50 protein-coding genes (1 of these 50 cut by a window edge) are annotated in these 56920 nt (G+C 71.0%); 31 read left to right on the top strand and 19 right to left on the bottom strand.

Annotated features, from left to right (window positions below; translation table 11 throughout):
• Positions 1-250 precede the first annotated feature (250 nt).
• Genes IE231_RS15130 through IE231_RS15120 form a run of 3 tightly spaced genes read left to right on the top strand, consistent with a single transcriptional unit; the run spans position 251 to position 4361 of the window.
• Positions 251-1138: a TetR/AcrR family transcriptional regulator gene (locus IE231_RS15130; RefSeq protein WP_189694815.1), complete on the top strand. Its 888-nt coding sequence runs from the start codon at positions 251-253 to the stop codon at positions 1136-1138.
• 14 nt (positions 1139-1152) lie between these two features.
• Complete coding sequence (locus IE231_RS15125; RefSeq protein ID WP_229867170.1) at positions 1153-3168, top strand: PTS mannitol transporter subunit IICBA; 2016 nt, start codon at positions 1153-1155, stop codon at positions 3166-3168.
• Positions 3169-3179: 11 nt separating this feature from the next.
• Positions 3180-4361 (top strand): mannitol-1-phosphate 5-dehydrogenase, encoded by a 1182-nt coding sequence (locus tag IE231_RS15120; protein ID WP_189694827.1) that lies wholly within the window; start codon positions 3180-3182, stop codon positions 4359-4361.
• Between the two features lie 141 nt (positions 4362-4502).
• On the opposite strand, the gene IE231_RS15115 is transcribed toward IE231_RS15120, so the two are convergent.
• The 6 genes from IE231_RS15115 to IE231_RS15090 all read right to left on the bottom strand — a co-directional run bounded on the left by IE231_RS15115 (position 4503) and on the right by IE231_RS15090 (position 11100).
• Positions 4503-5624 carry a PQQ-dependent sugar dehydrogenase gene (locus IE231_RS15115; RefSeq protein WP_189694814.1) on the bottom strand — a complete coding sequence of 374 codons (1122 nt, stop codon included), beginning with the start codon at positions 5622-5624 and terminating at the stop codon, positions 4503-4505.
• A gap of 131 nt (positions 5625-5755) precedes the next feature.
• Entirely contained in the window at positions 5756-6580 is an 825-nt protein-coding gene (locus IE231_RS15110) for a DUF427 domain-containing protein (RefSeq protein WP_189694813.1), read from the bottom strand.
• Positions 6581-6675: 95 nt separating this feature from the next.
• The gene (locus IE231_RS15105; RefSeq protein WP_189694812.1) at positions 6676-8388 is read right to left on the bottom strand and encodes a phospholipase C; all 1713 of its coding nucleotides are present in this window, start codon (positions 8386-8388) and stop codon (positions 6676-6678) included.
• Positions 8389-8544: 156 nt separating this feature from the next.
• Positions 8545-9177, bottom strand: a complete 633-nt coding sequence (locus IE231_RS15100; RefSeq protein ID WP_189694811.1) for a TetR/AcrR family transcriptional regulator — start codon at positions 9175-9177, stop codon at positions 8545-8547.
• Between the two features lie 10 nt (positions 9178-9187).
• Positions 9188-10534 (bottom strand): phenylacetate--CoA ligase PaaK, encoded by a 1347-nt coding sequence (gene paaK / locus IE231_RS15095; protein WP_229867167.1) that lies wholly within the window; start codon positions 10532-10534, stop codon positions 9188-9190.
• Positions 10535-10638: 104 nt separating this feature from the next.
• The gene (locus IE231_RS15090) at positions 10639-11100 is read right to left on the bottom strand and encodes a hotdog fold thioesterase (RefSeq protein WP_189694810.1); all 462 of its coding nucleotides are present in this window, start codon (positions 11098-11100) and stop codon (positions 10639-10641) included.
• Between the two features lie 157 nt (positions 11101-11257).
• Between IE231_RS15090 and pta the strand changes: the two genes are divergently transcribed.
• From pta to IE231_RS15075, 3 genes are all read left to right on the top strand, one after another.
• On the top strand, positions 11258-13369 hold the full coding sequence (gene pta / locus IE231_RS15085) for a phosphate acetyltransferase (protein WP_189694809.1): 2112 nt from the start codon (positions 11258-11260) through the stop codon (positions 13367-13369).
• A gap of 8 nt (positions 13370-13377) precedes the next feature.
• Positions 13378-14556, top strand: a complete 1179-nt coding sequence (locus tag IE231_RS15080; RefSeq protein ID WP_229867121.1) for an acetate kinase — start codon at positions 13378-13380, stop codon at positions 14554-14556.
• 118 nt (positions 14557-14674) lie between these two features.
• Positions 14675-16165, top strand: a complete 1491-nt coding sequence (locus IE231_RS15075; protein WP_229867109.1) for an amino acid permease — start codon at positions 14675-14677, stop codon at positions 16163-16165.
• A gap of 108 nt (positions 16166-16273) precedes the next feature.
• Here the strand turns inward: IE231_RS15075 and IE231_RS15070 are convergent, their stop codons facing one another.
• Positions 16274-18499 carry a S9 family peptidase gene (locus tag IE231_RS15070; protein WP_189694807.1) on the bottom strand — a complete coding sequence of 742 codons (2226 nt, stop codon included), beginning with the start codon at positions 18497-18499 and terminating at the stop codon, positions 16274-16276.
• A gap of 32 nt (positions 18500-18531) precedes the next feature.
• Positions 18532-19617, bottom strand: coding sequence for an LCP family protein (locus tag IE231_RS15065; protein WP_189694806.1), 1086 nt, complete (start codon positions 19615-19617; stop codon positions 18532-18534).
• 206 nt (positions 19618-19823) lie between these two features.
• Between IE231_RS15065 and IE231_RS15060 the strand changes: the two genes are divergently transcribed.
• The 3 genes from IE231_RS15060 (at position 19824) to IE231_RS15050 (ending at position 23612) form a co-directional block, all read left to right on the top strand.
• Positions 19824-20213: a PqqD family protein gene (locus IE231_RS15060; protein WP_189694805.1), complete on the top strand. Its 390-nt coding sequence runs from the start codon at positions 19824-19826 to the stop codon at positions 20211-20213.
• On the top strand, positions 20210-21427 hold the full coding sequence (locus IE231_RS15055; protein ID WP_189694804.1) for a hypothetical protein: 1218 nt from the start codon (positions 20210-20212) through the stop codon (positions 21425-21427). The genes IE231_RS15060 and IE231_RS15055 overlap by 4 nt, the downstream gene beginning before the upstream one ends.
• A gap of 112 nt (positions 21428-21539) precedes the next feature.
• Positions 21540-23612, top strand: a complete 2073-nt coding sequence (locus IE231_RS15050; protein ID WP_229867101.1) for a polysaccharide biosynthesis tyrosine autokinase — start codon at positions 21540-21542, stop codon at positions 23610-23612.
• Positions 23613-23675: 63 nt separating this feature from the next.
• Here IE231_RS15050 and IE231_RS15045 read toward each other — a convergent pair whose 3' ends face one another.
• Entirely contained in the window at positions 23676-24281 is a 606-nt protein-coding gene (locus IE231_RS15045; protein WP_189694802.1) for an arsenate reductase/protein-tyrosine-phosphatase family protein, read from the bottom strand.
• 40 nt (positions 24282-24321) lie between these two features.
• Positions 24322-25032 (bottom strand): signal peptidase I, encoded by a 711-nt coding sequence (lepB, locus tag IE231_RS15040; RefSeq protein ID WP_229867100.1) that lies wholly within the window; start codon positions 25030-25032, stop codon positions 24322-24324.
• Positions 25033-25159: 127 nt separating this feature from the next.
• On the opposite strand from lepB, the gene paaA reads away from it, so the two are divergent.
• Genes paaA through IE231_RS15010 form a run of 6 tightly spaced genes read left to right on the top strand, consistent with a single transcriptional unit; the run spans position 25160 to position 29888 of the window.
• A complete protein-coding gene (paaA, locus tag IE231_RS15035) occupies positions 25160-26182 on the top strand; it encodes a 1,2-phenylacetyl-CoA epoxidase subunit PaaA (RefSeq protein WP_189694801.1) in 1023 nt (340 codons plus the stop codon).
• On the top strand, positions 26183-26476 hold the full coding sequence (paaB, locus tag IE231_RS15030) for a 1,2-phenylacetyl-CoA epoxidase subunit PaaB (RefSeq protein ID WP_189694800.1): 294 nt from the start codon (positions 26183-26185) through the stop codon (positions 26474-26476).
• The gene (gene paaC, locus IE231_RS15025) at positions 26473-27333 is read left to right on the top strand and encodes a 1,2-phenylacetyl-CoA epoxidase subunit PaaC (RefSeq protein ID WP_189694799.1); all 861 of its coding nucleotides are present in this window, start codon (positions 26473-26475) and stop codon (positions 27331-27333) included. The genes paaB and paaC overlap by 4 nt, the downstream gene beginning before the upstream one ends.
• Positions 27334-27351: 18 nt before the next feature.
• Positions 27352-27840 (top strand): 1,2-phenylacetyl-CoA epoxidase subunit PaaD, encoded by a 489-nt coding sequence (gene paaD / locus IE231_RS15020; protein WP_189694798.1) that lies wholly within the window; start codon positions 27352-27354, stop codon positions 27838-27840.
• Positions 27841-29088, top strand: coding sequence for a 1,2-phenylacetyl-CoA epoxidase subunit PaaE (gene paaE, locus IE231_RS15015; RefSeq protein ID WP_189694797.1), 1248 nt, complete (start codon positions 27841-27843; stop codon positions 29086-29088).
• Between the two features lie 17 nt (positions 29089-29105).
• A complete protein-coding gene (locus IE231_RS15010) occupies positions 29106-29888 on the top strand; it encodes an enoyl-CoA hydratase/isomerase family protein (protein WP_189694796.1) in 783 nt (260 codons plus the stop codon).
• A gap of 81 nt (positions 29889-29969) precedes the next feature.
• On the opposite strand, the gene IE231_RS15005 is transcribed toward IE231_RS15010, so the two are convergent.
• The gene (locus IE231_RS15005; protein ID WP_189694795.1) at positions 29970-30755 is read right to left on the bottom strand and encodes a hypothetical protein; all 786 of its coding nucleotides are present in this window, start codon (positions 30753-30755) and stop codon (positions 29970-29972) included.
• A gap of 58 nt (positions 30756-30813) precedes the next feature.
• A complete protein-coding gene (locus IE231_RS15000) occupies positions 30814-31299 on the bottom strand; it encodes an Lrp/AsnC family transcriptional regulator (protein WP_189694794.1) in 486 nt (161 codons plus the stop codon).
• 152 nt (positions 31300-31451) lie between these two features.
• Here IE231_RS15000 and pdhA point away from each other — a divergent pair, with 152 nt between their 5' ends.
• The 6 genes from pdhA to IE231_RS14970 are packed head-to-tail and all read left to right on the top strand — an operon-like array spanning position 31452 to position 38972.
• Positions 31452-32627, top strand: coding sequence for a pyruvate dehydrogenase (acetyl-transferring) E1 component subunit alpha (gene pdhA / locus IE231_RS14995; RefSeq protein WP_189694793.1), 1176 nt, complete (start codon positions 31452-31454; stop codon positions 32625-32627).
• A gap of 2 nt (positions 32628-32629) precedes the next feature.
• Complete coding sequence (locus IE231_RS14990) at positions 32630-33706, top strand: alpha-ketoacid dehydrogenase subunit beta (RefSeq protein WP_189694792.1); 1077 nt, start codon at positions 32630-32632, stop codon at positions 33704-33706.
• Position 33707: 1 nt separating this feature from the next.
• Positions 33708-35189 (top strand): dihydrolipoamide acetyltransferase family protein, encoded by a 1482-nt coding sequence (locus tag IE231_RS14985; RefSeq protein WP_189694791.1) that lies wholly within the window; start codon positions 33708-33710, stop codon positions 35187-35189.
• Positions 35190-35245: 56 nt separating this feature from the next.
• The gene (locus IE231_RS14980; protein ID WP_189694790.1) at positions 35246-36058 is read left to right on the top strand and encodes an MBL fold metallo-hydrolase; all 813 of its coding nucleotides are present in this window, start codon (positions 35246-35248) and stop codon (positions 36056-36058) included.
• 40 nt (positions 36059-36098) lie between these two features.
• Entirely contained in the window at positions 36099-37676 is a 1578-nt protein-coding gene (locus IE231_RS18315; RefSeq protein ID WP_229867098.1) for a MinD/ParA family protein, read from the top strand.
• A gap of 54 nt (positions 37677-37730) precedes the next feature.
• Entirely contained in the window at positions 37731-38972 is a 1242-nt protein-coding gene (locus tag IE231_RS14970) for an MFS transporter (protein ID WP_189694789.1), read from the top strand.
• Here IE231_RS14970 and IE231_RS14965 read toward each other — a convergent pair.
• Positions 38931-39860, bottom strand: a complete 930-nt coding sequence (locus IE231_RS14965) for a phosphatase PAP2 family protein (protein WP_189694788.1) — start codon at positions 39858-39860, stop codon at positions 38931-38933. The genes IE231_RS14970 and IE231_RS14965 overlap by 42 nt on opposite strands.
• Positions 39857-40750, bottom strand: a complete 894-nt coding sequence (locus tag IE231_RS14960; protein ID WP_189694787.1) for a phosphatase PAP2 family protein — start codon at positions 40748-40750, stop codon at positions 39857-39859. Before IE231_RS14960 ends, IE231_RS14965 begins: the two co-directional genes overlap by 4 nt.
• Positions 40751-40765: 15 nt before the next feature.
• On the opposite strand from IE231_RS14960, the gene IE231_RS14955 reads away from it, so the two are divergent.
• The 4 genes from IE231_RS14955 (at position 40766) to menD (ending at position 46585) form a co-directional block, all read left to right on the top strand.
• The gene (locus tag IE231_RS14955; RefSeq protein WP_189694786.1) at positions 40766-41602 is read left to right on the top strand and encodes a M50 family metallopeptidase; all 837 of its coding nucleotides are present in this window, start codon (positions 40766-40768) and stop codon (positions 41600-41602) included.
• Entirely contained in the window at positions 41599-42624 is a 1026-nt protein-coding gene (locus IE231_RS14950) for an o-succinylbenzoate synthase (protein WP_189694785.1), read from the top strand. The genes IE231_RS14955 and IE231_RS14950 overlap by 4 nt, the downstream gene beginning before the upstream one ends.
• 159 nt (positions 42625-42783) lie before the next feature.
• Positions 42784-44835: a PhoX family protein gene (locus IE231_RS14945; RefSeq protein WP_189694822.1), complete on the top strand. Its 2052-nt coding sequence runs from the start codon at positions 42784-42786 to the stop codon at positions 44833-44835.
• Positions 44836-44878: 43 nt separating this feature from the next.
• Positions 44879-46585 carry a 2-succinyl-5-enolpyruvyl-6-hydroxy-3-cyclohexene-1-carboxylic-acid synthase gene (gene menD, locus IE231_RS14940; protein ID WP_189694784.1) on the top strand — a complete coding sequence of 569 codons (1707 nt, stop codon included), beginning with the start codon at positions 44879-44881 and terminating at the stop codon, positions 46583-46585.
• Between the two features lie 143 nt (positions 46586-46728).
• Here menD and IE231_RS14935 read toward each other — a convergent pair whose 3' ends face one another.
• The 4 genes from IE231_RS14935 to IE231_RS14920 all read right to left on the bottom strand — a co-directional run bounded on the left by IE231_RS14935 (position 46729) and on the right by IE231_RS14920 (position 51018).
• Positions 46729-47535: an amino acid ABC transporter ATP-binding protein gene (locus tag IE231_RS14935; protein ID WP_189694783.1), complete on the bottom strand. Its 807-nt coding sequence runs from the start codon at positions 47533-47535 to the stop codon at positions 46729-46731.
• Positions 47532-48533 (bottom strand): amino acid ABC transporter permease, encoded by a 1002-nt coding sequence (locus IE231_RS14930; RefSeq protein ID WP_189694782.1) that lies wholly within the window; start codon positions 48531-48533, stop codon positions 47532-47534. The genes IE231_RS14935 and IE231_RS14930 overlap by 4 nt, the downstream gene beginning before the upstream one ends.
• Positions 48534-48538: 5 nt before the next feature.
• A complete protein-coding gene (locus IE231_RS14925) occupies positions 48539-49483 on the bottom strand; it encodes an ABC transporter substrate-binding protein (RefSeq protein ID WP_189694781.1) in 945 nt (314 codons plus the stop codon).
• 203 nt (positions 49484-49686) lie between these two features.
• Complete coding sequence (locus IE231_RS14920) at positions 49687-51018, bottom strand: isochorismate synthase (RefSeq protein ID WP_189694780.1); 1332 nt, start codon at positions 51016-51018, stop codon at positions 49687-49689.
• A 189-nt stretch (positions 51019-51207) separates the two neighbouring features.
• Here IE231_RS14920 and IE231_RS14915 point away from each other — a divergent pair, with 189 nt between their 5' ends.
• From IE231_RS14915 to IE231_RS14905, 3 genes are read left to right on the top strand one after another with little or no spacing between them, the layout of a single operon-like run.
• A complete protein-coding gene (locus IE231_RS14915; protein WP_229867177.1) occupies positions 51208-51930 on the top strand; it encodes a demethylmenaquinone methyltransferase in 723 nt (240 codons plus the stop codon).
• A 16-nt stretch (positions 51931-51946) separates the two neighbouring features.
• A complete protein-coding gene (locus IE231_RS14910; RefSeq protein WP_189694778.1) occupies positions 51947-53278 on the top strand; it encodes a geranylgeranyl reductase family protein in 1332 nt (443 codons plus the stop codon).
• A gap of 10 nt (positions 53279-53288) precedes the next feature.
• Positions 53289-54392, top strand: coding sequence for a polyprenyl synthetase family protein (locus tag IE231_RS14905; protein ID WP_189694777.1), 1104 nt, complete (start codon positions 53289-53291; stop codon positions 54390-54392).
• A gap of 26 nt (positions 54393-54418) precedes the next feature.
• On the opposite strand, the gene IE231_RS14900 is transcribed toward IE231_RS14905, so the two are convergent.
• Positions 54419-54910, bottom strand: a complete 492-nt coding sequence (locus IE231_RS14900) for a hypothetical protein (protein ID WP_189694776.1) — start codon at positions 54908-54910, stop codon at positions 54419-54421.
• A gap of 232 nt (positions 54911-55142) precedes the next feature.
• On the opposite strand from IE231_RS14900, the gene IE231_RS14895 reads away from it, so the two are divergent.
• From IE231_RS14895 to IE231_RS18475, 3 genes are all read left to right on the top strand, one after another.
• Positions 55143-55742 (top strand): hypothetical protein, encoded by a 600-nt coding sequence (locus IE231_RS14895; RefSeq protein WP_189694775.1) that lies wholly within the window; start codon positions 55143-55145, stop codon positions 55740-55742.
• A gap of 179 nt (positions 55743-55921) precedes the next feature.
• Complete coding sequence (locus IE231_RS14890) at positions 55922-56695, top strand: hypothetical protein (protein ID WP_189694774.1); 774 nt, start codon at positions 55922-55924, stop codon at positions 56693-56695.
• Positions 56696-56786: 91 nt separating this feature from the next.
• Positions 56787-56920 carry the 5' end (the start) of a class F sortase gene (locus IE231_RS18475; RefSeq protein ID WP_189694773.1) on the top strand. The gene runs 643 nt beyond the window's last position, so the window shows 134 of its 777 coding nt (coding positions 1-134); the start codon lies at positions 56787-56789; its stop codon lies off the right edge, out of view.

The following is a 56920-nucleotide window of genomic DNA, read 5'->3' as shown; positions in this document are numbered from 1 at the left end:
AAGATCGCCGCGGGGCGTGCGTGCAGGCCGACTCGGGAGCCGATCGTCGCGGTGCGTTCTGCCATGGGGTGCTCCTTCTGGTGTTCCGGGCTGGTGGTCCGCCACTGTGCGGACAAGGCGATTCTCGAGACCCTAGCGGCTATAGCGCTGCTATAGCCACCCGGGTGGCGAACGTGACGCAAGCCACAGAAAAGGCTTGTATAGCGTTGCTATATGCATTAGCGTAGCGGTCGTGCACGAGGATGCGGCGATGCAGACGGAAGGCGCGGTAGCCCACGCGGCCCGGCAGCCCGGCGTCGTGCGTTCGCCGAAGGACCGCCTCATCGACGCCGCGATGGAGCTCGTTGCAGGGTCGGGCGGCCAACCCGTCTCGACCCGGCAGATCACGGAGCGGGCGGGCGTCACGGCGCCCACCCTCTACCACCACTTCGGGGACAAGGACGGGCTCATGGAGGCCGTCGTCGCCCGCGGGTTCGAGGAGTTCCTCCACAGCGAAGGCAGCATGGAGCGCACGGACGTTCCGATCGAGGACGTGAAGCGCCTCTGGGATGTCCACGTCCGGTTCGGCGTCACGCACGCCCAGCTGTACATGCTCATGTTCGGCGGCAGCGGGACCAGCAGGCGGTCCGCCGTCGTGGTCGATGCCGAGCGCCTCCTCGAGGGCGAGCTCAGCCGGCTCGCCGCCGCGGGCCAGCTCGCGGTGCGCCCGGTCGAGGCGGCACGGGCCGTCCTGGCCTCGAACATCGGAGTCACCTTCATGCTCATCGCGGACTCCGACGACGGCGGGGCGGCTTCCGGAGCCGGCGGCATGTCCCCGGACGAGCTCGTGGCCTCCGCCCTCTCCACCCAGACGCGGGACGCCGTGCTGCGCTCCGTGCTCACCGACCCCAGCATCGTCGATGCACCCCACGCCGGAGCACAGGCCGAGGCGGGCGGGCAGCCGAGCTACGTCGCCGCTGCCATCGCCCTCAACGCCACGCTCCAGTCCTCGCACCCGGACCAGCTGTCCGGCACCGAGATGAAGCTCTTCCTCGAATGGCTCCACCGGCTCTCGAGCGCACCAGCGCCCCAGAGCGGCTCGGCGCCATCGGGCGGAGGCTCGCCCCAACCCAGCAGCCCCGTGCTGCGTCCTGAGTGAAAGCAGGATCCACCATGTCGACCATCGCAGCGCCGTCGCGCATGCACACGGCCCGGGCCGGGGTGCAGAAGTTCGGCACGTTCCTCTCGGGCATGATCATGCCGAACATCGGCGCATTCATTGCCTGGGGCCTCATCACCGCCCTGTTCATCGAGAAGGGCTGGCTCCCCGTCGGCGCCCTCGGCGGCTTCGGGAACGGCCCCGACGGCAAGCCGTACGTGGGCCTCGTCGGGCCCATGATCACCTACCTCCTCCCGCTCCTCATCGCCTACACGGGCGGCAAGGCCGTCTACGACGTGCGCGGAGGCGTGGTCGGGGCCATCGGCACCATGGGCGTCATCATCGGCGCCGGCATACCGATGTTCATCGGTGCCATGATCATGGGCCCCCTCGGCGGCTGGACCATGAAGAAAATCGACGCCATCTGGGACGGGAAGATCAAGCCCGGCTTCGAGATGCTCGTCAACAACTTCTCGGCCGGCATCTGGGGCGCGATCCTGGCCCTGTTCGGGTTCTACGCGATCAGCCCCGTCGTCACCTGGTTCACCGAGATAGCCGGCAGCGTCGTCCAGTTCCTCGTCAACAACGGGCTCCTCCCGCTCACCTCGATCTTCATCGAGCCGGCCAAGGTCCTCTTTCTCAACAACGCCATCAACCACGGCGTGCTGACCCCGCTCGGCACTCAGCAGTCGCTCGAGCAGGGCAAGTCGATCCTCTTCCTCCTCGAGGCGAACCCGGGCCCGGGCCTCGGCATCCTGCTCGCGTACATGTTCTTCGGACGCGGTGCGGCAAAGGCGTCGGCCCCCGGCGCGGCGCTCATCCACTTCATTGGCGGCATCCACGAGATCTACTTCCCGTACGTGCTCATGAAGCCGATCCTCATCCTGGCCACCATGGCCGGCGGCATGACCGGCATTGCGACGCTCGCCGTCACCCACTCGGGTCTCGTCGCCCCGGCGGCCCCGGGCTCCATCATCGCGGTCCTCGCGCAGACCTCGAAGGACAGCTACATCGGCGTCATCCTGTCGGTGATCCTCGCCTGTACCGTGTCCTTCGTCATCGCCTCGATCATCCTGCGCGCCTCCAAGGACCGCGGCGAGGGAGACCTCGCCGCCGCCACTGCGCAGATGGAGGGCATGAAGGGCAAGAAGTCCATGGCCTCGAGCGTTCTCGGCGGCGCCGGCGCCGGGGGTGTGGCCGTGGCGACGGACATCAAGAACATCGTCTTCGCGTGCGACGCCGGCATGGGATCCTCCGCGATGGGCGCCTCGGTGCTCCGCAACAAGATCAAGGCGGCGGGCCACAAGGACGTCACCGTGGTCAACAAGGCGATCTCGAGCCTCACCGACACCTACGACATGGTGGTGGTCCACCAGGACCTTGCCCTGCGGGCCGAGGAGAAGACCCCGAGCGCGCAGATCGTCACGGTGGACAACTTCATGGGCAGCCCTAAGTACGACGAGATCGTGGCACTCCTGGACGAACAGGCCGCCACGGAGGACACACCCTTCGAGGGAGTCGCCGCGAAGGCCGAGCCCGCCTCGGAAGCCGAGGCGGCGGCGTCGCACGTCCCCGTCCCGCACGTGCATGAGGAGACCCGGGACGTGCTGCGGCGCGAGTCGGTCGTCCTCGGCGCCACCGCACCCAGCATGGCCGCGGCCATCGATGAGGCGGGCCGCCTGCTCAAGGGGGCCGGCGCGGTCGACGACGAGTACGTCGCCTCGATGCACGAGCGCGAGAGCTCGGTCTCGACCTACATGGGCAACTTCCTCGCCATCCCGCACGGCACGAACGAGGCCAAGGACCACATCCGCGCCTCCGCGGTGACCTTCATCCGGTATGACGAGCCCGTGGATTGGAAGGGCAAGCCGGTGAAGTTCGTGGTCGGGATCGCGGGCAAGGGCAAGGAGCACCTCGGCATCCTCGCCAAGATCGCGAAGGTCTTCGGCGACAAGGAGCAGGTGGCGCGCCTCGAGTCCGCCGCGACCGTCGACGAGGTGCTCGACATCCTCGGGAAGGTCAACGCGTGAGCGGGGGCCCTATGGAGTCCGGGCAGAGGACGGCCGTCCACTTCGGCGCCGGGAACATCGGGCGTGGATTCGTCGGGCTGCTCCTGCACGACGCCGGGTACCGGCTCGTGTTCGCCGACGTCGCCGCGCCGCTCATCGACGCCATCAACGCCACCCCCTCGTACACAGTGCACGAGGTGGGGGAGGGCGGCGTCGACCATCTCGTGGACGGATACGCAGGCGTCAACTCGGCCACGAACGAGACGGAGCTCGTCGACCGGATCGCGGAGGCGGACGTCGTGACGACGGCCGTCGGGCCGAGCATCCTCAAGTTCGTGGCGCCGGCCATCGCCCGCGGGATCGCTGCGCGGCCCGCCAGCGCCGGTCCGCTCGCCGTGATGGCCTGCGAGAACGCGATCAATGCCACGGACATCCTCGAGCAGGAGGTCCGGGCGGCGGCCAAGGGGGAGGGGCTCGACGACGCGGACGTGGACGCGCGCTCCGTGTTCGCCAACACCGCGGTGGACAGGATCGTGCCGGCGCAGGATCCGGGCGCGGGGCTGGACGTGCGCGTCGAGCCGTACTTCGAGTGGGCGATCGAGCAGGAGCCCTTCGGGGACGACGTACCGGACATCCCCGGCGTGACGTGGGTGGATTCGCTCGGGCCGTACATCGAGCGCAAGCTCTTCACGGTCAACACCGGCCACGCCTCCGCGGCCTACTTCGGTCGGCTCGCGGGGGCGCAGAAGATCTCCGACGCGCTCGCCATGCCGGAGGTCCGGGCCAAAGTCGAGGCCGTCCTGGCCGAGACCAAGGCCCTGCTCGTGGCCAAGTACGGCTTCGCGCCGGAGCAGCAGCAGGCGTACGTGGAGAAGATCCTCGGGCGCTTCGCAAACCCCGAGCTGCCGGACACGGTCGAGCGGGTTGGGCGGGCACCGCTGCGCAAGCTCTCGCGGCACGAGCGGTTCGTGGGGCCTGCTGCCGAGCTCGCCGAGCGTGGCCTCCCCGCGGACGCGCTCTTGGCGGCCATGGGGGCGGCCCTCGCCTTCGACGCGCCCGACGACGAGGAGGCCGCCCGCCTTCAGGCCCTCCTCGGCGGGGACTCGTCGCATGAGGACGTCGCCGAGGAGCTCACCGGTCTAGGCGCGGACCATCCGCTGCACGATGCGGTCGTGGGGGTAGTGAAGGGAGCCCGGGAGGCCCAGCCGGACTGACCCTCCGAGGTTGGGGGGTCACTTCCGGGCTGAGGGGTCACTTCCGGGTTGGGGGGTCACTTCCCCCTGGTTCATGTCCTGACATTGGCCAGTGGGAAGTGACCGGTCATGGGGGAAGTGACCCCTCAGCAGGGCGGGCGTTCAGATCGCCACGGCGAGGATGCGGGACTGCGTTCCCTCGTTAGTCGCGACCCACAGCTCGCGCTTCCCCGGCACCTGCGCCACGTCCCGGAGCCGCCCGAACTGGCCACGGAAGAACTCGGCGGCGCCGGGCAGGGTCCCACCGGACGGCACCGGTGTGCCCGGCGCGGGCAGCGGAATCCGCCACAGGCGCTCGCCGCGCAGGCAGGCAACGTATGCGACGTCGTCGACGACCGCGAGGGCGCTCGGCGACGCGTCCGCCGTCGAGGGCCACACGTGCACCGCCGGGACGCTGCCGTTGACGCTCCGTGCCCCCGTGACGTCGGGCCAGCCGTACTGCGACCCGGGCGTGAGGAGGTTGAGCTCGTCGTCCCGGTCGGGGCCGAGCTCGGAGGCCCATAGCCGTCCGCCGGAATCCCACGCGAGGCCCTGCACGTTGCGGTGGCCGTACGTGTACACGCGCGTGCCGAATGGGTTCCCGGGCGCGGGCGCGCCATCGGCTGAGATCCGAAGCACCTTCCCGGACAGGCTGCCACGGTCCTGCGCGGAGCTCTGGCGCGTTGCGTCCCCGGTACCGATATAGAGCAGCCCGTCGGGACCCACCTTGAGCCGGCCGCCGTTGTGGATCGCGGCGGCGGGGATGCCGTCGACGAGCACGTGCTCGCCGCCCAGGGTGCGCCCGTTCCAGTGCAGCGCGACGACCCGGTTTCCGGTGCCGGCGGTGTAGTACGCGAAGAGCGTGCCGTCCTCGGCAAACCCGGGGGACGGCGCGAGACCCAGGAGCCCGCCCTCGCTTGTATCGGTCCGCACGGAGATGCGGGCCACTTCGCGCGGAGTTCCGCCGGCGGCCGGGACCTCGAGGATCCGCCCGCTGTTGCGCTCCGACACGAGCGCGGACCCGCCCGGCAGGAACGCGATGGACCACGGGGTGTCGAGACCGTCGACGACCGTCGCCGTGACGCGCGGCACCGAGCCGGGGCCGCCGGAGCCGGCGCCTGCCGATGCGCTGGTCCCGGTGCGTGGAACCGGCATCGGGGTGCAGCCGGTCAGCGCGGCAGCGCCCGCAGTCGTAGCGGCCCCGAGCAGGGCCAGAAACGAGCGGCGCGGGATCGCTGGCATCATTTCACGTGCCTGACCCCGGAACGCGGGCAGAGAAAAACCTGCATCACGCCATTGAGATGCAGGTCACTTATCGACTATAGGACGGTGCCCGGGATAATCCAAGGCCGACCCCTCGGACCGCAGCCCCTCGGCTACGTCCACGCCGTGCGGGGGCGCTGCACCGGCTCGCCGTCAGCGAAGGTGTCCACGCGCTCGTCGAAGAACGCGATCCGTCCGTGGATCTGCGCCATCTCGGGAAAGCTAGGCTCGGGCGGACCGTAGCTCCAGGCGACCGGGCGGCCGTCATCGAGGCCCGGCGCCCTCCAGTAGACGGCCACGCCTTTGTAGGGGCAGATGGTCCGCAGCGGGTCCTTCGCGAGGCGGTCCCACCGGACGCCATCAGCCGGGAAATACGTCCGGGGCGGCAGCCGCCCCTCGAACAGCCGCACGGTCTGCGACGACTCGGCGAGCACCACGCCTGCGAGCTCGACCCGCATCTGAGCGCTGGTGGCCCGCATGTCGATCCGGCTGAACGGGTCGCGCGGGTGCCCGAGGACCGGCTCGTCCTCCTCGAGCCATGAGAAGGCATCGGTGTCGAACGCAATGTAGCCCGCCAAGTCGGGATCGGCGAGGCGGAACGCGGCGTCGCCCAGCCGGGTGCCGCCGTCGGCTCCGGAAACCACCACGGTGAGCCGCTCGCCGTCGGCCGTATGTGGTGAGAACGGCACCGGTGAGCTCGGTGGATCCGGCGGTGGCGAGGGAACGTCGCCGGCCCCGAGTGGCTCGAGGCGCGCGAGGACGTCGTCCTCCGGCACGGCGTACAGCGGCAGGAACCGGTTGGGCTCCCAGAGCACGACGGCGCGGCGCGAGTCGAGCACAGGAGTGTCGCCGAGGCGAGCCCGCAGCCGCTTAGGGGTTGGCTCGTAGCGCAGCTGTGGTGCCAGACGCCTGAGCTCCTGGGAGACGTGCACGGCCATGAGGCCAGCGTGGACCTCGGCCGACCGGATGGCAATGGCCCCCGGCGCGAGCGTCGCCGGGGGCCATCGAGGAGGTCAGCCCTGAAGGGGCAGGGTCAGCTGCAGGAGCCGCCCTGGCCCAGGTGCTGGCCGTTGTTGCCCGCGCAGTACGCGGCCTGGACGACCGAGCCGTTGGCGGGGTCGAGGATGAGGCCGTCGCGGCGCGGCTGGGCGTTGAAGTTGAACATGTTCTCCAGTGAGCCGGCGATGGCGTCGAACGAGCCGTCTCCGAGCCGGCCGAGGCCCCAGTTGTCCTCGACGAACCGCAGGATCGAGGACTGCTGCGTGACGCTGTGGTCCACGAAGTTCCGCTTGGCGAACGGGGAGACCACGAGGAGCGGCTGGCGCGGTCCGGGGCCGCAGCGGTCCGCGTAGCCATTGAGGATCGGCGTGCCGGCGGCCGCAGCATCACGGCACCACGCCGCGTCTTCAGAGGCGTCATTCGAGGCGTTGAGCACCTTGGTCGCCACGTGGTCGTACCAGCCGTCCGAGTCGTCGTAGGCGAGGACGATCGCCGTGGAGTCCCAGTTCTTGGACTTCTGGATGGCGTTGATCTCGTTGACCACGAACGTCTGCTCATCGATCGGGTCCGAGTAGGACGCGTGGCCGTCCTGGTAGTTCGGCGCCTTCAGGAAGGAGACGGCCGGCATGTTGTCCGTGTTCACGACCTTGTCGAACGAGGTGAGGTCGTACTGGTGGTTCGCCTGGCCGCTGTGCCCGATTTCGGCGTCGTTCGCGGGAGCGAGGTGGTGCGGGTTGGCCGTCGAGGCGTAGTACTGGAAAGGCTCGTGATGCGGGTTGTAGTCCGTCGAGGAGACCTTCGCGATGTTCTGGTGGCTCGCGGTGCACTGCGCGTAGTCGGTGCCCTGGATCTTCTTCGTGCCCTGAGGGGTGAAGCCGCCCTGGAACCAGCCCCACGAGACGTTCTTCTCATTCAGCAGGTCGCCGATGTTCTTGCCGCTCATGGCTGCGAGCGCATACGACTTGGAGCGCGAGCCGTCCGAGCAGTCGTCATAGGCCGGGTCCGGATCGTTGATGACCGTGCCGACGCCCGCCGCATCCGGCGACTTCACAGTGTAGGAGTCCGGCGTGGCGGTCTGCTGGCCGGTGAACGGGTCGATGCTGGTCACGCCGTGGGTCTGGCCGGCCACGAGGTTGAGCGCTCCGGGCGTGGACGGCCCGAAGGTGTCGGAGAAGCTGTTGTCGCTCATCGCGAAGTGCTGGGCGTAGTTCCACAGCCCGGTGACCGTGTTGCCGTCGTAGTAGTCCATGGTCAGGCCGGGCGCTGCATATCGCGGGTCCCCCGCCTTGCCGCACGCGTCGGTGCTCGTGTTCTGGACGAACTTGTCCATGAGGCCGCCGTTGTAGGCCTTCTGCTCGGCGGTGTACTCGTGGTTCTGGTCGCACGTGACGGCCTGGGCGGGCGTGAGGCGGGTCGGCTGGACCGAGTTCGGGTTGTTCGGCTTGAGGAGGTTCGCGTTCTGCAGGGTGTTGATGCCCTTCGGCGTGTTCGGCGCAGCGGTGAAGGACGACGCCGGCGCGCCGGTTCCCTGGACCGTCTCGCCGGGCGTGTTGGCCGCGTTCGGGTACGTGGCGAAGTAGTGGTCGAACGAGACGTTCTCGCCGAAGATGACCACGACGTGCTTGATCGGTGTGGCGGTGGACGACGACGCCTGCGCGGGCAGCGCGGCGACGACACCTCCCGCCGTGGCAGCGGCGAGGCCCAAGGCGCTCGTCGCAGCCGCGGCGCGGATGCTGAACTTCGACATCTGGTGTGTCTGCTTTCTCGAGGCGGATGGTGACCCCGAGGGTGCGAGTGTGTTTCCCCGCACCGAGACTATGTGCCGTGACGCGGCCAACGCCCCGAAAGTTCCGCGGTTGGCCGTGAATTCAGCAAGAGTTCACTCCCGATTCCCAGGAGCACGTCAGCTGCGTGTGTGCAGCCCGTCGAAGAGCACGGCCACGACGTCGTCGGCGAGCTTCTCGGACGTCAGCGCACCGCCGGGGCGGTACCACTCGACGATCGAGTTGATCGTGCCGAACAGGAGGCGGGCCACGGTGCGCGGGTCGATGTCCGTCCGGACGGTGCCCTCGGCCCGGGCCTCCGCGATGAGCTCGGCGACCTTCCGGTCGAAGCTGCGGCGGCGCTCCAGAGCCGCCCGTTCCGTCTCGGTGTTGCCGCGCAGGCGCAGCAGCAGGGTGACGAACGGCAGCCGCTCCGTGAGCACCTGCACGGTGGACCGGACCACGAACTCGAGCCGGTGCTCGGCCGTGCCGGACTGCGACTCCGGCGCGTCCCACACCGACTCGAGGCCGCCGAGGGCCTGCTCGAGCGCGAGCGCGAGCAGGTCCTCCTTCGACGGGACGTGGTGGTAGATCGCGGACTTCGAGATGCCGAGGTTCTCGGCCAGGATGCCCATGCTCGTCGCGTCGTACCCGTGCCGGTTGAAGACTTCGACCGCAATGTTGAGGACCGACTGCTGGTCGTATCCGGGCCGGCCGCGCCGGCCCGGGGAGGATCCGGCGCGCACGGTAGACGTTGCTGAGGCTGAGGGCATGGGTTCCAGCTTAGGCCTGGTTGCGCAGGTCGAAGATCCGGCGGAGCTTGCCGTTGGAGCGCTCGAGCGAGCCCGGCTCGACGACGTCGATCGTGCAGGACGAGCCGACGTTGACCTTGATCGCGTGCTTGAGGTTCGCTGCGGCGGCCTGGCGCTGCTCCGGCGTCGTGCCGTCGCGCGGCTCGATCCTGACCGTGAGGGCGTCCATGCGGCTGCCCTCGGGGCGGGTGAGCACGAGCTGGAAGTGGGGGCTCAGCTCGGGGATCCGCAGGGCGATCTCCTCGATCTGCGACGGGAACATGTTCACGCCGCGCAGGATGATCATGTCGTCGGTCCGGCCGGAGATGCGGCCCATGCGGCGGTGGCCGGGGCGCGCGGTGCCGGGGAGCAGGGACGAGAGGTCCTTGGTGCGGTACCGGATGATCGGCAGCGCCTTCTTGGTCAGCGAGGTGAACACGAGCTCGCCCGTCTCGCCGTCGGCCATGGTCTTGGTCAGGTCGAACGGGTCCACGATCTCCGGGCGGAAGTGGTCCTCCCAGATGGTGGAGCCGTCCTGCGTCTCGACGGCCTCCCCGGCCACGCCCGGGCCCATAACCTCGGAGAGGCCGTAGATGTCGCACGCCTTGATGCCGAACATCTCCTCAAGCTCGGCACGCATCTCGTTGGTCCACGGCTCGGCGCCGAGCACCGCGTACTTGAGGGAGGTCTTCCGCGGGTCGAGGCCCTTGTGCATCATCGCGTCGCCGATGGTGAGCAGGTACGTCGGGGTGCAGCAGATGGCGTCGGGGGCGAAGTCCTCGATGAGCTGGATCTGCTTCTCGGTCTGGCCGCCGGACATCGGGATGACGGTCGCGCCGAGCTTCTCGATGCCCGAGTGCGCGCCGAGGCCGCCGGTGAAGAGGCCGTAGCCGTACGCGTTGTGGACCTTCATGCCGGGGCGGACGCCTGACGCGCGGAAGCAGCGGGCCACGATCGTCGCCCAGTTGTCGAGGTCCTGACGGGTGTAGCCGACCACCGTGGGGCGGCCGGTGGTGCCGGAGGAGGCGTGGATGCGCGTGACCTCGTTCATCGGCACAGCGAACATCCCGAAGGGGTACTCCTCGCGGAGGTCCTCCTTGGTGGTGTAGGGGAACTTGGCGAGGTCGTCGAGCTCCTTGAGGTCCTCGGGGCGCACGCCGGCCTCGTCGAACTTCCGCGTGTAGTGCGGCACGCGCTCGTACGCGTACTTCACGGTCTCCTGGAGGCGGGTGAGCTGGAGGGCCTCGATCTGGTCCCGGCTCATCGTCTCCTCGGGATCGAGGACGGCGGGGCCGAAGTCCGAGGAGCTCGGGGTCTGGGGGGCGGCGGTCTGGGTCACGGCGTGCTCACTTCGTTGGGCTGGGCTGGGGCTGGGGCGGGTGATGGGAGCGGTACAGCCAGAGCACGACGGCGAGCGCGCGCCGTCGTGCTCTCGCTGCAGGGCTAGCGCTGGGGGATGGTCCGCGATCGGCCCCGGAATTCCGCGACGATGCGGCCCGGGGTCTCGGTGGTGTGTGCCTCTCCGGCGGGGGAGGCGAAGACCTGGACGTCATAGATGCCGCTGCGCCCGGCGTGGGCGCGGCGGGCGGCCACGGCCGTGATCGTCTCGCCCTCGTGGGCCGGGGAGAGGAAGTTGACGTCCACGCCGGAGGCCACCGTGATGGTGTTGTGGTCCTCGGCCGGAGTGTGGGGGTTGCAGGCGAGGGCGAACGCGGAGTCGGCGATGGCGAAGATCATTCCGCCGTGCGCGATTCCGAAGCCGTTGAGCATCTCGCGGCGCAGCGTCGCGGAGACGGTCGCGCTGCCGTCGCCGAGCGCGAGGACCCTCAGGCCCATCCACTGGGTCGCGTAGTCGTCCGTGAGGATCGGGTGGGCCAGCGTGTGGGCGGGAGCAACATCGCTCATGAAGACACCTCTCGCAATTCTTTACCGAATGTTCATTAGGTAATCCCATCGCGGGCCCGTGTGTCAAGGAGCACATGGCGCGCGTCCGGCCCGCGGACGCCCTCGCCGGCGTGTGAGACTGGGGAGGTCCGGCCGCTGGAACCCCTCAGGAGCGCCCATGTCACGAGGCATCTACGTCAGTGCCACCACCCCGGGATCCGGGAAGTCACTCGTTGCCCTCGGGGTGGCGGAGGCCCTGCACGCACGGACGGGGAAGATCGGGTTCTTCCGACCGATCGTGGCAGCCAGCTCGCCGGACGCGGACCCCATGGTGGCGCTCATGCGCTCGCGGTTCGCGCTCCCGCCGTCCGTATGCCGGGGCGGCCTGACGTCCCGTGAGGTCCGCCGGCTCCTCGCCGAGGGCAAGCGCGAGGAAATCGACTCCCGCTGCGTCGAGGTGTACGCGGAGATCGCGGCGCTCGTGGACATCGTGATCGTCGAGGGCACCGACCTCACCGGGCAGGACTCGGCCGTCGAATTCTCGCTGAATGCGCGTCTGGCCAACGACCTCGGGTGTCCTGTCATCGCCGTGGTCAGCGGGCGGGACCGCACGCCGTCGGAGATCGCGGACGCCGTGGATGTGGCCCGGAAGGAGCTGGCGGCCGCGCGCTGCAGCCTCCTCGCAGTGATGGTCAACCGCGCGGACCCGGAGCAGCTCGGCGAGATCAGCGCCGTCATGCGCCCCGGCGCCCACCACCTGCCCGTATACACCGTGCCCGAACTGGCCGAGATCTCCCGGCCCACCACGGGGGAGATCGGCGGGGCGCTGCGCCTGCGCCAGCTCGCGGGCACCGCGGACATGGAACGCGAGGTGCGCGGGGTGAAGGTCGCCGCGATGAGCGTGGCCAACTTCATCGGCGCGCTCGAGGACGGCGACCTCGTGATCGTCCCCGGCGACCGCGCCGACGTCATGGTCGGTGCCCTCGCCTCGACCTTCTCGCCCGAGTTCCCCGTGCCCGCCGCCATGGTCCTCACGGGCGGCCTCGCCCCCGACGCCCACGTCCTGCCGCTCCTGGCCCAGGCCCCCTTCCCCGTCTTCGCGTACGACGACGACACGTACCAGGCAGCCCGGGGCGTCGCCGAGGTCCGCAGCGAGATCTGGACCGGGCACCGGCGCAAGGTGGCCTCCGCCCTCGGTGCGTGGGCCAAGCACGTGGACGACGGCGAGCTCGTGGCCCGGCTCGACCTCCCGCGCCCCGAGACCATGACGCCGCTGCGGTTCCTGCACGAGCTCATCGGCAGGGCCCGCGCCCAGCGCAAGCGGATCGTCCTGCCCGAGGGGACGGACGTGCGCATCCTGCGCGCCGCGGACATCCTCCACCGCCGGGACGTCTGCGACCTCACCCTCCTGGGCGCCGAGAGCACCGTCCGGGAGCTTGCCGCCGCCAACGGCATCGAGCTGGCCGGGATCGAGATCGTGGACCCCGCGACCTCCGAGCTGAGGGAGCGCTTCGCCGAGGAGTACGCACGGCTGCGGGCCCACCGCGGCGTGGACCTCGCCAAGGCGCTCGAGACGATGCTGGACGTGAGCTACTTCGGCACGATGATGGTCCAGCTCGGGATCGTGGACGGCATGGTGTCCGGCGCGGCCCACACCACGGCGCACACCATCCGCCCCGCCCTTGAGTTCGTCAAGACGCGGCCCGGCGTCACGATCGTCTCCTCGGTGTTCCTCATGCTCATGGCGGATCGCGTCCTCGTGTACGGCGACTGCGCGGTGAATCCGGACCCCACCGACGAGCAGCTCGCGGACATCGCGCTTGCCTCCTCCGAGACGGCCGCGCAGTTCGGCGTGGAGCCGCGGGTCGCGATGCTCTCGTACTCCACCGGCGGCTCGGGCTTCGGCGAGTCCGTGGACAAGGTGCGGCGCGCCACCGAGCTCGTGCGCACCCTCCGTCCGGAGCTCGCCGTCGAGGGCCCCATCCAGTACGACGCCGCTGTGGACGCCTCGATCGCAGCGACCAAGCTCCCCGGCTCGGACGTGGCGGGGCAGGCGACCGTGTTCATCTTCCCGGACCTCAATACCGGCAACAACACCTACAAGGCGGTCCAGCAGTCTGCCGGGGCCGTCGCCGTCGGGCCCGTCCTGCAGGGCCTGAACAAGCCCGTCAACGACCTCTCCCGCGGATGCACGGTCGAGGACATCGTCAACACCGTCGCCATCACCGCGATCCAAGCGCAGCAGAATGCGCAGCAGAACCCAGTTCAGCAGAACCCGGCGCAGTCCTAGGAGGCCCAGTGCTCGTCCTCGTCATCAACTCCGGATCCTCCTCGCTGAAGTACCAGCTCCGCGAAGTGGCGGACGACGCCGCGCCGTCGCCGTCCGAGGCCCCACCCGCGGACGCCGTCCTCGCCGAGGGGCTCGTGGAGCGCATCGGATTCGAGGGCGGCCCCGCCGACCACGCGGCGGCCCTCACCGAGGTCGACGAGGCCCTCGCCGACGTGCTCGGCGGGCGGCAAGTCGACGCCGTCGGCCACCGCGTGGTCCATGGCGGCGAGCGGTTCGCGGAGCCCGTGCTGGCCAACAACGAGATCATCCGCGCGATCGAGCGGCTCAACCCGCTCGCGCCGCTGCACAACCCGGCCAACGTCCTCGGGCTGCGGGCCATCGCCGAGAAGTGGCCGGACATCCCGCAGGTCGCCGTGTTCGACACGGCCTACCACCGCACCATCCCGGAGCACGCATGGCGGTACGCCGTGCCCGACTGGTTCTACACGCATCACGGGATCCGCCGCTACGGCTTCCACGGCACCTCGCATGAGTACGTCGCACGGCGCACCGCGGCGTTCCTGGACCTCGCCCCGGAGGAGTTCGACGGCGTGGTGCTCCACCTCGGCAACGGCGTCTCCGCTACCGCGGTGCAGGGCGGCAAGAGCGTGGACACCTCGATGGGGTTCACACCGCTCGAGGGCCTCGTCATGGGGACCCGGTCCGGCGACCTGGACCCGTCCATCCTCGTCTTCCTGGCCCGGCAGGGGCACTCGGCGGACGAGATCGACGCCATCCTCAACCGGGAGTCCGGGCTCAAGGCACTGGCCGGGTCCAACGACATGCGCACCGTGGTCGAGGCGGCCGAGGGCGGGGACCGGCGTGCGGAGGTAGCACTCGATGTCGCCTCCTATCGCCTCGCGAAGTACATCGGGGCCTATCACGTGGTGGTCGGCGGGGCGAAGGCGATCGTGTTCACGGCAGGGATCGGGGAGAACTCGGCACCCTTCCGGGCGCGGGTGGCGGCGCGGCTCGGCGCGCTCGGCGTCGTGCTCGACGACGACCTCAACGCCGTCAGATCCAAGGAACCGCGGGTCATCTCGGCCCCCGAATCGGTGGTCCCGCTCCTTGTGGTCCCCACCGACGAGGAGAGGGCCATCGCCGAGGCGACGGCCGCCGTCGTGCGCTCCCACCAGCGCAGCCGCTGAGACGGGCGTCACGCGAGACCTCCGCCACACGGGAGATCTGAAGCACATCGAGTGTGCTTACACTGATCGGCGGCCCGCGGCCCTCAGGCGCGGCCGTGTCTCCCCCCGAAGGACCCCCGTGAAGCAACACCACCACGCCTCCAGCCACGCCGTCGTCTCTGCCGAGGGCTACGAGAAGGCACTGAGCCGACGCCACGTGCAGATGATCGCCATGGGTGGAGCGATCGGCGTCGGCCTGTTCATGGGCGCCGGAGGCCGCCTCGCCTCGACTGGACCTGCACTGATCGTCTCCTACGCGGTCGCGGGGGCCATCGCGTACCTGCTCATGCGGGCGCTCGGCGAGCTCATCATGTACCGGCAGACCTCCGGCTCGTTCGTGAGCTACGCGGGAGAGATGTTCGGCCCCAAGGGGGCGTACCTCTCGGGGTGGATGTACTTCGTCAACTGGGCGATGACCGGCATCGCCGAGCTCCTCGCCATCGGCCTGTACTTCCAGCACTTCTTCCCCAACGTGCCCGTGGAGGTGTCGGCGCTGTGCGCCCTCGCGCTGCTCGTGGCCGTGAACCTGCTCAGCGTCAAGGCATTCGGCGAGTTCGAGTTCTGGGCCTCGGTCCTCAAGGTGGCAGCGATCGGACTGTTCCTCGTGGCCGGCACGGTCATGGTGGTGATGAACACCCAGGTCGGCGCCACCCACGCCTCCCCGGCCAACCTCATGGCCGGCGACGGCGGCATGTTCCCGCACGGGTTCTTCGTGATGATCCTCGTGCTCAATGCCGTGATCTTCGCGTACAACGCCATCGAGCTCGTCGGCATCACCGCCGGCGAGATGGAGGACCCGCACCGCGAGGTCCCGCGCGCGATCCGCGCCGTGGTGCTGCGCATCGTCGTCTTCTACGTCGGCTCCGTGCTCCTGCTCGCGATGATCCTGCCCTCGGACCAGTACAAGGCGGGCGTAAGCCCCTTCGTCACGGTGTTCGACCAGCTCGGCGCGGGGTGGATCGGCGACGTCATGAACCTCGTCGTGATCACCGCGGCCCTCAGCTCGTCCAACACGGGCCTGTACTCGATCGGCCGCATCTTCCGCACGATGGCCTCGAACGGCCACGCGCCCCACTGGCTCACCCGCATGTCCAAGCGCCACGTGCCCTTCGCGGCGATCCTCGCGATCGCGGCCGTGTACCTCGTGGGGATCCTCGTCAACATCTGGGCCGGCGGCACGCACGCGTTCGACCTCGCCCTCAACACCGCCTCGATCGGCGTGATCTTCACGTGGGGCTCGATCTTCGCGTGCCAGCTCATGCTGCGGAAGAAGAAGGGCCCGGCTGCCTCGACGCTGCCGATGCCCGGCTCGCCGTGGACCAGCTGGATCGGCCTCGTGGCGCTCGCCGCGATCACGGTGCTCATCTCCTTCGACACCATGGCGGACTCGGCGACGGGCGAGGTCTACCCGATCGGCCTGTATACCATCCTGTGCGTGCCCGTCCTGGCGGTGCTCCTGTGGCTCGGGTGGCTCCTCGTGAAGCGCCGCGAGGCTGCCCGCGCCCTCGTCGCCGACGACGGGGCACCGGCGGAGCCCGCGGACGACGACCGAGTCGACGCCCGGGCCTAGCTGCCTTGGGTCGAGGTCGGGGCTGGAAAGTGCCCATTCCATCAGGAAGCCGCTGTGACCGCGACTTCCCGATGGGCTGGGCACTTCCAGCGCTGCTCGGTTTCCGCGCTAGGGGAGGAGGTCCGTCGCGCCGAGGGCGTCAGCGATGAACGCGTAGTCCCAGGCCCGGTCCTTCCACGCCTCGTAACGTCCTGACGCGCCGCCGTGGCCGGCGTCCATCTCGGTCTTAAGCACGATCGGGCGGCCCGAGGTGGTGGCCTCCCGTAGCGCCTGGACCCACTTGGCCGGCTCGACGTAGAGCACCCGGGTGTCGTTGAAGCTCGTGACGGCGGCAACCGTGGGGTAGGGCGCCGGGCGCACGTTCTCGTACGGCGTGTACGACTTCATGTACCGGTAGACCTCGGCGTCCTCGATGGGGTTGCCCCACTCCTCCCACTCGAGCGCGGAGAGCGGCAGTTCGGGGTCGAGGATCGTGGTGAGCGCGTCGACGAACGGCACCTGCGCGACGGCGGCCGCGTACTTCTCGGGCGCGAGGTTAAGCACGGCCCCGATGAGCAGGCCACCCGCGGAGCCGCCCATGCACGCAATGCGCTTCGGGTCCGCCCAGCCGGACGAGGCGACCCAGTCGGTGGCTGCGACGAAGTCCGTGAAGGTGTTCTTCTTCGCAAGCTTCTTGCCGTCCTCATACCAGTGCCGGCCGAGCTCCCCGCCCCCGCGGATGTGCGCGATGACGAACACGAATCCCCGGTCCAGCAGGCTCAGCCGCGGGATCGCGAACCCCGGGTCCATGCTCACCTCGTAGGAGCCGTACCCGTACACGAGCGCCGGGTTCGTCCCGTCCCGCTGCACCGATGCGCGCCGCAGCACCGAGAGCGGGACCTTCGTGCCGTCGTCGGCCGCCGCCCAGGCGCGCTCGGCCACGTAGTCCGCCGACCGGTACCCGCCGCGCACCGGGGTTTCCTTGCGCAGGAGCAGTTCGCCGGTGGCGAGGACGTAGTCGTAGACGCGCGGCGGCGTGAAGTACGAGGTGAAGGACAGCCGGGCCACCGGTGCCGCGTACTCGGTGGTGCCGCCGCCGGCCGTGTAGAGCTCCTCGCCGAAGGCCGGCTCCACGAACGACGGCGCGCGGCCGGCCTCCGCTGCCGTGATGGCATCGGCGAGCGGCGCGAACTGCACCGTGGAGATGGTCTCCCGGCGCAGCGAAACGATGAGGTGCGTGGCCGAGAGGTCCGCGCCCTCGATCTTCACGTCGTCGCTGTGCTGGACGAGCGTGGTCCAGTCCTGGTCGGCCACGGGCTTCGCGAGCTCGCTCCGGTCCACGAGGGAGAGCATGTTGTTCGGGGCCGAACCCTCCCGGCCTCCCGGCCGCCCATTGTGCGTGAGGAGCACCCGGGTACGCCCCTCGTGCTCGAAGGGTTCGGCGGTATGGAGGATCCGCTCCTGACGCCCGAGCACGAGTTCGAGCTGCGCCCCGGGATCCTCGAGATCCAGCATGCGGGTCTCGGAATACTCGGAGTTGCCCACGGAGACCAGCAGCCACCGCCGGTCCGAGGAGAGGTCGATTCCTGTCCACTGGGCCACGTCGTCCTCCTGGTACAGGACGGTGTCCTGCTCCACCGGCGTACCGAGGACGTGGACGCGCACCTGGTACGGCCGCCACGAGTCGTCCGCCACCATGTAGAACAGCCGGGAGCCGTCTGGCGCGAACTCGAGCCCGTAGAACACCCGCTCGATGGCCTCGGGCAGGTGCTCGCCCGTCCGGAGGTCCTTGATGCGCAGCGTGAAGGTCTCGTCTCCGGCGTGGTCCACCGAGTAGGCGTAGAGGCTCCCATCCCTCGTCACCGCGGCGCCGCCGAGCGCGAAGAAAGGGTGCCCCTCCGCCTCCGCGTTGCCGTCGAGCAGCACCTCCTCGCCCGGAACCGGGGCGTCGGGCACGACGGCGGGGGGCGTCCAGGCGCTCAGTCCGTCACCGGCGTCGGGCGCCCCGGCCGTCCCATCGGAGGCCTGCACACGGCAGTAGATCGGGTACTGCTTTCCCTCGGCGGTCCGTGAGTAGTACCACCAGCCGTCCTTGCGCGCCGGGACGGAGAGGTCCGTCTCCTGGGTCCGTCGCTTGATCTCCTCGAAGATGGCCCGGCGGAGCGGCTCCTGGCCTGCGGTGACCGCTTCGGTGTAGGCGTTCTCCGCGGTGAGGTGGGCGATGACCTCGGGATCCTTCTTGTCCCGCAGCCACTCGTACGGGTCCACGAACGTATCGTCGTGATGGGTGCGCGGCGCGGGGACCTTCTTCGCGATGGGAGCGGCGGGCACAACGACCGGGGAAGGCTGGCTCATGGGCCCACCTTAGCGGGCCGCTGCGACAGTTCTCAGTTGCCGTTCTGGAGGTTCCGCTGCGCCACGTACTGCGGGACGGTACCCTTCGCCATGGCCTCGGCGAGGGCGTCCGTGGCGCCCTGGTCGAGGTTGACGATCGACTGGCCGTCGGCGGAGCGCCCGATCCCGGCCGTGGGCAGCGTGAAGCTCACGACGCCCGAGGGCCGGATGTCCTTCATGTCGAGGGCGAGCCCGGCGACCGCCTTGGAATCGAAGCCGGAGTCCACGGTGAGGTAGGGGGAGAACTGGCTCACCATCTGGCTCACCGTGACCGGGTTGGCGAGCGTCTCCGGCTTGATGATCTGCGTCATGAGAGCCTTGAGGAAGGCCTGCTGGTTGCGTACGCGCTGGTAGTCACCGTCCGCGAAGGCATACCGCTCGTGGACGAACGCGAAGGCCGTCTTCCCGTCCATGTGCATCGGTCCCGCCGGGAACTGCAGCCCGGGATTCTCCGCCATGGTCGAGGCGAACGGGCGCGTGACGTTGACGGTGACACCGCCGACCGCGTCGGTGAGGCCCTTGAAGCCGTCGAAGTCGATGAAGGCGACGTGGTCGATCCGCTGGTGGAGGAGCGACTCGACCGTCTGGACCATGAGCGGCACCCCGCCGTAGGCGAGCGCCGCGTTGATCTTGGCCGAGCCGTGCCCCGGGATCGGCACCCACAGGTCGCGCATGATCGAGACGACGTAGGCCTCCTTCCGGTCGGCCGGGACGTGGACGAGCATCATGGTGTCCGAGCGCTGGTCCGAAGCGGCGCCGGACTCGGCCTGGCCCACCGTGGCTCCGCGGCTGTCCGATCCCACGAGGAGGATGTTGACCGAGGTCTTCCCGTTCGCCGCAGGGGTGGCCGAGGGCCGCGTGGACTCCTGCGGGAACGCGCTGGCGATCTTCTCGGTCTTCGAGTCGAACGTGCCGGCCACGTTCGCCAGGTACACGACCGCGACCACCGCCGCGAGCACCACGACGCCGAGGACCGAGAGCAGGACGATGAGGCCGGTGCGGCGCCGCCGCTTCGGGGGGCGCGGGCGCCGGTCGAACAGGTCGTCGACGTTGTCCGGGCGCTGTCCGGGGTGGCTCACGTCAGGGTCCTCACTCTGCGGGATCGCTTTGTGGATAGTATCAATGTGGATTGCTCCTGCCCCTGCCCGAACGCGTGCACGGCCGGCGGGGCACTGTAGGAAACGCCGTAACACGCTGTAGGAAACGCCGTAACAGACGGCGCCGCGAGGACCCGCGGTCTGCGTTCTGCCGGTGAGGGCACCGATCGAGGGGACACGGGGGACACATGGCACGGATCTGGCGGCGGGGGCGCCGAGTCGCGGAGGTCGTCGCCGACGACGGTTCCCGGGCTGCCATCCTCCACCTCGACGCCGACCGCCCGCTCGTCCTGACCGATTCCGCCGCACGCATCTGGTGCCTCGTGGACGGCGTCCGCACGCAGGACGTGATCCGGGCAGAGCTTGCGGCGGAGTACGGAGCGGACCCTGGAACACCGCTCAGCGACGAGATCGGCCGCGAGGTGGACCGGTTCCTCGCGGACCTCGCCTCCCGGGGACTCATCGAGGAGGCTCCCGAGCGCATGGCCGCAACGGCCGCCCCGGCCCCTGGCGAGGTTCTCCGCCGAAAGGTGCCCCGGCGCGACGCACCCGGTGCCGTCGCGGGGTCCGACGCATGACGGCGCCGCTGCACCTGTCGCTCTTCGGGGTGCCCGCCGCGGTCCGCTGGGTCAACGGCGTGGGTGCAGCCGAGGCGGCGGCCCTCGCCGAGGCGTGGTCCCGATGCCTCGCGGACGGCCGGAACGACGATGACGGACTTGCCGGCCAAGGGCGCGCCGCCCAGGAGGACCGGCCGCCCTGTTCGGTGGGTGACGAGCCCGACGGATCCGAGCCCTCGCGCGTCCGGGCGGTGCTCGCCGTCGGCCGTGCCGCGCCCTTCCCCGTGGAGGCCGAGACGCCGGGGGAGTTCGCCTCCGACTTGACCTCGTTCCTGACCGTCGCGGCCATCGAGGAGCGCGCCGGCGAGCTCATGATGCTCCATGCCGCGGGCCTCGCCGATCCCGCGACGGGCCGCACCGCGGCGCTCGTGGCCCGCTCCGGGATGGGCAAGACCACCGCCACGCGGACGCTCGCGACGCGCTTCGGGTACGTGAGCGACGAGACGGTGGCCATCGAGCGGTCCGGCCGCATCCTGCCGTACCCCAAGCCACTGTCCGTCATCGATGCCCCGCCGCCCGCGCCGAAGGTCCAGCGCGGACCGGACGAACTCGGCCTCGCCCCTGCACCTGCCGAGGTGACTCTCGGCGCGGTCGTGCTCCTCGAACGGCAGCCTGGGCTCGGCGCCGCGGCGATCGAGCCGGTGCCGCATGCGGAGGCGCTCGTGGACCTGGTCCCGCAGACCTCGGCACTCGCCCGGATCGAGCGGCCGCTCGCCTGGCTGTGCCGCATCCTGGATGGCTGCGGCGGCGCCGTCCGCGTCCGCTACACCGAGGCCCACCAGCTCGAGGACGTGCTGCCCGCGCTCCTCGCCCGCGCGCCCCTCGCCCCCACGTGGCGCAGCGTGCACGACGGCGGTCCCGTCCCCTCGGGCGCGCCCCTCGCCCCTGGACATGTCCGGCGGCAGGAGCCCCTGGACGCGGTCGAGATTCCCGGCGCCGAGCAGGACGTGCCGGAGGTCCTCGTGCTCTGCGGATCGACCCTCGTCCGGCTCGGCGGCATTGCGCCAGCCGTGTGGGCCGCACTCGAAGGCACTCCGGGTACCGCAGGGATCAGCCGCACCGAGCTCGCCGGACGCCTCGAGCGGACTGTCGGGCTCCCGGACGGCTATGGTCCCCTTCTGGACGCCGCGCTGTCCGAGCTCGCATCGAGGGGTCTGGTCGATCTCGGCGGATGACGCGCGGTCGTGGACGGCCGGGGGACTGTTTCGTCTCCATTCTGTGACCTCCGGTAGACTCACCCTGATTGCCTGTGCCCCTCGGGGGCCACGACGATGGGGAGAGACGAGCGTGGAACACGAGCCCGAGGGCCAGCCGAACGGAAACTCGCTGACCCTGGCGGACGGACTCCGCCTCCTTCGCCGCTACTGGATCGGCGTCGTCGCCTTCGTCGCAGCGGCCACAGCCATCGCCTTCGGGTGGTACCTCCTCCAGCCCAAGGTGTATGCCGCCGAGTCGAGCGGCATCGTCGTGGCCGGCGGCGGGGACAACCTCGGTCTCTCCCTCGCCGGGGACAACCTCGCCAAGGCGAAGGTCAAGTCCTACCAGTCCGTCGCCGAGTCCCGGCTCGTGGCCGACCGCGTCGCGAAGGACCTCGGCCTCTCCGCCTCGGGTGCGGCCCTCGCGGGAGGCGTGAGCGTCTCGGTTCCCGCTGACACCGCAGAGATCCACGTGACGGCCCACTCCACCGACCCGGCGCTCGCGCAGTCGGTGGCCGATGACTGGGTCGTGGCCCTCGCAGCGCAGGTCCGCGAGATCGAGATGACCGGGGCGAGCTCCTCGACCGCCGAGCCGGCCGTGCGCATCGTGCCGCTGGCCAAGGCCTCCCTCCCCGGAGCGCCGGTCTCGCCGAACCTCAAGCTCGCGCTGGGCATCGGGGCGGCTGCTGGCCTCCTCCTGGGTCTCGGCTATGCCCTCCTGCGCGGCTTCCTGGACCGCCGCATCAGGACCGCGAGCGACGCCGAGCGCAGCTCCGGCCATCCCGTGATCGGTACCCTGCCCGCTGACCCTCGGCTCGCCGACGGGAGCCGCATCCTCGAGCCGCCGAGCTCCGGGGTCCAGGGCAGCCACGCGATGGGTGAGGCCCTGCGGGAGCTCCGGACCAACCTCCAGTTCATCGATGTGGACAACCCGCCGCGCATCATCCTCGTCACGAGCTCGGTGCCGTCGGAGGGCAAGTCGACCGTCCTGGGCAACCTCGCGGCGGCCATGGCGTCCGCAGGCGAGAACGTCGTGGTGGTCGATGCCGACCTCCGCCGCCCAACCGTGCATGACGTGTTCGACGTGGTACCCGGTGTGGGGCTCACGGACGTGCTCGCCGGCCGGGCGTCTGTAGAGGACGTGCTCCAGAACTTCGCGGGCGCACCGAATCTGCGCGTCCTCGGCGCCGGGCGCATCCCGCCGAACCCGTCCGAGCTGCTCGGCTCGCGGATGATGAAGAACCTCCTGACCCACCTCGCCGAGGACGCCACGGTGCTCGTGGACGCCCCGCCGCTGCTGCCCGTCACCGACGCTGCCGTCCTCTCGCGCTCCGCGGACGGCACGATCCTGGTCGCCCGGGTGGGCAAGACCACGACCGACAGCCTCGAGAGGGCTGTGGGGAACCTCGACCGCGTGCGCGGCAAGGTGCTGGGCGTCATCCTCAACGGGGTCTCGACTAAGGGCCCTGAGTCGTACACCTACGGCTACTACGGAACGTACACCGAGCACCAGCGCGGGCACGAGAAGAGCGCGGCCGGCCGCAAGCGCGGCCGTGGCAAGGGTGCGAAGGCGCGCCCGGCGTCAGCTCAGGCCCCCGTGGGCGCCGATTCGCAGGCAGAGGGTGCCCAGATCGATCCCCTGTACTCGGTGCCTGAGCCGGTTTGCACGGAAGAGGTCCACGCGGAGCCAGTCCACGCTGAGCCGGAGCGCACTGAGCCGGAGCGCACGGAGCCCGTGCACGCCGCCGAGGCAGCGCCGGTCCACCGGGCCGAGCCCGTACAGGCCGTCCCCGAGCCTGCCCACTCCACGCCCGAGGTCGGCTACCCCGAGTCGGACGAGGCGGTCGGAGAGCCGACGGCCCTGACCGCTCGTGAGGCCGGGGCTGGGCTCGAAGAGGCGCTCCCCGCAGCACCGCACGAGCTCTACCATGTGCCGGAGGAGCGCCCAGTGCTGGCCTTCCCGGCCCCCCAGCTCGTGACCTCGGACCTCAGCACCCCTAGTACGGACGACGACGAGCCGCAGCTTCGCGACGACGACGCCGCGCCCGCGACTGCCAGCCTCCATGCAGTGCACCACGAGGCCGAGGAGGCCGTCGAAGCCGAGGGCCAGCGTGAGGAGATCTGGCTGCCCGTGCAGCTGCGCGGGCGCCGCTCGGCCGGCTGACACGAGGCTGGGCCAGGCCGCCCGGCTCGCCGCAGTCACCCCGGCCCAGCACCGGGGGGCAGCTCAGCCGCGCGCGAGGACGTCCGCGCGGCCGAAGATCACTTCAAGGGCGGGGACCAGCTCATCCGTCATCTGGGCCCAGACCTCGGGGCCAAGCCGGTAGGGGTCCACCACCTCGTCCTCGGGGTCCCCATGCGTCGCCGAGCCGGCGGTGGCCTTGACCTCCCACACCCGTCCCACGAGATGCCGCCACGCGCGGCGCGGCCGTCCCCGCCGCACGAGGTCCTGCTCGGTCGCGTCGAGCGGGAGCGCGGCGAGGATCCGGGCGAACTCCCGCACGGTGAAGGTCCTCTTGAGTGCCGGCTGGAGCTGGAGGACAGCGTCCCGGTGCCGGTGGGCGAGGGTCAGGACGAGGTCCGCCCGGCCGACCATCTCCTCCGTGAGCTGCCGTGCCCTGAAGCCCTCGAGCGTGGAGCCGAGGCTCGACGCGACGTCGGCGGCCTCCGGCTGCGCTGGTTCGCCGACGAGTGCCCGCGTGCCGGCGCTCTCCACCTCGAAGGCCCCGGGCGCAATCTCCGCGAGGGCATCACGCAGGACGGCGCCGGCCACCGGCGAACGGCACACGTTGCCTGTGCACACCACGAGGATGCGGAAGGGGTCCTCAGCCATGTCTGCCAACGTAGCACCGGGCGCGGCCCGGCAGGCAGGATCAGCGGGGCACACCGATCCTGTCCAGCGGCCAGACCCTGAAGAAGACCTGTCCCACCACAGAGCTGTCCGGCACAGTGCGCAGGCAGTCTGCGGGGGCGCCAGCGTATCGGCAGTCCGCCGCCGAGTCCTCCGAGTCGGAGCGGTGGTCTCCGAGGAGAACGATCCGGCCGCTCGGAACGAGGGTCTCGGGGAAGCAGCGCGGCGAGTGGACCGTCGTCGAGCAGTCGAGGGTTCCCCGCTCGAAGGGGAGGTCCTCGTAGACGTACGGCTCGTCGACCGGCTTGCCGTCCAGCAGCAGGCGCCCCTGGGCGTCGCAGCAGCTGATCCGCTGGCCGCCCACTGCGGCGACCCGCTTGACGATGTAGTCCTCATTGGAGGGGCCGATGCCGGTCAGGTCTCCCACGCCGCGCACGAGCGCCGAGAGGGGGTTGGCCGGCGGCGGCAGGGCGCCCGGCCAGTCGGAGGGACGCACGACGGCGACGATGTCGCCCGGGTGCACGGGGGCGCCCCCCACGTACGCGAGCCGATTGACGAGGATGCGGTCGCCGCCGCCCTCGGTGCCCTGGAGGGTCTGCTCCATGGACCCTGACGGGATGCGCCCGATCTTGACCACGAACGTCTGCACGAGCCCGACGACGAGCAGGCCGACAGCGACGTTCACCAGCACTGCCGCCCACAGGGGCAGCGGGCGGCGGCGGGGGAGCTTCACCGGAACAGGCTAGCAAGGCTGGCGCGCGCCCTCAGGAGGGCGTTCTGCACACCCCGGGACGCTTGACGCTCGGCGGGTGCTCCCATATTCTGAACGAACGGTCGGTAATTATTTATGAGGAGGAGACATGGCAGCTGCGAATCTGCAGTCCGTGCCCCAGCCCCAGCAGGCGCAGGGCGAGGAAGCCCCGTCGGCTGAGGACGTTGCGGGGCAGGCCTACTTTGACCGCGTCATCGCCGAGGACTCTCGCATCGAGCCGCGGGACTGGATGCCCGCGGCCTACCGCAAGACGCTCACACGGCAGGTGTCGCAGCACGCGCACTCCGAGATCATCGGTATGCAGCCCGAGGCGAACTGGATCACGCGGGCCCCGAGCCTGAAGCGCAAGGCCATCCTGATGGCCAAGGTCCAGGACGAGGCCGGCCACGGCCTGTACCTGTACTCGGCGGCCGAGACGCTCGGCACCCCCCGCGACGTGCTCAACCAGCAGCTGCTCGACGGCAAGGCCAAGTACTCCTCGATCTTCAACTACCCGGCCCGGACCTGGGCAGACATGGGCGCCATCGGCTGGCTCGTGGACGGCGCCGCCATCGCCAACCAGGTGCCGCTGTGCCGTGCGAGCTACGGCCCCTACGGCCGTGCCATGGTGCGCATCTGCAAGGAGGAGTCCTTCCACCAGCGCCAGGGCTTCGAGATCCTCCTCGAGCTCTCCAACGGCACCCCCGCCCAGAAGCAGATGGCGCAGGACGCCGTCAACCGCTTCTACGCCCCGGCCCTCATGATGTTCGGGCCGCCGGATGACGACTCGCCGAACTCGAAGCAGTCCATGGCGTGGAACATCAAGCGCTTCTCCAACGACGAGCTGCGCCAGCGCTTCGTCGGCATGATCGCGGAGCAGGTCAAGGTCCTCGGCCTCACCCTCCCCGATCCCGAGCTCCACTACGACGAGGCCGCCGGCAGGTGGATCCACAAGGACCTCGACTGGCAGGAATTCAAGGACGTCATCTCCGGCAAGGGCCCGTGCAACGCCCAGCGCATGGCCCGCCGCCGCGAGGCACACGAGAACGGCACGTGGGTCCGCGAGGCCGCACGTGCGTACGCCCAGAAGCAGGCCGCGAAGCGCGCCGCAGAAGAGATCGGAGCCGCCTGAATGAGCGAGCACAGCAACATCTGGCCCCTGTGGGAGGTCTTCGTGCGGTCCAGCCGCGGCCTCTCCCACGTGCACGCCGGATCCCTCCACGCACCCGACGCGGCGATGGCGCTGCGCAATGCGCGCGACCTCTACACCCGCCGCAACGAGGGCGTGTCCATCTGGGTCGTCCCCTCGGAGGCCATCGCCTCCTCGGATCCCGACTCCAAGGGCGCCTACTTCGAGTCGCCGCAGGGCAAGGACTACCGCCACGCGACGTACTACACCAAGAGCGAGGGCGTGAAGCACCTGTGAGCGCCCACGCCCCCGACCACAGCCTCGACTCCTTCGGAGACGCTGCGGCCTCGGCCACGCGCGTCACCCCCGGCAACGCGCTGCGTCCGGAGGACATCGCGATCGCCCCGGAGAAGCCGAGCGAGGAGGTCGCACAGTACGCGCTGCGCCTCGGCGACGACGCGCTCATCCTCTCCCAGCGCCTGAGCCACTGGATCTCCCGCGCCCCGGAGCTCGAGGAGGACATCGCCCTCGGCAACATCGCCCTCGACACCCTCGGCCACGCGCGCTCGTTCCTCTCCTACGCCGGCCACGCGTGGGACAAGACCGAGGACGACCTCGCGTACTGGCGCGAGGAGGAGGAGTTCCGCTCCGCCTGGATGGTCGAGCAGCCCAACGGCGACTTCGGCGTCACCATCGCCCGCCAGCTCGTCATGTCCGTGTTCCAGTACCTGCTCTACACCGAGCTGCTGGACTCGAGCGACGCGACGCTGGCCGCGATCGCCGCAAAGGCGCTCAAGGAGGTCGACTACCACCGCGACCACGCGATCCAGTGGACCGTGCGCCTCGGCGACGGCACCGAGGAATCACACGCCCGCATGCAGGCGGCCCTCGACCTCGTGTGGCCTTACGTGGACGAGCTCTTCGATGACGACGAGCTCATCGACGCGGTCGGCAGCGCCGGCGTGCGCCCCTCGAGCCTGCGCGAGACCTTCGACAAGCACATCGCCGAGGTCCTCGACGAGGCCACCCTCACCCTCCCCGACGTCCCCCGGGCGCGCGGCGGCGGTCGGCGCGGCGAGCACACCGAGCACCTCGGCTACATCCTCGCCGAGATGCAGGTCCTCGCCCGCAAGCATCCCGGGGCCACCTGGTAGAGACTGCAGGAGCCATCCATGATCACCACCGATGACGAGGTCCGCGCGCTGGCGTCCACCGTGACCGACCCGGAGATCCCCGTGCTGTCGATTGCCGACCTCGGGATCCTGCGCGACGGGCACCTCGAGAAGGACGGCACCGTCCGCCTCACCATCACCCCGACCTACTCGGGGTGCCCCGCCATGGACACGATCCGCGCGGACCTCGCCACGGTGTTCGCCAAGGCCGGGCACGAGAAGGTCGAGGTCGACCTCGTGCTCTCTCCCGCCTGGACGACTGACTGGATGACTGACGAGGGCAAGGCCAAGCTCCAAGAGTACGGCATTGCCCCTCCCACGGGGAAGGCCCACGCCGGCGGCCCGATCAAGCTCGGGCTGGCCGTCAAGTGCCCCCAGTGCCACTCCCTCAACACCCGGGAGATGTCCCGCTTCGGCTCCACGTCCTGCAAGGCGCTCTACGTGTGCCAGGACTGCCACGAACCCTTCGACTACTTCAAGGTGCTCTAGATGACTGATCAGCTCCACGACGCGGCCCCGGCGGCCGAGGCCCAGACCGACTCCAACGTTCCGGAGGAGGAGAGCGGCGAGGGGACCGCGCGCCGTCGTGCGTCCTTCCACCCGCTCGAGGTCTCCCAGGTCCGGCGCCTCACCAACGACTCCATCGAGGTCACGTTCGGCGTCCCCGCCGCGCTCGCCGACGAGTACGACTACATTCCGGGCCAGTACGTTGCCATCCGCAAGGAGCTTCCCGACCCCAACCAGGGCGGAGAGGTGCGCGAGGTGCGCCGCTCCTACTCCATCTGCGCAGCGCCGCGCCGGTTCGATGACGGCTCGAGCGAGATCCGCGTTGCAGTGAAGAAGGACCTCGGCGGCATCTTCTCCACGTGGGCCAACGAGAGCCTGGCGGCCGGCGAGACCCTGGACGTCATGAGCCCGGCCGGCGCGTTCATCTCCAAGCACAAGATGACCGGCCTGAACGATCCTTCCAGCATCAACACGGACATCGAGCACACGTTCGTGGCCGTCGCTGCAGGATCCGGCATCACGCCGATCATGGCGATTGCGCGCACGGTGCTGGCCGCGGACGAGAACGTGCGGTTCGACCTCATCTACGCGAACAAGGCGGCAATGGACGTCATGTTCGTCGAGGAGCTCGCCGACCTCAAGGACCGCTACCCCTCCCGCTTCGCCCTCCACCACGTCCTCTCCCGCGAGCAGCGCATCTCGCCGCTCCTGTCGGGGCGTGTGGACGCCGAGAAGCTCACCACGCTGCTCAACACGGTGATCCATGCCGACGACGTCGACGAGTGGTTCCTGTGCGGCCCGTTCGAGCTCGTCCAGCTGGTCCGCGACACCCTCTCCGGCCGCGGCGTCGAGCCGGAGAAAGTGCGCTACGAGCTGTTCACCACGGGCACGCCGAGCAGCCTCGAGGGCAACATCGGCCGCCCCGTGGTCGAGGACCCGAGCGGGAAGAACGTCGAGATCGAGTTCACGCTCGATGGCCTCACCGGCTCCGTGAAGTCCCCGGTCTCCGCCAACGAGACGATCCTCAATGCGGCCCTGCGCGTGCGCCCCGACGTCCCGTTCGCGTGCGCCGGCGGCGTGTGCGGCACGTGCCGCGCCAAGCTTGTCTCGGGCACTGTCGAGATGACCGAGAACTACGCCCTCGAGCCGGACGAGGTGGAGCGCGGGTACGTCCTGACGTGCCAGTCGCACCCGACCTCGGACGCCGTGTCCGTCGACTTCGACGCGTGACCGGGGAGAGAGCGCCCATGATCACCCTGAGCATCGCCGACGGCGTCGCCGAGATCGTCCTCAACGCCCCCGAGAAGCTCAACGCCCTCAATGAACCCGCCCTCGACGGGCTCTCCGGCGCGTACGACGACGCCGCTGCCGCCGTCTCGCGCGGCGAGGTGAGGGCGCTGCTGCTGCGCGGGGAGGGACGGGCGTTCTGCGCGGGCCGTGACATCTCGGGTGTCGTGCCCGCCGACGACGACGTGCTCGGCTACCTGGGCGGCCTCGTGACGCCGCTCATGCAGAAGATGGCGGCGTTCCCGGCGCCGACCTTTGCCGCCGCGCAGGGGGCGACCCTGGGCGTGGGCCTCGGGCTGCTGCTCGCCACCGACGTGGTGTACGTGGCTGAGAACGCCAAGATCGGCTCGCCGTTCGCCAACCTCGGTGCCACGCTCGACTCGGGCGGCCACTGGTACTTCACCGAGCGCCTGGGCATGCACCGCGCGCTGGACCTCGTGTACGCGGCTGAGCTCATGAGCGGCGCCGACGCCGTGCGCTCCGGGATGTTCTCCCGGGCGTTCCCGGCGGACGAGCTGCTCGAGCGGACCCGGGAGATCGTGGGCCGCGTCGCTGGGGGAGCGACCGGCGCGTTCGTTGCCTCGAAGGAGCTCGTGGCACAGATCCGCGACAGGCGGCTCGGGCTCTGGGATTCGATGGAGGCCGAGAACAAGGCCCAGGCAGCCCTGTGCGACTCGGAGGACTACGCCGAGGGCTTCAAGGCCTTCCAGGAGAAGCGGAAGCCCGTCTTCGCCGGCCGCTGACCCCGCAGCATCACGGAAGTGACCCCCCCATCGTGAGGGGTCACTTCTGCTGTATCCGGGGTATACCGAGGGTCTCGTCCGCTACCTCGCGGCGAGGAACGCGTGGACGCTCGCGTGGTTCATGGCCGTTGCGGCCGCCTCGGGCGACGGGCACTGCGCCAGGATCGACGCCGCCGAACCGGCGGAGGGCAGCGCGCGCACGGCGAGACGGCCGTAGGCGACCGTGCCGTCCGGGGCGGTGACCCGCACCGAGGTTCCTGCCATGTCCACGAGGGGCCCGGTGAGTGAGTCGAGGGTCGTGACCACCGTGCCCTCCCCGCCGGTCACGTCGACGGCCTTCGCTGAGGCGCGCAGGGCTGAGACCGCGTCCTGCAGCGCGCCCTCTGTCGCCGCCGCCTCGGGGTCTGTGCTGGGCGACGCCGACGGCGAGCGGCCCGCGGAGGGGGCGCCCGGCGTCGTGCTCCCCGCCCCGGACGGCGAGGGCGACGTGGTGGCGCGGAGCGGCCCGACCCGGAACGAGAGGCTGCAGCCCGCGTCCGAGACGTAGCGCAGCTCGCCCGCGGCCGCCGTGAGGCGGTACTCCGCGCTCGGCGAGGCGTGCCAGACGGGCGGGCCGGTGAACGGAAGCGGGTCGGAGAGGTGGTAGCCGGAGGCGTCCGCGGACGACGCCGCACCGCTGGCTCCCGCCGGTGGAGGCGGTTGGGCCGGTGGCTGGTTCGGCGTCAGGAAGAGGCCGGCGACCGCCACGACCACTCCCACGGCCACCACCGCGCACGCCGCGAGGAGCACCCATACCCACGGCGGCCGGCCACGGGGCGCGGCGCCGGCATCCACCGCACCGGCATCTAACGCATCGTCGCCGGACATGGCCCTCCTCCAGTGCACTCCTGCTCCAACCATCCCACGTCCGGGAGGAGGGCCGGGATCAGCGGGTGTCCAGGTCCTCGAACACGAGGAACGTCTGGGTGTCGAGCACGCCGGGCATGTTCTGCAGTTGGTCGAAGACGACGCGGCGCAGGTCCGTGTTGTCCACGGCGCGCACGAGGATGATGACGTCGAAGTCGCCGCCCACGAGCGCGATGTGGTGGACCTCTGGGATGGCCCGCAGCCGCTCCCGCAGATCGCGCCAGGTCTGCTGGCGCACCTTGAGGGTCACGTAGGCGCTCGATCGCAGGCCTGCGCGGAGCGGGTCCACGAGCGTCGTGTACTTGGTGATGACGCCGTCCGCCTGCAGCTTCGCGATGCGGTTGTAGGCGTGCGCGCGGGAGACGTGGACGTTCTCGGCGATGGTCGTCACCGACCGGCGCGCGTCCTCGGTGAGCTGGGCGAGGATCGCGCGGTCCACGGCATCCAGCGGCCGAGGCTCGGCCGGGCGCCGCGGGGCCTCGTGCGCCGCGTGCAGATCGTCCATGCAACCCTCCTGTGATCCACGTCATGATCGTGTTCCGTCTCCGAATAGCCGCGATCAGGAGCCACTTTTCCAGAATTGTCGCATTCACCGCATACGAATGGCTACGGACGCGGATACTTGAGGAGAGTCCAGCGCCCTACCAAGGAGGAGCCATGACCCTTCCAGCCGAGGCACAGGAGGCCATCCGCAGCTTCGGGATCAGCATTGAGGACTACATGCTCCCGGTGCACGGGCGCGTGCCCCAGATCCAGATCCTCGACGAGCGCGGAACGCTGCGCCCCGACGACGAGCGCGGCTCGGCCCCCGGCCATGACTACCCGATCCCGGCGAGCGACGAACTGCTCGAGGCGTACCGCCGTCTTGTGATCGGCCGCCGCGTGAACGACCAGAACTCCTCGCTCGTGAGGCAGGGCCGGATGGCGGTCTACCCGTCGAGCCACGGGCAGGAGGCCTGCCAGGTTGCCGCGGCGCTCTGCCTGTCCGAGGGCGACTGGATGTTCCCCACGTACCGCGACTCGGTTGCCGTCATGACCCGCGGGGTGGACCCCGTCGAGACGATGACGCTGTTCCGCGGGGACTGGCACGGAGGCTACGACCCGCACCAGCACAAGGTCGGGATCCAGTCCACGCCGCTGACCACCCAGCTGCTCCACGCGGTCGGCGTGGCGCACGCGGCGAAGCTGCGCGGCGAGGACACGGTGGTCCTGGCCATGTGCGGCGACGGCGCCACGAGCGAGGGCGACTTCCACGAGGCCCTCAACTTCGCCGCCGTGTTCAGCCTGCCCGTCGTGTTCTTCGTGCAGAACAACCAGTACGCGATCTCCGTCCCGCTCGCCCACCAGACGGTGGCCCCCTCGCTCGCCCACAAGGCGATCGGCTACGGCATGGCGGGCGAGCGCGTGGACGGCAACGACCTCGTGGCCCTCCTCGCCGTCCTGGACCGAGCCGTACGCCTGGCGCGCGGCGGCTCGGGCCCGCTGCTCGTGGAGGCGTACACCTACCGCATGCAGGCGCACACCAACGCGGACGACGCCACGCGCTACCGCCAGGACGCCGAGGTCGAGGCGTGGGCGGTCAAGGACCCGCTCAAGCGCATGCGCGAGTACCTGCGGGCCGACGGCGCCCTCACCGACGAGAAGGAAGCCGCGTTCGCCGCGGACGCCGAGGAGACCGCGCGCCAGCTGCGCGAGGGACTCGGCTCCGACACCGAGGTGGATCCCCTCGACCTCTTCCGGTTCGTCTACACCGAGCCGACCCCACAGCTGCGCGAGCAGTCCGCACTGCTGGCCGACGAGCTCAGCCGCGAGACGTCCCGAGAGGAGCACTGACCATGAGCACGGTTGCCGAGGCCGCCGAGGCGCGCGCCGCCGCAAAGGGCGGCCCCGAGGCCCTCACCTTCGCCAAGGCCCTGACCACCGCGATGGCCGACGCCATGCGCGCGGACGCGAACGTCGTCGTGTTCGGCGAGGACGTCGGCACACTGGGCGGCGTCTTCCGGATCACGGACGGCCTGCAGAAGGAGTTCGGGGCCGCGCGCTGCTTCGACACCCCGCTGGCCGAGTCGGGAATTGCCGGCATGTCGCTGGGCATGGCGATGAACGGCCTGCGCCCGGTCATCGAGATGCAGTTCGACGCGTTCGCCTACCCGGCGTTCGAGCAGATTGCGAGCCACATCGCCAAGATGCACAACCGCACCCGCGGCGCAGTGCGGCTCCCCATCGTGATCCGCATCCCGTTCGCGGGCGGGATCGGCGGCGTCGAACACCACTGCGACTCCTCGGAGGCCTACTACGCCCACACGCCAGGCCTGAAGGTCTTCGCCCCGGCGACCGTCACGGACGCCTACCGGATGCTGCGCGAGGCGATCGCCTCCGACGACCCGGTGGTGTTCATGGAGCCCAAGAAGCTCTACTGGTCCAAGGACCTCGTCGACCTCGACGCGCTGCGGTCGGAGTTCGACGGCCGGGATTCCGCGCACGACGGCGCGCGGCGCCTGAGCGCGGACGGCGCAGCCGCAGTGGCGCGGCCCGGCACGGACGCGACCCTCATTGCCTACGGCCCGACGGTCTCCACCGCACTCGCCGCCGCCGAGGCCGCCGCGGCGGAGGGCCGCTCGGTCGAGGTGGTCGACGTCCGCACGATCGTCCCGTTCGACGATGAGACAGTGTGCGCGTCCGTGCGCAAGACCGGCCGCGCGGTCGTGGTCGCGGAGGCCGCCGGCTTCGCCTCCGTCGCGTCGGAGATCGTGGCCCGGGTGCAGGAGCGCTGCTTCCACTCGCTCGCGGCGCCGGTGCGCCGCGTGACGGGCTTCGACATCCCGTTCCCGCCGCCCAAGCTCGAGCACTACTACCTGCCCAGCGTCGACCGCATCCTCGACGCCCTCGACGACCTGCAGTGGGAGGACTGACATGGCGACCGCCGTGACTGCCCAGAACTCAGCCCAGAAGACGTTCACGCTCCCGGATCTCGGGGAGGGCCTAACCGAGGCCGAGCTCGTGCGCTGGCTCGTAGCCGTGGGCGACACCGTGGCCGTCGACCAGCCGATCGCCGAGGTCGAGACGGCCAAGGCGGTCGTCGAGGTCCCGACCCCGTTCGGCGGAACGGTGGCCGTCCTGCACGGCGAGGCGGGCCAGACGATCGACGTCGGGGCGCCCCTCATCACCGTGGCCGCGGTGGGGGCGGACAGCTCCCCGGCCGGCCCCGGCGGCCCGGGCGGCTCGGCCGGCGCGGGTGGCTCCGGGGCCGCCTCCGGAGAGGCGTACCGCATCGAGGAGCGCGCGGGGATCCGGGAGCCGGCTCAGGAGTCGGGCTCCGGCAACGTCCTCATCGGCTACGGCACACCGGGGGGAACAACCGGTGGCCGCACCCGGCGGCGCAAGGGGGCTGCGCCGTCCTCCGTCACGCCCGGCGCCGAACCCGAGCGCACGACGGCGGGTGGCCAGGCGCTGCGCGTCGTCTCGCCGCTTGTGCGGCGGCTGGCACGGGAACTGAATGTGCAGCTCGCCTCGGTAGCCGGGTCGGGCCCCGACGGGCTCATCATGCGGCGGGATGTGGAGGGAGCAGCCCCGGCCGTCGCAGCCCAGGCCGCCTCAGCCCCGGTCGCCGCGGTCCAGACGCCGGTTCCGGCATCCCAGGCCGCGGCGCCGCAGCCCACGCCTGCGGGGGAGGCAGACGCGAGGACCGGCCTCGGGATTGCGGCCCGCACCCCGGTCTCCGGTGTCCGCAAGGTGGTGGCGCAGGCCATGGTCCGCTCCCGCACGGAGATCCCCGAGGCCACGGTCTGGGTCGACGCGGACGCCACAGCGCTCGTCGAGCTGCGGCACGACCTCAAGCGCCGCGACCCGCACAATGCGCCGAGCCTGCTCGCCTTCATCGCTCGGTTCGTCCTCGCGGGCCTCGCCAAGTTCCCCGAGCTCAACACCCGCATCGAGCAGGCGCAGGACGGCCAGGAGATCCTCCGGTTCGACGGGGTGAACCTCGGCTTCGCGGCCCAGACCGAGCGCGGCCTCGTGGTCCCCGCCATCCGCGGCGCCCACACCATGAGCGCACGCCAGCTCGACGCCGAGCTCCGCCGCCTCACGGCGCTGGCCCGGGACGGCAAGGCGACCCCGGCGGACCTCACCGGCGGCACCTTCACGCTCAACAACTACGGCGTGTTCGGCGTGGACGGCAGCGCGGCGATCATCAACTACCCCGAGGCGGCCATCCTCGGCGTGGGCAGGATCATCGACCGGCCCTGGGCTGTGGACGGCAGGCTCGAGGTCCGCAAGGTCGTCCAGCTCACGCTCACGTTCGACCACCGCGTGTGCGACGGCGGCACGGCGGGCGGATTCCTGCGCTTCGTGGCCGACGCGGTCGAGCAGCCGGGCAGCGTCCTCGCGGACCTGTAGGCCTCATGGCAGAATCGGGGGCAACCCCTGAACCCCCACGGAAGGACGGCACACAAGTGGCGGCATGGCAGGATCTCGGATCGAACACCTACGTCCTGGCCACCGAGCCGCTGAGGCTCAACATCGGGCTTGTGGTCGGCCAGGACCGCGCGCTCGTGGTGGACACCGGGCAGGGCCCCCGCCAGGGCGCCGAGATCCTCGCCGCGGTGCGGCAGAAGACGGACCTGCCGCTCGTCGTCGTGAACACCCACGCCCACTACGACCACTTCTTCGGCAACGCCGTCTTCGCCGAGGCCGGCGCCGAGGAGTTCTACGCGCACGAGAACGCGGCCGCCGAGATCGAGGAAAACGCGGACGCCCAGCGTCCGGCAGTGGCGGAGTCCGAGCCGGAGATGGCCGCGGGCGACGGCGCGAACACGCAGATCGTGGTACCGACCGCCGTCGTGCGGGACCAGCCCGTGCTCGTGGACCTCGGGGGCATCGCTGCGACCCTGTTCTACCTCGGGCGGGGCCACACCGACGGCGACCTGCTGGTGGGGACGCCGTCCACCCTCTTCGCAGGGGACCTCGTGGAGGAGGGCGCGTACCCGCAGTTCGGCGACTCGTTCCCCGAGGAGTGGGCGGACGTGCTGCGCCACATCTCGGCCCTGCGGAACCGCTACGAGCACCTCGTGCCGGGGCACGGCGGTCCCTGCAGCGACGCGCTGGTCCGGACCATGGCGGATACGATGGCCACGGCGGTGCGCTCTGCCGTCCAGGCCACGCGGGAGACCCCGGACGACGCCACGAAGGCGGTCCCCATCCTCCCGTACGGCCCGGAGCAGTCGCGCCTGTTCATCAAGCGGCTCAAGGCCTCCAGCCTGAGCTGACCGCCCGAAGGTAGCCGCCGAGGACTCAAAGGGGCAGCACATGGAGACGCCAGCTGGGGAGCAGGCTCCGCCACCCGTTCCCATGACGCGCCGTGAGGCGCGGCGCCTCCGTGAGGAGCAGGAGGCCGTCCGGCGCGGGGCCGGCGCAGTGCCGGGCGCAGGCTCTCCCGACTCGGCTCAGGCGGACCCGGCTCGGGCGGACACGGGGCCGGCGGCCGTGGAGGACACGGACGACGCCGTCGCCGCGCCTTCCCCTCAGTCTTCCCCTTCGCCGGGAGGACCCGCACAGGACGACGGCGCGGCCGCGGGCATCCCTCCGCGTCCCGCCGCGCCGCCGGTCTCGGCGCCGGCCGCCGCCGCCAGCATGCCGTCGGCCGCCCCTGAGGAGCGCGACGCCCCGGAGCCAGCACCCGCTGCCACCGTCCCCCGGCCCACGCCGTCCGAGCGGTCCGAAACCGCCCCTGAGGCGCCGGAGCCCGAACCTCCCGTCGCGGCGTCGGATGAGCCGCAGCGGGACGGCCGGCCCCGCGCGTCGCACGCCGAGCCGACCGCCGCGGGCCCCGCGCACCGGCACGTGCAGCGCGACGAGGAGCCCGGCGTCGGGCGCGAGGGGATACGACGCGACCAGCCGGCGGGCGCCGGCGAGCGGACCGGCCAGATCCAACAGCTGCGCGGCCCCGAGCCGGAGCCCGCTGTGGCGGAAGCCCCGGCGGGCTTCATCCGGACCACACCGGTGCCGCCGCCGGGCGGACTGCGCGGCTTCCTCTACCGCATTACGGGCGGCGCACTGAACCTCGGCCCCTCCGAGGCGGAGCGCCAGGAGGAGCTGCTCGAGAAGCAGATCGCCCGCAGGCTGGAGGGCAACTGGAACACCGCGTTCCTGTCCCTCAAGGGCGGGATCGGCAAGACCTCCACGACCGTGGGCGTGGGCCTGACCCTTGCCGAGCTGCGGCCCGAGCCTCCCTGTGCGATCGACGCGAACCCTGATGCCGGCGACCTCGTGGAACGCGCCCTCGGCGAGGGCGCCTACGAGTCCGAGCGCCGCCACTCCATCACGAGCCTCCTGCGCGACTTCGGCTCCGTGACCTCGCGGGCAGACCTCATGAAGTACCTGCACCACGCCGGAAGCCTCCACCTCCTCGCGGGGGAGCAGGACCCAGAGCTCTCCGACTCGCTCACCGCCGAGGACTACCGCCGGGTGCACGCCCTCGTGGCGCGGCACTTCACGGTGACCCTCACCGACTGCGGAACAGGTGTGAGCCGCCCGGCCATGCGCGGGATCCTCGAGGATGCGGACAGCATCGTCGTCGTGGCGGGCTATGCCGTCAGCGGCGCGAAGCGCGCACGGGACACCCTGCGGTGGCTGTCCGCGCACGGCTACGACCGGCTCGCGCAGGGTGCCATCGTGGTGGTGACGGACAAGGACGACGTCTCTGCGCGCGTGGACCGGGCCGCGATCGAGGCGACGCTCTCCGGCATGTGCCGCGCCCTCGTGACCGTCCCGCACGATCGCTCGATGGCCGACGGCGACCTCGTGGACCTCGAGCGCCTGCGTCCCGCCACCAGGCGCGCGTACCGGCAGATCGCCGCGGCAATCGTCTCCGGCTACCAGCGGTAGCCCGTTCCCCGGACCGGGCTCCGGCGGGGCGCCCGCCCGGCCTAGAGTGGAGTAATGGTTCGATCAGGCAACGAGGGCTTCTCCCTCCTCTCGATCGCGGTCCCGGCCTTCGGCCCGTCGGTGCTGTTCTCGATCGGCGAGGGGGCCGTGCTGCCCGTTGTGCCGCTGTCAGCCCGCGACCTCGGGGGTTCGGTGGCGGTGGCAGCGCTCACGGTCACGCTGATCGGGCTCGGCTCGCTCGTCTTCAACCTGCCCGCGTCCCTGCTCACCGTCAGGTTCGGAGAGCGGTGGGCGATCGTCGGTGCCCAGGCCGCGGGCGCCGTCGTCCTCACCGTCGCGGCCCTGGCCACCCAGCTGTGGCTGTTCATGCCCGCGCTCGTCATCCTCGGAATGGCCGCGAGCGTCACCAACCTCGCGCGCCAGAAGTACCTCACGGAGGCCGTCCCGCCGGCCTTCCGCGCCCGTGCCCTCTCCACGCTCGGGGGGACCCTGCGCATCGGCCTGTTCCTCGGCCCCTTCCTCGGCGCCGGTGCGATGCATCTGTGGGGCCTCCGCGGCGCCTACTGGGTGGGCGCGGCGGTGTTCGCGGGAGCGGCCGCCGTGGCGCTGTTCATGCCGGACCTCGAGGACGACGCCGCGCGGTCCGGAAGGGCTCCGCAGCCCCGCCTCGCGCGCGTGGCGGTCACCCACTGGAAGGTCCTGGCGGGCGTGGGCCTCGGGGTCCTGTTCGTCGCGGCCGTGCGCCAGTCCCGGCAGGTGGTCATCCCGCTCTGGGCCGAGCACCTCGGGCTCGACGCGCCCACGGCGTCGCTCGTGTACGGGATCGCGGGCGGCGTGGACCTGCTCCTGTTCTACCCGGGCGGGAAGATCATGGACCTCCGCGGGCGGCTCGCCGTGGCCCTGCCGTCCATGGTGATCATGGGCCTGGCCCTCGTGGCCATGCCGTTCACCGCCGCCTTCTGGCCGTTCCTGGCCGTCTCGTGCCTGCTCGGACTGGGCAACGGGATCGGCTCCGGGATGATCATGACCCTCGGCGCCGACTTCTCGCCGGACCACGGCCGGGCCCAGTTCCTGGGGCTCTGGCGCCTCATGGCCGATTCGGGCAGCACGCTCGGCCCTGTGCTGCTCTCGACGGTGACCGCCGTCTCGGCGCTCGCAGTGGGCGTGGCGGCGACGGGTATCCTCGGGCTCGCCGCGGCTGCCGTGCTCGCCTGGAGCGTGCCCCGCGCACAGGCTGCCTCCGCAGGCGAGCCCTCAGGCCGGGTGGCCCTTCGTGGCCGAGCCGACCAGCCATGATGCCGCGGTCGAGACGAGGTAACCGCTGATCATGATGAAGGCCAGTCCCGCCCAGAAATAGTTCGTCGTGCTCGTCTCCTGCCCGAGGACCGGCGCGATGCGCACGAGCTCGACGACGGCGACCGCCGCGGCGACGAGCCCGGCGAGCGTGGGCAGCACGATCCACAGCCGCAGCGAGCCCACGTGGGAGCCGAAGCCGCCCCACGAGTTCCACTCCGGCCCCGTCCGGAGCACGATCCATGCCGCCGGCGCCATGAACACGGCCACCACGAGGAACGCCGCCACGATGTCCGCGGGCCGGTGCCACTGGTTCACAAGCGTCGCCGCGCCCGTCCCGACGGCGTAGGTGCCGCCCGCGAAGGCCACGAGAGGCCGCCAGCGTGGGGACGCCACGAGGAACACCGCCGCGGCGGCGGAGGCTGCAAGTGTGGTGTGGCCGGAGGGGAGGGAGTTCTCGGTGATCGTCTCGATGCCACGGAACGGGCGCGTGAAGACGTCCGCCTTCAGGACCTGCGTGGCGAGGTTGGCACCCACCGCGGCGGCGAGTGCCACGAGGGAGGCGAGCCACCGGCGTCGGACGAGGGCCGCGTAGCCGAGGGCCAGGAAGCCCACGCCGACCGAGAGCGCCGGCAGGTCGTCGAGGAAGCGCAGGCCCGCGCGCGCGGCTCTGCCGCCGTAGAGCTGGGTAGCCTCGACGAGCGCGGATTCGTCGATGTACTGGCCGGTCGTGGTGCGCACGAAGAACAGATAGGTGCCGAACACCCCGGCCAGGGCCAGGAGGGAGGCGACGACGAACGGGCCCAGCGGCGCAGCCCGCAACGGGGCCGTCCCGCGCGGCTCTGTGCGGTCGCCATGGGGCACGTGATGGCCGGTGTCCCTGATGGTCATGCCTTCCAGCGTCGCACACGAGGCTGTGCAGTTCCCCTGCGGGTCCTCGCATCCCCAAGCCACAGGGCGGCGGCCGAGCATGCATATCCCGCGGCGGCGATGGCGCCTGCGCCAGCTGCCAGGAACTGCGGGACGCTCCCGACGCGCCGCTCACCCTCGGGGACCACGAGGGCCAGGGCGAGCGAGACCGCGGCGACCGCTGCCGAGGCCAGACACACCCGGACCGAGTGCGCGAGCCACCGGCGCCGGAAATCCTCGGTACGCGGTCCCGCGGGCGCAGCCGGCTCGAGCCGGAGCACGAGCCAGTACGCCGGGGCCATGACGGCACTGACGAGGAAGAACGCGTCCACGACGTCCCCGGCGAGGTGCCACTGGTTCACGAGCATCACGAGACCGGTCACGGAGGCGTAGCCGGCACCGGCGAAGGCCACGGCCGGGCGCCGCAGGGGACCCGCCACGAGGAACACTGCCGCCGCCGCGGAGGCCGTGAGCGTCGCGTGGCCCGAAGGCATCGTGTTCTCCCCGAACACTCCGTAGCCGAAGTCCGGCCGGAGGAAGACCCAGTGCTTGAGCGCGTAGGCCGCGGCATTGGCGACCAGGACGGCGGCGAATGCCACCGACGCGGCGGACCGGCGGCGGCGCGCGAGCGCCGTCCAGGCCAGGACGGCCGCGGCGACCACCGCCGAGGCCGCGGGCAGGTAGTTCAGCGCCGCGAGGCGGGTCCGGCTCCAGCCCCCGAACAGCGCAGCAGCCTCCAGCAGCGCCTGCTCGTCGAGGCCCTGGCCTGCGGGGGTGCGCACAAAGGCCCAGTAGACCGCCGCGCAGGCACCCGCGGCGGCAAGCGCGCCGAGCAGGAACGGCCCCACGGAGGGGCGGCGGCGGGCGGACATGCTCCCCAGCGTGTCATGAGCGCACCGGCCCAGGCCATTCGGCCCAGCGCCGGCGCCCAGTCAGGGGCCTGGGACTCCCTCCCAGCGGCCTCCACTACCCTCGGAGGCGTGGTGCAGCAGTGGTGGGAGACGTTCGTCGGCGCGTTCGTGCAGGGTTTCTCCCGCACCGGACCCCTTGCCGTGCCGCCCTCGGAGCTCGCCCTCGTGCTCGGCGTGGCGGCCGCCCTGTGCGTCGTACCGGTGCTCTGGCGGTTCTTCGGACGGTTCGTCACGATCGTGCACGAGCTCGGACATGCGTTCGCGGGGCTCGCGACCGGCATGCGCGTCACGGGCATCACGCTCCGGTTCGACCAGGGCGGCACCACGCACGGCGTAGGCCGGGGGAGGGCCGTCTGGTTCGGATTCTGGGGCTACCCCTCGCCTGCGGTCGTCGGCGCAGTCCTCGTGTGGGCCTCCGCGGAGGGCTGGGGACGGGCCGCGCTCTCCGTGTCGGTAGTGCTGCTCGCGCTGGTGTTCCTGTTCATCCGCAACCTCGCCGGGGTCCTCATCCTGGCGGGCGCCTTGGCGGCGGTGGTGGCAGTGGTCGTGGCCGTGCCGCCGGACGTCCAGGGCCACCTCACGCTCGCGGTGGGCCTCGCGCTCGTGCTCGGGGCGGCCCGCGACTGGTGGAACGTCGTGACCGTCCACACAGGCCGGCGGCACGAGCTCGGCAGCTCGGACGCCTACATCCTGGCCCACAAGACGGGCGTGCCCTCGGCCGTGTGGCTCTTCGCATTCGCGGCCGTCATCGTGCTCGCGGGCGTCGCCTCGTGGGCTGCGCTCGCCGGTGCCGTGCGTACAGTGGGCGCATGACCACCGACCCGGCCACGGCGCTGCCGGACCTGTCCGAACTGGAGGCGGGCGCCGCCGTCGTGCGCCTGCCGATGACCGTCAAGTTCCGCGGAGTGACCGAGCGGGAAGCGCTGCTGCTGCGCGGCCCGGAGGGGTGGGGCGAGTTCTCGCCGTTCCTCGAGTACGGCGACGCCGAGGCGTCCCGTTGGCTCGCGTCCGGGATCGAGGCGGCGTGGCAGGGGTTCCCCGAGCCGCTGCGCGCCCGGGTGCCGGTGAATGCGACGGTGCCCGCCGTCCCCGCCGGCCAGGTGCGTGACGTGCTTGCAGCGTTCGGGCCCGTGCAGGCCGTCAAGGTCAAGGTGGCGGAGCGCGGGCAGGCCCTCGCGGATGACATCGCACGCGTCGCTGCTGTCCGCGATGCCCTGCCGGAGGCGGACCTCCGGGTCGACGCGAACGCCGGATGGACCGTGCCCGAGGCCGTCGAGGCGCTCACCCGGCTCGGCGAGTTCAGCCTCGAGTACGCCGAGCAGCCGGTGCCTGGGATCAACGGGCTCGCTGAGGTCCGTGCGCTGCTCGAGGCCCGTGGCACCCCGGTGAAGATCGCCGCGGACGAGGCCGTCCGCAAGGCCGAGGATCCGCTCCGCGTGGCACGCGCCCGCGCTGCAGACCTCATCGTCGTCAAGGCCGCGCCGCTCGGCGGGGTCCGCCGGGCGCTCCGGATCGTCCAGGAGGCGGGGCTGCCCGCGGTCGTGAGCTCCGCGCTCGACACGTCGGTGGGCCTCGCGGCCGGGGTCGCGCTCGCGGCCGCGCTCCCGTCGCTGCCGCACGCCTGCGGGCTGGGCACCGGCGCGCTGCTCGCGCACGACGTCGTGCGGCCGCCTCTGGTGCCCGAGCGCGGCTCCCTGCCGGCCGACTCGCTCGGGGAGCGCGCCACCCCGGATCCTGAGCTCCTTGAGCGGTTCGCCGCGCCCGAGGACCGGCGCGGATGGTGGCTCGAGCGGCTGCGCCGCTGCCACGCGGTCCTCGCAGCGACGCGCGTCTGACGCCCGGGGACAGGTTCTGGCGCGCCAAATCCTCATTAACCTTGGGTTAACCTCAAAATAGTCTGTGATTACTCTGGGAATGTTCGGCTGGACGAGCACCCTGTCCATGAACCCCCGGAGGTCACTTCCGTGTCCGAATCCCGCCGCCCGTTCCTGCCAATGCTCGGCCACGTCCGCGGCAAGCGCAGTGCCGTCACCTGCGCCCTCAAGTGCGGCAACGCCTGCCTCGGAGACGTGTGCAACGACTCGGAGAACAACTACTTCCGCGACATCGTCGAAGGCCAGATCTCGCGCCGCTCGGCACTCGGCCTCGGCCTCGCCGGAGCCCTCACGCTCGCCTTCACGGGCGGCGAGAAGGCCCAGGCCGCCGGCCTTTCCCAGGCCGTCAAGAGCGCAGCACCCTCCAAGCTCGACTTCACGCCCATCTCGCCCGTGAACTACACGGTCGACGAGTTCACGGTCCCCGCCGGCTTCTCGTGGCGGCCGATCATCCGCTGGGGCGACCCGCTGTTCCACGACGCGCCCGCGTTCGACGGCGCGAACCAGACCCCGGAGGCGCAGGCCCGCCAGTTCGGCTACAACAACGACTTCTCGGCCATCATCGAGCTCGAGGGTTCGCAGGGCCGAAAGGCCATGCTGTTCGCGAACCACGAGTACACGAACAACAACATCATGTTCTCCGACGCCGAGATGGCTGCTGACCCGGCCCGTATCCGGGCGATCGCCCGCGCCGCCCACGGCCTCACCGTCGTCGAGCTCGAGCGGAAGAACAAGAACGCTGCCTGGGCGTACGTCAAGGGCGCGCCGCGCAACCGCCGCTTCCTCCTCGACACCCCGTACGAGCTCACCGGCCCCGCCGCCGGCTCGGCGCTGCTGCGGACCAACGACGATCCCTCCGGCCGCCGCGTCCTCGGAACCCTCGGCAACTGCGCTGGCGGCGTGACCCCGTGGGGCACCATCCTCTCCGGCGAGGAGAACTTCAACGGGTTCTTCCGTGCTACCGGCACCTCGGCCCAGGACAAGCGCTACGGCCTCGCCGACAAGCCCACCGGCAACGGCTGGGAGCTCGACGATCCCCGCTTCGACACCCGCACCCCCGGGTACGAGAACGAGGCCAACCGCTTCGGCTGGATCGTCGAGGTCGATCCGCTCGACCCGACGTCCACACCGAAGAAGCACACGATGCTGGGCCGCCTCAAGCACGAGGGCGCGAACGTCCATGTCGCCGCCAACGGCAGGGTCGTGGCCTACACGGGCGACGACGAGCGCTTCGACTACCTGTACAAGTTCGTCTCCCGCGACGCGTACCGTGCCGGGGGCACGGCGGCCGACCGCGAGCACAACAAGACGCTCCTCTCCGCGGGCAGCCTCTATGTCGCCAAGTTCGAGGGCAGCTCGCCGGCCGCTGAGGTCGACGGCACGGGTGCTCTTCCGGCCGACGGCGCGTTCGACGGCGTGGGCCAGTGGCTCCCGCTCGTCCTCGACGGGAAGTCGGCGGTCGCAGGCATGAGCACCGAGGAGGTCCTCGTCTACACGCGCCTGGCCGCGGACAAGGCCGGCGCCACCAAGATGGACCGCTGCGAGGACGTCGAGCCCAATCCGATCACGGGCAAGGTCTACGTCGCCTGCACGAACAACTCGAACCGCGGCAAGGCCGGCTACGCGGGCGTCGACGAGGTCAACCCGCGGGCGCTCAACCGCGATGGCCACATCGTGGAGATCACCGAGGATGGCGGCGACCAGACCGCCACGGCCTTCACGTGGAACCTGCTCATGCTGTGCGGCGACCACACCCAGGGCGACACGGTCTACTTCTCGGGCTTCCCGAAGGAGCAGGTGTCCCCGATCTCCTGCCCGGACAACCTCGCGTTCGATTCCAAGGGCAACCTCTGGATCTCGACTGACGGCGCCCCGAGCGGCATCGGCTACAACGACGGACTCTTCAAGGTGACCCTCGACGGCGCCGAGCGGGGCAAGGTCGAGCAGTTCCTGTCCGTGCCGCGCGACGCGGAGACCTGCGGCCCGATCGTCAACGACGAGGACCGCCACGTCTTCGTCTCAGTCCAGCACCCGGGCGAGGAGGGCTCGTTCGCGGCCCCGAACTCGTACTTCCCGGACTACGTCCCCACGGGCACCGCGGCGGGCACCGGGCAGTTCGCGGGCCCGCGGCCGGCGGTCGTCCAGATCCTGCCGACGGCACACGCCAAGTAGCCCCGGGCCTGAACAGGCCGAAGGCAGTGCCTACGATGGGAACGTGAGTGCCCTCAGTTCCCTCGACGCCGCCCGCGAAGCAGTCAACGAGCTGCTCGCGGGCGGCGTCCGTTGCGTCGTCGTGTGCCCCGGGTCCCGCAGCGCGCCGCTCGCCTACGCCCTCGCCGAGGCCGAGGGCCGCGGCCACCTCGAGCTCGTGGTCCGCATCGACGAGCGGGCGGGCGGCTTCACGGCGCTCGGCGCGGCCCTCTCCTCGGGACGCCCGACGGCGGTCGTCACCACGAGCGGCTCGGCGGTCGGGAACCTCGTGCCCGCCGTGATGGAGGCCAACCACGCGGAGGTACCGCTCGTCGTGCTCTCCGCGGACCGCCCCGAGGAGCTCCACGGCACGGGCGCGAACCAGACCACGGACCAGTTCGACCTCTTCGGCGAGCACGTGCGGTTCGCCGCGAGCGTCGAGGCAGGCGCGTCGCCGTCGTCCTCCGTCCGCACCGCGCTCTCCGCCGCGACCGGCGCGCTCGACGGCGTGCCCGCCGGGCCGGTCCAGCTGAACCTGTGCTTCCGCGAGCCGCTCGCGCCCGACGAGGGGTGGGAGCCGCCCCTGGGCGGCTGGGACGCACCGCCCGTCCAGCCGTACGCATACCGCCGGCCACCCGTGGGTGCCCTGGGCGGCCTGCCGCCCCGACGCAGCGTGGTGCTCGCCGGGCACGGCGCGGGCCCGCTCGCGGAGGCCTTCGCCGCCGCCCACGGCCTGCCCCTGTTCGCGGAGCCCAGCTCGAACGCCCGGTTCGGCGGCCACGCTGTGGGCCCGTACCGCCTCCTGCTCGACATCGCACCCGGGGACCGGATCGAACGGGTCGTCCTGTTCGGGCGCCCCACCCTGTCCCGCCCGGTCACCCAGCTGCTGGCCCGCGAGGGCGTCCAGACCGCGCTCTACCACGCACGCCCCGCCGCCTGGTTCCGCGAGGGGAGGCGCCGCGAGCGGCTCATCGACGACCTCGACGTGCTCTCCGACTTCGCCGGCCGCGGCGCCGAAGGCTGGCTCGACGCGTGGCTGCTCGCCGGCGCCGCCGCCCAGGAAGCCGTGGACCGGACACTCGCCGGCACCGGGACGCTCACCGGCCCGCGCCTCGCGCAGCTCGTGTGGGAGAACGCCCGGGGGCAGCTCATGCTGGGCTCGTCGAATGGCATCCGGGACGTGGACTTCGCGGCCGCCCCCGCCCCGCAGCCCGCGGCGCGCGTCTTCGCCAACCGCGGCCTCTCGGGCATCGACGGCACCGTCTCCACCGCCAGCGGACTGTGGCTCGGCCGCCGCATCGAGACCACGGCGTTCCTCGGTGACGTGACCCTCCTGCACGACGCGGGCGGGCTCCTCCTCGGCGAGGGCGAAGCGGAGCCCGAGCTGCGCGTCGTCGTGCTCAACGATGCCGGGGGAGCCATCTTCGGCCTCCTCGAGCACGGCCGCGTGGGGGGCGAGCCGGGGCGCCCCGGTGCGGCAGTCGCCGTCGAGCGTCTCTTCGGCACCCCGCACCGCGCCGACCTGCGGGCGCTCGCCGCGGCGTACGGGGTGCGGCACACGCTCGTGCGCACGACGGCGGAGGCTGCCGACGCGCTCTCGGCCCCCCGTCGCGCCGGGCGCGAGATCATCGAGGCGCGGGTGGACCGCAGCGGGCTGAGGGCGCTGCACGAGAGGATCAAGGCCGCCGTAGCCGATTCGCTGGCGCCCCAGGACCGGCTCGGGTACAACTGATTCGCGCAGGGAAGTGACCCCTCAACCGGGAAGTGACCCCCCAACAGGGAAGTGACCCCTCAACCGGGAAGTGACCCCTGAACAGGGAAGTGACCCCCCAACCTGGGTTGAGGGGTCACTTCCCGTGAGGGGCGCGGTAGCGGTCAGAGCACCTTGCTGAGGAAGGCCTGAGTCCGTTCGTGCTGCGGGTTGGCGATGACCTCGCGGGGGTTGCCCGACTCGACCACCACGCCGCCGTCCATGAAGGTCAGCGTGTCGCCGACCTCGCGGGCGAACCCGATCTCGTGGGTCACCACGATCATGGTCATGCCGGAGGCCGCAAGGTCCTTCATGACGTTGAGCACGTCCCCGACCAGCTCCGGGTCGAGAGCGGACGTGGGCTCGTCGAACAGCATGAGCTCGGGCTCCATCGCCAAAGCCCGTGCGATCGCGACGCGCTGCTGCTGGCCGCCGGAGAGCTGCGCCGGGTAGTGGCCCGCCCGGTCGGACAGCCCCACCTGGTCCAGGAGCTCGAGCGCGCGCTTCTTCGCCACGGCCTTGTTCTGGCCCTTGACCTGGACCGGCGCCTCGATGACGTTCTCGAGGGCGGTCTTGTGGCCGAAGAGGTTGAACCGCTGGAAGACCATGCCGATGTTGCGGCGCTGGCGCGCGACCTCCTTGACCGTGAGCTCATGCAGCTTGCCGGCGTGCTCCCGGTAGCCGATGAGCTCGCCGTCGACGCGGATGCGCCCGGCACTGATCGTCTCGAGGTGGTTGATGCAGCGCAGGAGCGTGGACTTGCCGGACCCCGAGGGGCCGATCAGGACGGCCACCTCGCCGTTCTTGACCGTCATATCGATCCCGCGCAGCACATGGTGCTGGCCGAAGTACTTGTGGACGCCCTCGATCCTCACGAGGTCCTTGGCTCCGGGGGAGACGTGGTGCGTCCCCTGGGTTGCTGGTGCGCTCATCGCCCGCTCTCCTCGATCTCGTTCCCGGCCACGGTGGGACCGCCCGGCATCGTCCTGCCAGCCGGGCCGAGGCCAGCCGCGGCAGCCTTGGCAGCGGCCGCGTTGACCGGAGCCTGGACGAGGTTGTCCACGCCCTTGCCGTAGTGCTTCTCGATGTAGTGCTGGCCGACCATGAGGATGCTCGTGACGAGCAGGTACCAGAAGGCCGCGACGATGAGGAGCGGGATGGGCAGGTAGGTACGGTTGGCCAGCGTGTTGGTCACGAAGGTCAGGTCCAGGGTGAACGGCACGGCCAGCACCAGCGAGGTGGTCTTGAGCATGCCGATGGTCTCGTTCCCGGTCGGGGGCACGATCACACGCATCGCCTGCGGCAGGATGATCCGCCACATGATCTTCTGCCGGCGCATGCCCAAGGCCTCGGCGGCCTCCATCTGGCCTTTGTCCACCGACTTCAGGCCCGCGCGGAAGATCTCCGCGAGATAGGCCGACTCGTTCAGGCCCAGGCCCAGCACAGCAGCCCAGAAGGCGGTGAGCAGGTCCTGGGTGGTGAAGGAGAACAGCTCCGGGCCGAACGGCACCCCGACGCTGAGCTTGGGGTACAGGACGGAGACCAGGCCCCAGAAGATGAGCTGCGTGTACACCGGGGTGCCGCGGAAGAACCACACCCAGAACCACGAGGACCAGCGGAAGATCGGGTTGTCCGACTGCCGCATGAAGGCCAGGAGGATGGCGAGGACGATCGCCAGCACCATCGACAGGACCGTCAGCAGCAGCGTCCAGCCCACGCCGCGCACCACGTTCACGTCCAGGACGTAGAGGGCGAAGGTGTCCCAGTGGAAGTTCGGGTTCGTGGCCAGGCTCTGGATCACGAGGGCCACGACGATGAGGATGGCGGCGGCGCCGACCCAGCGCCAGGGGTGGCGCACCGGAACCGCCTTGATCAGGTCCGGTGTGCCGCCCTTGACGGACTCTGGGGCTTCGGCTCGATGCGTTGTCATGGCAGTCACGAGGAAGGCGTGGGGTTGACTTCAGACTTGGTGATGGCGCCCTCGGAGTTGTTCCACGTGTCGAGGATCTTCTTGTAGGTGCCGTCGGCCATGAGCTTGGTCATGACCTTCTGGATCAGGTCGGCGAACGCGGTGTCGCTCTTGGCGACCGCGATGCCCTGCGGCGCGGCGTCGTACGTGTCGCCGATCTTCTCGACCGCGCCGTTGGTCTGCTGGATCGCGTAGCCGATGATCGGGGAGTCGGCGGCCATCGCGTCGAGGCTGCCGTTCACGAGGCGGGTATTGAGGTCCGTCTGCGCCTTGAGGGAGACGATCTCGATCGGCTTCTTGCCGTCCTTCACGCACTTGTCATTGCGGTCCTTGAGGTCCGGGTCCTCCTGGACGGTGCCGGTCTGGACGCCGATGGTCTTGCCGCAGACGTCGTCGAGCGAGAACTTCTTCGGGTTGCCCTTCTGGACGGCCCAGGCGGTGCCGGCGTTGAAGTAGCTGACGAAGTTGACGGCCTGGAGGCGCTCCTTGTTGATCGTGAAGGAGCTGATGCCGAGGTCGTACTTCGGGCCCAGTGCGGGAAGGATGCCGGTGAAGTCCGCGGTCTGGACGTCCGTCTTGAGGCCGAGCGTCTGGCCGATGGCCTTGGCGATGTCGACGTCGTAGCCCATCGGGGTGTGGTTGTCCGCGCCGCCGAGGAACTCGGCAGGGGCGTAGCTCGTATCGGAGCCGACCACGAGCGTGCCCTTGGACTTGATCGCGGCGGGGACCTGCGACGCGAGCGAATCGTCCTTGGCCACGGTGCTCGGGTCGAAGGAGGCTGTCGAGGACGACGAGCCCGAGGGCTTCGCCCCGCCGCCGGTCTCGGAGGCGTTGGTGCAGGCCGTGAGGGCCAGGGCACCGACGGCGAGGACGGCTGCGCCCTTGGCCGCGAGCTTCGCGGAGAAAGTCATATCTCTACCTTTACTTCTCAGGTACGGGTCCGGAGTGCTAATGCGACGTCCCATCGTACCCCTCGCGGAGCGTGATGAGATGTGCATCACAGGCAACTAATGTTTCACCATTGGACAACACGGGCGGCGGCGAATCAAGCCGCGACGCGAAGCGAGTTTCCGGAATCCCAGACGCGAGTGAGGTTCGTCACGGGCCGGGAGGGTCAGCGCTCGATGCCCAGAGCCTCGAGCATGGGCCGGAACTTGGCCCACGTCTCCGCCAGTTCCGACGCCGGATCCGAGGCTTCCACGATCCCGCACCCCGCGTAGAGGCGCATCTCGGTCGCAGACTCCAGGACGCCGCCGCGCAGGGCGATGCCCCACTCGCCGTTGCCAGCGGCGTCAAGCCACCCGACCGGCCCCGCATACGGCCCCCGGTCCAGGCCCTCGAGCTCCCGGATGAGGGCGCCCGCCACCGAGGTCGGCGTGCCGCACACGGCTGCGGTGGGGTGGAGTGCGTTGATGAGGGCGAGCGAGGTGGGCACGTGCCCCTCGACGTCGGCCAGCTCCGCCCGCACGTCCGAGGCGAGGTGGAAGACGTTGGGCAGCTCGAGGATGAAGGGCTCGTCGTGGGCGTTCATGGCCTCCGAGAAAGGCTCGAGCGCCGTCGTGAGCGACTGGATCGCGATCTCGTGCTCGTGCCGCTGCTTCGGCGACCCCGCCAGGACCCGCTCGGCGTACTCGAGGCCCTTGCCGTCGGCCTCCCGACGGTCCAGCGTGCCCGCGAGGACGCGCGCCTGCGCGGTCCGGCCGGCCACTTGGATCAGCATCTCCGGTGTCGCCCCGACCAGGCCGTCGACCCCGTACACCCACGTGTCGCCGTAGGCGCTCGTGAGCCGTCGCAGCACCCCGCCGCGGTCGATCCCGCGCGCGTCCTCCACGACGATGTCCCGCGCGAGCACGAGCTTCTCGAGCTCGCCCGCCGCGATCCGACGTACCCCGGCGGCCACCGCGTCCATCCACCGCTGCTCGCCGAGGGCTCCCAGCCCGAGGCGCACCGGGCCCGGCGCCGCAGGGGCGGCACCCGCCGTCGTGCGCGTCCCCTCACCCGAGCCGAGCGTGCGCACGACGGCGCGGCGCACCTCCTCGGGGGTGGGGACGATGCCGTCACCGCGGGCCAGGGTGGCCCAGGCGCGCCCGTCGCGGACGCCGACCACGAGCTCCGGGACCACGAGGCGCGAGGCGTAGGGAGACGTCTTGGAGAAGGCGAAGCTGCCGAAGGCGAGGAGCCCCGTCCCCGGATGCTCGACCTCGTCCCGGATCTCGGCCTCGAGGACCAGCTGCTTCCACCAGTCCTCAGCCTCGATGAAGCGGTCCGGGCCGCTCGTGGTGAAGCGGGCCACCTCGCCGAAGCCCACCTGCCCCTCGCCGCGGCGGATCCAGCACTGCGCGTCCGGAACGGAGAGGGCTGAGGCCAGACCTGCGGTGCCCGGATCCGTGGCGCCCAGATCGGCTGCGCCCAGATCCACAGTGAGCGCACGCAAGGGATGCTTCATGATGGGTCAAGAGTACTCAAGTGCGGCAGCGGCGCGGGCTGGCCCGTAGGAGAGGCTACGGAAGCGCCTCCCGAGCGGACGAACAGTGCCCAAGGTCCTGCTCCGGTTCCGAAGTTTGGCAGAATGGGCCGGGTGAGCACCGCAGGCAAGAGGGCATCCCTCGAGAAGCGGCCCGATGAGGTCGCCACCATGTTCGACGAAGTCGCGCCCCGGTACGACGTCATGAACGACCTCCTCTCGCTCGGGCAGACCCGGCGCTGGCGGAAGGTGGTGCTCGAGGCGGTCGACGCCGCGCCCGGCCAGCGGGTGCTCGACCTCGCCGCCGGGACCGGCACCTCCTCGGAGCCCTACGCGGACGCCGGCGTGGACATCGTGGCCTGCGACTTCTCCCTCGGCATGCTGCGGGTGGGCAAGCGCCGACGCCCGGACATCGACTTCATCGCCGGGGACGCGACCCGGCTGCCGTTCGCGGACAACTCGTTCGACGCCGTGACCATCAGCTTCGGCCTGCGCAACGTCAACGAGCCCAAGAAGGCCCTCGCGGAGATGCTGCGGGTGGCCAAGCCCGGCGGCCGGCTCGTGATCGCAGAATTCTCCACCCCCACGAACCCGCTCTGGCGCACCATGTACATCGAGTACCTCATGCGCGCCCTGCCGGAGGTCGCCCGCCGTGCCTCGTCCAACCCCGACGCCTACGTGTACCTCGCCGAGTCGATCCGTGCGTGGCCGGACCAGGACCACCTTGCGGCGTGGCTCACGGAGGCCGGCTGGACGGACGTGACCTACCGGAACCTCTCCGGCGGCATCGTCGCCGTCCACCGGGCGCACAAGGCCGCCGCACCCGCCCACCACGCGTCGGAGGGCATGCTGCCGGCCAAGCTGCGCCGCGCCCGCCGCTCCGCCGCCCGCTGACGGCGAGTCCGGTCTCGTGGAGGTCCTCATCATCGGTGCCGGCCCAGCCGGCTCCACCGCAGCGCACTACCTGGCCCGCTCCGGCGTTCCCGTCACGGTCCTCGAGAAGACCCGCTTCCCCAGGGAGAAGGTCTGCGGGGACGGACTGACGCCGCGCGCCGTCCGGGAGATCCAGCTCCTGGGCCTCCCCCACAACGCCGAGGAGGGCTGGCGCCGCAACCGCGGCCTGCGCCTGATCGCCGGCGGCCGGACCCTCGAGCTGCCGTGGCCCGACCTGGAGGGGTTCCCGCACTATGGACTCGTGCGCACGCGCCTCGGCTTCGACGAGGCGCTCGCGGAGCACGCCCGCTCGGCCGGCGCGCAGATCCTCGAGGGGCACGCCGTCACCGAGGTGGTGACGGACGACGGCGGGCGCGTGGTGGGTGCCCGCGCCCAGCTCCTCGACGAGTCGGGCAGGAAGACCGGCGAGACGCGCGAGTTCCGCGCCGACGTCGTGCTCGCCGCGGACGGCAACTCGACGCGCGCCGCCGTGTCCCGCGGGCTGGCCAAGCGCGACGACCGGCCGCTCGGCGTCGCGTACCGCACGTACTTCACGAGTCCTCGGCACGAGGACGACTGGATGGAGGGCTGGCTCGAGCTCCCCGGCGCCGACGGCAAGCCGCTGCCCGGCTACGGCTGGGTGTTCGGCGTCGGCGACGGGACCTGCAACGTGGGCCTCGGCATCCTCAACTCCTCGAAGGAGTTCGGCAGGCTCGACTACCGGCAGGTGCTGCGCGAGTGGACCGCCGCCATGCCGGGGGAGTGGGGCTTCACGGAGGCCAACCAAGTGGGCCCGATCCGCGGCGCAGCCCTCCCCATGGGCTTCAACCGCACCCCGCACGTGGTCCCCGGCATGGCCCTCCTCGGCGATGCCGGCGGCATGGTCAGCCCGTTCAACGGCGAGGGCATCTCGTACGCGATGGAGTCCGGCCGCTACGCCGCCCAGTACCTCGTCGACGCTGCAGCCGCCCAGCGCGCGGCGGGCAGGACGCGGCCGGAGGAGGCCGACGTCGACCGCCGCCTTGCCGCCTACGCGGACCGGGTGCGGCGCGAGTGGGGCAGCCACTTCACGCTTGGACGTGCGTTCGCCGGCCTGATCGGGCACCCCGCCGTGATGCGCGCCGCGCTCACCACCGGGATGCCGGTGCCGCCGCTCATGAAGTTCGTGGTGCGGCTCCTCGCCAACCTCACCGACCGGCCCGGCACCACCCTGCCGGACGCCGCGATCCGGGTCCTCGAGGGCCTCGTCCCCGCCACCTCCAACACCCTCCCACCCCGCACGGCGCCCGCAGCGCGCCCGGAAAGCTAGGCTTGACCCCGTGACTGAATCTGCAGACAGCCGCTGGACGCGCGCGGGGCACGGCCGCCCCGCGTCCGACGAGCCGCCCGCGACCACCACGGCCATCGCCGTCGGTATGCAGCTGCCGGCCGGCTTCGCCGCCATCGCGGAGGACGCCGACCTCGGCCCTGCGATCACCACGAGCATGGCGCGCGTCGAGAAGGTGCTCCGCGAGGCGATCTCCAACTCGGACCCGCTGGCCGATGCCACGAGCAGGCACCTCATGGAGGCCGGCGGCAAGCGCGTGCGGCCCCTGCTGACCATCCTCGCCTCGCATCTGGGCGACCCGGACCGCGCCGAGGTGCTGCAGGCCGCCGCGGTCGTGGAGCTGACACACCTCGCCACGCTCTACCACGACGACGTGATGGACTCCGCGCCCTACCGCCGCGGCGCCCCGACTGCGCACGAGGTGTGGGGTAACACTGTGGCGATCCTCGCCGGTGACCTCATCTTCGCCCGAGCCTCGATCCTCGTTTCCGACCTGGGCGGCCGCGCCCTGGCCATCCAGGCGCGAACCTTCGAGCGGCTCTGCCTCGGCCAGCTGCACGAGACCGTCGGCCCGAGCGAGGGTGAGGACCCGCTCGCGCACTACATCTCGGTGCTCTCCGACAAGACCGGCTCGCTCATCGCCGCCTCGGGCCAGTTCGGCGTCATCTTCTCCGGCGCGCCTGCCGAGTACGAGTCCGTGCTGGTGGACTACGGCGAGAAGGTCGGCGTCGCGTTCCAGCTCGCCGACGACGTCATCGACGTGACCGGCGGAAAGGTCACGTCCGGCAAGGTGGCCGGAACGGACCTGCGCGAGGGCGTGCCGACCCTGCCCGTGCTGCTGCTGCGGCGCGCCGCGGCCGACGGCGATGCCTCCGCCGAGCGCGTCCTCGCCCTCGTGGACGGCGACCTCTCGAGCGACGACGCCCTGGCCGCCGCCGTGGAGGCCATCTCCTCCCATCCCGTGACCGACCAGTCGTGGGCGGTGGCGCGCGAGTGGGCGGACGCTGCCAAGGCCTCCCTCGCGCCCCTGCCCGAGGGAGTGGTCAAGGACTCCCTGGCGGCCTTCGCCGACGCGGTGGTGGACCGCAAGGCCTGAGCCCGCCCCCCGACGCCATACCCGCCTCACGCGGCAGAAGGCGAGGCCATTGCAGGGGAACGCTGCGCTGCCCATCGCTCGGCGAGGCGGTTCGCTGCCAGAGCCACGAGGACGGTGAGCAACGCCGCGGCCATGTGCGCGACGATCAGCAGGTGTGGGTCGAAGGCGAGCGCCGAGCCGCCGGGGGCCGATACCGAGCCGGAAGAGGGCACACCGTGGGCGTGCACGTGTCCCGTCGAGGGCAGGAGCGGGGCGTTCGGGCCCGCCAGGGCCGTGAAGAGCAGGTGGAGAACCTGTTGGAGCGCTCCGCTGCCGATGCCGACGGCCCATGGCGGGAGCTGGACGCGCCCGGCGGCGGCCGCGAGCAGGCTCACCATCACCGTCAGGGCGAGCACGACCGTCACGGGGGGCGCTGCGCCGCCGGCGACCATGTGCGCGCCGAGGCCGAGCCCGACCGCGGCCGGCCCCACCGAGAGCGCGGCCGCCGCGGCCCTCTTCCTCGCCCGGCATGGTTCCATGTGGTCTCTTCGGAATGGCCGGCCCCATGGATTGGAGCGCGGTCACCGCCGCCTGCTCGCGGGGGGTCTTGGGCTGGAAGAGTGCCCGGTGTCCAGTCCGTCCGCGCGTGTCCAGTCCGTCCGGGGGCCCGCTCCGAATACCAGGGGAGAAGGAGAACGACGGCGCTGCTCCGGGATGCGGATAGTGCATGAGGGACAAGGACGGGGAGGGGTTGTGAACATGGTGCGGGCGATGGGCGTGTTGATCGGCGCGGCGCTGATGTTGAGCGGGTGCGCCGCTGCCGGCAGCGCTCCCGGAGCCTCGCAGGTGGCTCAGGCAACCGCAGCACCGGCATCTGGTGGGCCATCCGCCTCGACGGCATCCGACCCGGCCGCTTCCGGCGGGACCAGCGGTGCGACAACGGGCCCGTCGCCGGCGGCGGCGATGGTGTGCGGGGACGAGATCAGGGCCAGGATCGCCCAGATCCTGGCCCTTGGCGCTGCCCCGGTTCCCTCCTCGACGTGGACGGGCGGCCTCTATACGTGCACCTACCGCCTCCCGCAGGGAGATCTGGTGCTCTCGGTTCAGGAGTCCGCCGAGCCGGCAACTGCGCGAACCGATGCCCAAGCAGCAGTCGCGGCCCTGCCCGGCGCCGCACCGATCGAGGGGCTGGCCAATCTCGGCCTGCCCGGCTACCAGGCCCCGGCGGGGAGGGTGTCATTCGCGAAGGACACCTTCGCCCTCACTGTGGATGCCACCGCCTTGCGTGAGCCTGTCGGCCCGCACGGCATCTCCCGCGGCTCGCTCGCGTACCAGGTCGCCACCGACGTGCTGGCCTGCTGGAGCGAGTGAGAACCGCTCAGCAGGGGGCCGGTCGCTCGCCAGGGGGTGGCCCTTCGGCATCTTTCCTGCGCCGCAGACCAATCCGTGATCGCGAGCACACCGAATGCTCCTGTGCCGGACAGTTCCTGGGCCCGGCGACCGGCGCCGTCCGAAGCGGGCGGCGCGACAACGAGGACGAAGGAAACACCATGAAGAAGTCAGCCTTCCTGATCGCCCCGGCCCTCGCGTTCGGCGCGATGGCCCTTTCCACGGCCCCGGCAATGGCAGCGGACAGCACCACCTACCAGGCGAATCTGGCGTCCATCAACGGCTCGAATGCCTCGGGCACGGCGATGATCACCCTGAACGGGAACCAGGCGACGGTGACCGAGAAGGTCTCCGGCCTCGCCGCGACCTTCGACGGCAAGCCGTACCCGCACGTGCAGCACATCCACATCGGCGCCAAGGGCACCTGCCCCGGCCCGGGCGCGGACACCAGCGGCGACGGGGTGATCAGCACCACCGAGGGTGCCCCGTTCTACGGTGGCATTGGCGCGACCCTGTCCACGAGCGGGGACACGAGCCCCGCCGCGGGCACTGACCTGGCGGTGGCGGGGATGGGATCCTCCTACACCTACCAGCGCACCATCACGCTGGACTCGAAAACCGTGGCGGCGCTGAAGTCGGGGACCGCCGTCGTCGTCGTGCACGGACTGGACCCGGCGACTCTGCCCGCCGCGGCGCAGAAGGAGCCCAGCGACCTGGTTCCGTCGCTCCCGCTGGCGGCGACCTCGCCGGCGCTGTGCGGCACCCTCATGGCAATGCCCGCCGGTGCACCCGGGACCGGCATCACAGCCCCGGCCCAGCAGCAGGGACTCGACGCGGGCATGGTCGCGGTCGGTGCCGGGCTCCTGGCAGCAGCCGCTGCCGGTGCAGGCGGAGCCTACGCGCTGCGCCGCCGGGCCGCCGTTGCCAAGGCCTGACGCTGCCGGGCCTGAGTAGGCCCTGCTGGCCGCATCGCCATGACGGAGGCGGGGTCGGGCAAGGGGCCCGAACGGAGGAAAGGGACCTGACATGACGGGAGCAGACCGACGCGCAGGCGGCCGCGGGTGGGCCGTTCTGGCGGCCTTCGCCGCGATGCTGCTGGTCGCCGGGCTAGCAGTGCTCGGCCTCGGGCTGGCCCGCGGCACCCCCGCCGCGGGCCAGCC

The organism is Sinomonas cellulolyticus, assembly GCF_014656475.1.
Lineage (GTDB): Bacteria > Actinomycetota > Actinomycetes > Actinomycetales > Micrococcaceae > Sinomonas > Sinomonas cellulolyticus.
The sequence above is the reverse complement of the archived record's forward strand: the minus strand, read 5'-3'. Positions and strand labels throughout refer to the sequence as shown.

Bases quoted from the DNA above. Each gene is read 5' to 3' on its own strand.
- IE231_RS15130 (WP_189694815.1), top strand. From the start codon at position 251: ATGCAGACGGAAGGCGCGGTAGCCCACGCGGCCCGGCAGCCCGGCGTC.
- IE231_RS15125 (WP_229867170.1), top strand. From the start codon at position 1,153: ATGTCGACCATCGCAGCGCCGTCGCGCATGCACACGGCCCGGGCCGGG.
- IE231_RS15120 (WP_189694827.1), top strand. From the start codon at position 3,180: ATGGAGTCCGGGCAGAGGACGGCCGTCCACTTCGGCGCCGGGAACATC.
- IE231_RS15115 (WP_189694814.1), bottom strand. From the start codon at position 5,624: ATGATGCCAGCGATCCCGCGCCGCTCGTTTCTGGCCCTGCTCGGGGCC.
- IE231_RS15110 (WP_189694813.1), bottom strand. From the start codon at position 6,580: ATGGCCGTGCACGTCTCCCAGGAGCTCAGGCGTCTGGCACCACAGCTG.
- IE231_RS15105 (WP_189694812.1), bottom strand. From the start codon at position 8,388: ATGTCGAAGTTCAGCATCCGCGCCGCGGCTGCGACGAGCGCCTTGGGC.
- IE231_RS15100 (WP_189694811.1), bottom strand. From the start codon at position 9,177: ATGCCCTCAGCCTCAGCAACGTCTACCGTGCGCGCCGGATCCTCCCCG.
- IE231_RS15090 (WP_189694810.1), bottom strand. From the start codon at position 11,100: ATGAGCGATGTTGCTCCCGCCCACACGCTGGCCCACCCGATCCTCACG.
- pta (WP_189694809.1), top strand. From the start codon at position 11,258: ATGTCACGAGGCATCTACGTCAGTGCCACCACCCCGGGATCCGGGAAG.
- IE231_RS15070 (WP_189694807.1), bottom strand. From the start codon at position 18,499: ATGAGCCAGCCTTCCCCGGTCGTTGTGCCCGCCGCTCCCATCGCGAAG.
- IE231_RS15060 (WP_189694805.1), top strand. From the start codon at position 19,824: ATGGCACGGATCTGGCGGCGGGGGCGCCGAGTCGCGGAGGTCGTCGCC.
- IE231_RS15055 (WP_189694804.1), top strand. From the start codon at position 20,210: ATGACGGCGCCGCTGCACCTGTCGCTCTTCGGGGTGCCCGCCGCGGTC.
- IE231_RS15045 (WP_189694802.1), bottom strand. From the start codon at position 24,281: ATGGCTGAGGACCCCTTCCGCATCCTCGTGGTGTGCACAGGCAACGTG.
- paaA (WP_189694801.1), top strand. From the start codon at position 25,160: ATGGCAGCTGCGAATCTGCAGTCCGTGCCCCAGCCCCAGCAGGCGCAG.
- paaB (WP_189694800.1), top strand. From the start codon at position 26,183: ATGAGCGAGCACAGCAACATCTGGCCCCTGTGGGAGGTCTTCGTGCGG.
- paaD (WP_189694798.1), top strand. From the start codon at position 27,352: ATGATCACCACCGATGACGAGGTCCGCGCGCTGGCGTCCACCGTGACC.
- paaE (WP_189694797.1), top strand. From the start codon at position 27,841: ATGACTGATCAGCTCCACGACGCGGCCCCGGCGGCCGAGGCCCAGACC.
- IE231_RS15010 (WP_189694796.1), top strand. From the start codon at position 29,106: ATGATCACCCTGAGCATCGCCGACGGCGTCGCCGAGATCGTCCTCAAC.
- IE231_RS15005 (WP_189694795.1), bottom strand. From the start codon at position 30,755: ATGTCCGGCGACGATGCGTTAGATGCCGGTGCGGTGGATGCCGGCGCC.
- IE231_RS15000 (WP_189694794.1), bottom strand. From the start codon at position 31,299: ATGGACGATCTGCACGCGGCGCACGAGGCCCCGCGGCGCCCGGCCGAG.
- pdhA (WP_189694793.1), top strand. From the start codon at position 31,452: ATGACCCTTCCAGCCGAGGCACAGGAGGCCATCCGCAGCTTCGGGATC.
- IE231_RS14990 (WP_189694792.1), top strand. From the start codon at position 32,630: ATGAGCACGGTTGCCGAGGCCGCCGAGGCGCGCGCCGCCGCAAAGGGC.
- IE231_RS14985 (WP_189694791.1), top strand. From the start codon at position 33,708: ATGGCGACCGCCGTGACTGCCCAGAACTCAGCCCAGAAGACGTTCACG.
- IE231_RS18315 (WP_229867098.1), top strand. From the start codon at position 36,099: ATGGAGACGCCAGCTGGGGAGCAGGCTCCGCCACCCGTTCCCATGACG.
- IE231_RS14970 (WP_189694789.1), top strand. From the start codon at position 37,731: ATGGTTCGATCAGGCAACGAGGGCTTCTCCCTCCTCTCGATCGCGGTC.
- IE231_RS14965 (WP_189694788.1), bottom strand. From the start codon at position 39,860: ATGACCATCAGGGACACCGGCCATCACGTGCCCCATGGCGACCGCACA.
- IE231_RS14960 (WP_189694787.1), bottom strand. From the start codon at position 40,750: ATGTCCGCCCGCCGCCGCCCCTCCGTGGGGCCGTTCCTGCTCGGCGCG.
- IE231_RS14955 (WP_189694786.1), top strand. From the start codon at position 40,766: ATGAGCGCACCGGCCCAGGCCATTCGGCCCAGCGCCGGCGCCCAGTCA.
- IE231_RS14950 (WP_189694785.1), top strand. From the start codon at position 41,599: ATGACCACCGACCCGGCCACGGCGCTGCCGGACCTGTCCGAACTGGAG.
- IE231_RS14945 (WP_189694822.1), top strand. From the start codon at position 42,784: ATGCTCGGCCACGTCCGCGGCAAGCGCAGTGCCGTCACCTGCGCCCTC.
- IE231_RS14935 (WP_189694783.1), bottom strand. From the start codon at position 47,535: ATGAGCGCACCAGCAACCCAGGGGACGCACCACGTCTCCCCCGGAGCC.
- IE231_RS14930 (WP_189694782.1), bottom strand. From the start codon at position 48,533: ATGACAACGCATCGAGCCGAAGCCCCAGAGTCCGTCAAGGGCGGCACA.
- IE231_RS14925 (WP_189694781.1), bottom strand. From the start codon at position 49,483: ATGACTTTCTCCGCGAAGCTCGCGGCCAAGGGCGCAGCCGTCCTCGCC.
- IE231_RS14920 (WP_189694780.1), bottom strand. From the start codon at position 51,018: ATGAAGCATCCCTTGCGTGCGCTCACTGTGGATCTGGGCGCAGCCGAT.
- IE231_RS14915 (WP_229867177.1), top strand. From the start codon at position 51,208: ATGTTCGACGAAGTCGCGCCCCGGTACGACGTCATGAACGACCTCCTC.
- IE231_RS14900 (WP_189694776.1), bottom strand. From the start codon at position 54,910: ATGGAACCATGCCGGGCGAGGAAGAGGGCCGCGGCGGCCGCGCTCTCG.
- IE231_RS14895 (WP_189694775.1), top strand. From the start codon at position 55,143: ATGGGCGTGTTGATCGGCGCGGCGCTGATGTTGAGCGGGTGCGCCGCT.
- IE231_RS14890 (WP_189694774.1), top strand. From the start codon at position 55,922: ATGAAGAAGTCAGCCTTCCTGATCGCCCCGGCCCTCGCGTTCGGCGCG.